The 57539-nt window shown below is 63.3% G+C and carries 54 protein-coding genes (2 of these 54 cut by a window edge); 44 read left to right on the top strand and 10 right to left on the bottom strand.

The genetic code is table 11. The features are described 5' to 3' along the window. The 19 genes from QEN71_RS00535 to QEN71_RS00445 form a co-directional block, all read left to right on the top strand. Positions 1 to 201, top strand: the final stretch of a protein-coding gene (locus QEN71_RS00535) for a sugar ABC transporter ATP-binding protein (protein WP_201660851.1). 1377 nt of this gene lie to the left of the window's left edge; 201 of the gene's 1578 nt are visible here — the last part of the coding sequence; the start codon falls outside the window, past its left edge; the stop codon is at positions 199 to 201. After that, positions 191 to 1192 (top strand): ABC transporter permease, encoded by a 1002-nt coding sequence (locus tag QEN71_RS00530; RefSeq protein ID WP_201660762.1) that lies wholly within the window; start codon positions 191 to 193, stop codon positions 1190 to 1192. Before QEN71_RS00535 ends, QEN71_RS00530 begins: the two co-directional genes overlap by 11 nt. 22 nt (positions 1193 to 1214) lie before the next feature. Beyond that, on the top strand, positions 1215 to 2195 hold the full coding sequence (locus QEN71_RS00525; RefSeq protein ID WP_201660759.1) for an ABC transporter permease: 981 nt from the start codon (positions 1215 to 1217) through the stop codon (positions 2193 to 2195). 94 nt (positions 2196 to 2289) lie between these two features. Beyond that, positions 2290 to 2931 (top strand): LysE family translocator, encoded by a 642-nt coding sequence (locus QEN71_RS00520; protein ID WP_201660756.1) that lies wholly within the window; start codon positions 2290 to 2292, stop codon positions 2929 to 2931. Between the two features lie 503 nt (positions 2932 to 3434). Beyond that, a complete protein-coding gene (locus QEN71_RS00515) occupies positions 3435 to 4205 on the top strand; it encodes a ferredoxin--NADP reductase (protein ID WP_201660752.1) in 771 nt (256 codons plus the stop codon). A gap of 542 nt (positions 4206 to 4747) precedes the next feature. After that, entirely contained in the window at positions 4748 to 5626 is an 879-nt protein-coding gene (locus QEN71_RS00510) for a sensor histidine kinase (RefSeq protein WP_307792594.1), read from the top strand. 52 nt (positions 5627 to 5678) lie between these two features. Further along, positions 5679 to 6335: a response regulator transcription factor RqpR gene (rqpR, locus tag QEN71_RS00505; RefSeq protein ID WP_201660749.1), complete on the top strand. Its 657-nt coding sequence runs from the start codon at positions 5679 to 5681 to the stop codon at positions 6333 to 6335. A gap of 142 nt (positions 6336 to 6477) precedes the next feature. Continuing rightward, positions 6478 to 7875, top strand: coding sequence for an amino acid permease (locus QEN71_RS00500; RefSeq protein WP_201660746.1), 1398 nt, complete (start codon positions 6478 to 6480; stop codon positions 7873 to 7875). A gap of 174 nt (positions 7876 to 8049) precedes the next feature. Continuing rightward, positions 8050 to 9189, top strand: a complete 1140-nt coding sequence (locus QEN71_RS00495; protein WP_290468217.1) for an IS481 family transposase — start codon at positions 8050 to 8052, stop codon at positions 9187 to 9189. 286 nt (positions 9190 to 9475) lie between these two features. Continuing rightward, positions 9476 to 9742: a hypothetical protein gene (locus tag QEN71_RS00490; RefSeq protein WP_201648689.1), complete on the top strand. Its 267-nt coding sequence runs from the start codon at positions 9476 to 9478 to the stop codon at positions 9740 to 9742. A gap of 287 nt (positions 9743 to 10029) precedes the next feature. Continuing rightward, positions 10030 to 10530, top strand: a complete 501-nt coding sequence (locus QEN71_RS00485) for a (2Fe-2S)-binding protein (RefSeq protein WP_201648690.1) — start codon at positions 10030 to 10032, stop codon at positions 10528 to 10530. Between the two features lie 10 nt (positions 10531 to 10540). Further along, positions 10541 to 12928: a xanthine dehydrogenase family protein molybdopterin-binding subunit gene (locus QEN71_RS00480; RefSeq protein WP_201648691.1), complete on the top strand. Its 2388-nt coding sequence runs from the start codon at positions 10541 to 10543 to the stop codon at positions 12926 to 12928. 12 nt (positions 12929 to 12940) lie between these two features. Continuing rightward, positions 12941 to 13738: an FAD binding domain-containing protein gene (locus QEN71_RS00475; RefSeq protein ID WP_201648692.1), complete on the top strand. Its 798-nt coding sequence runs from the start codon at positions 12941 to 12943 to the stop codon at positions 13736 to 13738. Between the two features lie 96 nt (positions 13739 to 13834). Further along, a complete protein-coding gene (locus QEN71_RS00470) occupies positions 13835 to 14722 on the top strand; it encodes an AAA family ATPase (RefSeq protein WP_201648693.1) in 888 nt (295 codons plus the stop codon). Between the two features lie 5 nt (positions 14723 to 14727). After that, positions 14728 to 15969: a vWA domain-containing protein gene (locus QEN71_RS00465; RefSeq protein WP_201648694.1), complete on the top strand. Its 1242-nt coding sequence runs from the start codon at positions 14728 to 14730 to the stop codon at positions 15967 to 15969. Continuing rightward, positions 15960 to 16541, top strand: coding sequence for a CoxG family protein (locus tag QEN71_RS00460; RefSeq protein ID WP_201648695.1), 582 nt, complete (start codon positions 15960 to 15962; stop codon positions 16539 to 16541). The genes QEN71_RS00465 and QEN71_RS00460 overlap by 10 nt, the downstream gene beginning before the upstream one ends. Then, entirely contained in the window at positions 16514 to 17542 is a 1029-nt protein-coding gene (locus QEN71_RS00455; protein WP_201648696.1) for an XdhC family protein, read from the top strand. Before QEN71_RS00460 ends, QEN71_RS00455 begins: the two co-directional genes overlap by 28 nt. Before the next feature lie 214 nt (positions 17543 to 17756). Then, on the top strand, positions 17757 to 18131 hold the full coding sequence (locus QEN71_RS00450; protein WP_201648697.1) for a type II toxin-antitoxin system RelE/ParE family toxin: 375 nt from the start codon (positions 17757 to 17759) through the stop codon (positions 18129 to 18131). Beyond that, positions 18115 to 18456 (top strand): XRE family transcriptional regulator, encoded by a 342-nt coding sequence (locus tag QEN71_RS00445; RefSeq protein ID WP_201648698.1) that lies wholly within the window; start codon positions 18115 to 18117, stop codon positions 18454 to 18456. The genes QEN71_RS00450 and QEN71_RS00445 overlap by 17 nt, the downstream gene beginning before the upstream one ends. A 26-nt stretch (positions 18457 to 18482) precedes the next feature. Here QEN71_RS00445 and QEN71_RS00440 read toward each other — a convergent pair whose 3' ends face one another. Continuing rightward, complete coding sequence (locus QEN71_RS00440; protein WP_201648699.1) at positions 18483 to 19205, bottom strand: PepSY-associated TM helix domain-containing protein; 723 nt, start codon at positions 19203 to 19205, stop codon at positions 18483 to 18485. Positions 19206 to 19584: 379 nt separating this feature from the next. On the opposite strand from QEN71_RS00440, the gene QEN71_RS00435 reads away from it, so the two are divergent. Beyond that, positions 19585 to 21597 (top strand): DUF3857 domain-containing transglutaminase family protein, encoded by a 2013-nt coding sequence (locus QEN71_RS00435; RefSeq protein WP_201648700.1) that lies wholly within the window; start codon positions 19585 to 19587, stop codon positions 21595 to 21597. Between the two features lie 12 nt (positions 21598 to 21609). Here QEN71_RS00435 and QEN71_RS00430 read toward each other — a convergent pair whose 3' ends face one another. Together QEN71_RS00430 and QEN71_RS00425 are read right to left on the bottom strand one after the other, a co-directional pair. After that, positions 21610 to 22632 carry a serine/threonine protein kinase gene (locus QEN71_RS00430; RefSeq protein WP_201648701.1) on the bottom strand — a complete coding sequence of 341 codons (1023 nt, stop codon included), beginning with the start codon at positions 22630 to 22632 and terminating at the stop codon, positions 21610 to 21612. A 126-nt stretch (positions 22633 to 22758) separates the two neighbouring features. Further along, the gene (locus QEN71_RS00425) at positions 22759 to 22971 is read right to left on the bottom strand and encodes a hypothetical protein (RefSeq protein ID WP_054917862.1); all 213 of its coding nucleotides are present in this window, start codon (positions 22969 to 22971) and stop codon (positions 22759 to 22761) included. Positions 22972 to 23406: 435 nt separating this feature from the next. Here QEN71_RS00425 and QEN71_RS00420 point away from each other — a divergent pair, with 435 nt between their 5' ends. The 5 genes from QEN71_RS00420 (at position 23407) to QEN71_RS00400 (ending at position 31296) form a co-directional block, all read left to right on the top strand. Further along, on the top strand, positions 23407 to 26589 hold the full coding sequence (locus QEN71_RS00420; protein ID WP_201648702.1) for an efflux RND transporter permease subunit: 3183 nt from the start codon (positions 23407 to 23409) through the stop codon (positions 26587 to 26589). A 66-nt stretch (positions 26590 to 26655) separates the two neighbouring features. Then, the gene (locus tag QEN71_RS00415) at positions 26656 to 27924 is read left to right on the top strand and encodes an efflux RND transporter periplasmic adaptor subunit (RefSeq protein ID WP_201648703.1); all 1269 of its coding nucleotides are present in this window, start codon (positions 26656 to 26658) and stop codon (positions 27922 to 27924) included. Between the two features lie 11 nt (positions 27925 to 27935). Then, a complete protein-coding gene (locus QEN71_RS00410) occupies positions 27936 to 29426 on the top strand; it encodes an efflux transporter outer membrane subunit (protein WP_201648992.1) in 1491 nt (496 codons plus the stop codon). Between the two features lie 142 nt (positions 29427 to 29568). Next, complete coding sequence (locus tag QEN71_RS00405) at positions 29569 to 30840, top strand: MFS transporter (RefSeq protein WP_201648704.1); 1272 nt, start codon at positions 29569 to 29571, stop codon at positions 30838 to 30840. Positions 30841 to 31113: 273 nt separating this feature from the next. After that, positions 31114 to 31296, top strand: coding sequence for a hypothetical protein (locus QEN71_RS00400; protein WP_007582094.1), 183 nt, complete (start codon positions 31114 to 31116; stop codon positions 31294 to 31296). 116 nt (positions 31297 to 31412) lie between these two features. Here QEN71_RS00400 and mgrA read toward each other — a convergent pair whose 3' ends face one another. After that, a complete protein-coding gene (mgrA, locus tag QEN71_RS00395; protein ID WP_201648705.1) occupies positions 31413 to 32456 on the bottom strand; it encodes an L-glyceraldehyde 3-phosphate reductase in 1044 nt (347 codons plus the stop codon). A 337-nt stretch (positions 32457 to 32793) separates the two neighbouring features. Here mgrA and QEN71_RS00390 point away from each other — a divergent pair, with 337 nt between their 5' ends. After that, a complete protein-coding gene (locus QEN71_RS00390; protein WP_201648706.1) occupies positions 32794 to 32994 on the top strand; it encodes a DUF3185 family protein in 201 nt (66 codons plus the stop codon). Between the two features lie 42 nt (positions 32995 to 33036). On the opposite strand, the gene QEN71_RS00385 is transcribed toward QEN71_RS00390, so the two are convergent. Then, on the bottom strand, positions 33037 to 33798 hold the full coding sequence (locus QEN71_RS00385; protein ID WP_201648707.1) for a phytanoyl-CoA dioxygenase family protein: 762 nt from the start codon (positions 33796 to 33798) through the stop codon (positions 33037 to 33039). Positions 33799 to 34222: 424 nt separating this feature from the next. Here QEN71_RS00385 and QEN71_RS00380 point away from each other — a divergent pair, with 424 nt between their 5' ends. Next, positions 34223 to 34585: a hypothetical protein gene (locus QEN71_RS00380; RefSeq protein ID WP_201648708.1), complete on the top strand. Its 363-nt coding sequence runs from the start codon at positions 34223 to 34225 to the stop codon at positions 34583 to 34585. A gap of 179 nt (positions 34586 to 34764) precedes the next feature. On the opposite strand, the gene metK is transcribed toward QEN71_RS00380, so the two are convergent. Then, entirely contained in the window at positions 34765 to 35952 is a 1188-nt protein-coding gene (gene metK, locus QEN71_RS00375) for a methionine adenosyltransferase (RefSeq protein ID WP_201648709.1), read from the bottom strand. 272 nt (positions 35953 to 36224) lie between these two features. Between metK and QEN71_RS00370 the strand changes: the two genes are divergently transcribed. The 9 genes from QEN71_RS00370 (at position 36225) to hslU (ending at position 45642) form a co-directional block, all read left to right on the top strand. Next, positions 36225 to 37109, top strand: coding sequence for a lipid A biosynthesis lauroyl acyltransferase (locus tag QEN71_RS00370; RefSeq protein ID WP_201648710.1), 885 nt, complete (start codon positions 36225 to 36227; stop codon positions 37107 to 37109). 54 nt (positions 37110 to 37163) lie between these two features. After that, complete coding sequence (gene dapF / locus QEN71_RS00365) at positions 37164 to 38024, top strand: diaminopimelate epimerase (protein ID WP_201648711.1); 861 nt, start codon at positions 37164 to 37166, stop codon at positions 38022 to 38024. 86 nt (positions 38025 to 38110) lie between these two features. Then, the gene (locus QEN71_RS00360; RefSeq protein WP_201648712.1) at positions 38111 to 38836 is read left to right on the top strand and encodes a DUF484 family protein; all 726 of its coding nucleotides are present in this window, start codon (positions 38111 to 38113) and stop codon (positions 38834 to 38836) included. Positions 38837 to 38846: 10 nt separating this feature from the next. Next, the gene (gene xerC, locus QEN71_RS00355) at positions 38847 to 39770 is read left to right on the top strand and encodes a tyrosine recombinase XerC (protein WP_201648713.1); all 924 of its coding nucleotides are present in this window, start codon (positions 38847 to 38849) and stop codon (positions 39768 to 39770) included. 85 nt (positions 39771 to 39855) lie between these two features. Beyond that, complete coding sequence (locus QEN71_RS00350) at positions 39856 to 41058, top strand: class I SAM-dependent rRNA methyltransferase (protein WP_201648714.1); 1203 nt, start codon at positions 39856 to 39858, stop codon at positions 41056 to 41058. Positions 41059 to 41234: 176 nt separating this feature from the next. Beyond that, a complete protein-coding gene (locus QEN71_RS00345; RefSeq protein WP_201648993.1) occupies positions 41235 to 42320 on the top strand; it encodes a CobW family GTP-binding protein in 1086 nt (361 codons plus the stop codon). A gap of 617 nt (positions 42321 to 42937) precedes the next feature. Then, positions 42938 to 43357 carry an RNA polymerase-binding protein DksA gene (gene dksA, locus QEN71_RS00340; RefSeq protein ID WP_012399496.1) on the top strand — a complete coding sequence of 140 codons (420 nt, stop codon included), beginning with the start codon at positions 42938 to 42940 and terminating at the stop codon, positions 43355 to 43357. A gap of 392 nt (positions 43358 to 43749) precedes the next feature. After that, a complete protein-coding gene (hslV, locus tag QEN71_RS00335) occupies positions 43750 to 44286 on the top strand; it encodes an ATP-dependent protease subunit HslV (protein ID WP_012399495.1) in 537 nt (178 codons plus the stop codon). Between the two features lie 9 nt (positions 44287 to 44295). Next, a complete protein-coding gene (gene hslU / locus QEN71_RS00330) occupies positions 44296 to 45642 on the top strand; it encodes an ATP-dependent protease ATPase subunit HslU (protein WP_201648715.1) in 1347 nt (448 codons plus the stop codon). Between the two features lie 81 nt (positions 45643 to 45723). On the opposite strand, the gene QEN71_RS00325 is transcribed toward hslU, so the two are convergent. Together QEN71_RS00325 and QEN71_RS00320 are read right to left on the bottom strand one after the other, a co-directional pair. Beyond that, the gene (locus QEN71_RS00325) at positions 45724 to 46266 is read right to left on the bottom strand and encodes a response regulator transcription factor (protein WP_201648716.1); all 543 of its coding nucleotides are present in this window, start codon (positions 46264 to 46266) and stop codon (positions 45724 to 45726) included. Beyond that, entirely contained in the window at positions 46263 to 47567 is a 1305-nt protein-coding gene (locus QEN71_RS00320; RefSeq protein WP_201648717.1) for an ATP-binding protein, read from the bottom strand. The genes QEN71_RS00325 and QEN71_RS00320 overlap by 4 nt, the downstream gene beginning before the upstream one ends. 102 nt (positions 47568 to 47669) lie before the next feature. Between QEN71_RS00320 and QEN71_RS00315 the strand changes: the two genes are divergently transcribed. After that, on the top strand, positions 47670 to 49307 hold the full coding sequence (locus tag QEN71_RS00315) for a tetratricopeptide repeat-containing glycosyltransferase family protein (RefSeq protein ID WP_201648718.1): 1638 nt from the start codon (positions 47670 to 47672) through the stop codon (positions 49305 to 49307). 34 nt (positions 49308 to 49341) lie between these two features. Here QEN71_RS00315 and QEN71_RS00310 read toward each other — a convergent pair whose 3' ends face one another. Beyond that, positions 49342 to 49617, bottom strand: a complete 276-nt coding sequence (locus QEN71_RS00310; protein ID WP_377790254.1) for a cysteine-rich CWC family protein — start codon at positions 49615 to 49617, stop codon at positions 49342 to 49344. A 305-nt stretch (positions 49618 to 49922) separates the two neighbouring features. Here QEN71_RS00310 and argB point away from each other — a divergent pair, with 305 nt between their 5' ends. From argB to QEN71_RS00275, 7 genes are all read left to right on the top strand, one after another. Further along, positions 49923 to 50822: an acetylglutamate kinase gene (gene argB, locus QEN71_RS00305; RefSeq protein WP_028363874.1), complete on the top strand. Its 900-nt coding sequence runs from the start codon at positions 49923 to 49925 to the stop codon at positions 50820 to 50822. Positions 50823 to 51009: 187 nt separating this feature from the next. Further along, the gene (locus tag QEN71_RS00300) at positions 51010 to 51765 is read left to right on the top strand and encodes a pyrimidine 5'-nucleotidase (protein WP_201648719.1); all 756 of its coding nucleotides are present in this window, start codon (positions 51010 to 51012) and stop codon (positions 51763 to 51765) included. A gap of 39 nt (positions 51766 to 51804) precedes the next feature. Beyond that, positions 51805 to 52488 (top strand): nucleoid occlusion factor SlmA, encoded by a 684-nt coding sequence (gene slmA, locus QEN71_RS00295; protein WP_201648720.1) that lies wholly within the window; start codon positions 51805 to 51807, stop codon positions 52486 to 52488. Positions 52489 to 52725: 237 nt separating this feature from the next. Beyond that, positions 52726 to 53871: a homoserine O-succinyltransferase MetX gene (gene metX, locus QEN71_RS00290; RefSeq protein ID WP_201648721.1), complete on the top strand. Its 1146-nt coding sequence runs from the start codon at positions 52726 to 52728 to the stop codon at positions 53869 to 53871. Continuing rightward, on the top strand, positions 53868 to 54476 hold the full coding sequence (gene metW / locus QEN71_RS00285) for a methionine biosynthesis protein MetW (RefSeq protein WP_201648722.1): 609 nt from the start codon (positions 53868 to 53870) through the stop codon (positions 54474 to 54476). Before metX ends, metW begins: the two co-directional genes overlap by 4 nt. A 13-nt stretch (positions 54477 to 54489) precedes the next feature. Continuing rightward, complete coding sequence (locus QEN71_RS00280; protein ID WP_201648723.1) at positions 54490 to 55884, top strand: AmpG family muropeptide MFS transporter; 1395 nt, start codon at positions 54490 to 54492, stop codon at positions 55882 to 55884. Then, positions 55884 to 57092, top strand: a complete 1209-nt coding sequence (locus QEN71_RS00275) for a M48 family metallopeptidase (protein ID WP_201648995.1) — start codon at positions 55884 to 55886, stop codon at positions 57090 to 57092. The genes QEN71_RS00280 and QEN71_RS00275 overlap by 1 nt, the downstream gene beginning before the upstream one ends. Positions 57093 to 57107: 15 nt before the next feature. Here the strand turns inward: QEN71_RS00275 and QEN71_RS00270 are convergent, their stop codons facing one another. Next, positions 57108 to 57539, bottom strand: partial view of an exodeoxyribonuclease III gene (locus QEN71_RS00270; protein ID WP_201648724.1) — the 3' portion only. 348 nt of this gene lie beyond the right edge of the window; 432 of the gene's 780 nt are visible here — the last part of the coding sequence; the start codon falls outside the window, past its right edge; it ends in the stop codon at positions 57108 to 57110.

Raw genomic sequence — 57539 nt, 5'->3', positions numbered from 1 at the left:
GCCGTGGCCGATCGCGCGGTCGTGATCCGCGATGGCCGCACGGTCGCCGAACTGGATGGCGCGCAAATGAGCGAGTCCGCGATCATGGACGCGATTGCGTACGGCAGCGCGGGCACCTCGCAACTGGCCGAAGCGGCCGAAGTGGCAGCCCATTCCGCCCATCTCAACGATGCACAGGAGGACGAGCGTCATGGCTCATGAGTCGCCGCTCGCTACATCAGCGACAGCAACGGCCGCAGCGCCCGCTGCATCGACGGTGAAGAAGAAACGCCGTATCGCGATTCAGCGCGAGATCGTCGTGCTGCTCGCGATGCTCGTGTTCAACCTGCTGTTCACCCAGCACTTCTGGTCGCTGCAGACCTTTAACGTCAATCTGACGCAGGTCGTGACGATCGTGATCGTCGGCATCGGCATGACGCTGGTCGTCGCGACAGGCGGCATCGATCTGTCAGTGGGCGCATCGATGGCGATTGCGGGCGCGATCGCGCCGATGCTCTTCATGCACATCGAAGGGCCAACGGGCATCGCGCTCGCCTTCGTGCTGCCGATTCTCGCGGCTGCCGTTTGCGGCGTGTTCAACGGCTTTCTCGTGACGAGGCTCGCCGTGCAGCCGATTGTCGCGACGCTCGTGCTGTTCATCGCCGGACGCGGCATCGCGCAGGTCGTCACCAATGGCAGCCTGCAGGCGTTCAACAATCCCGCGTTTCAGTGGATCGCGCTCGGCAAGGTCGCGGGCGTGCCGTTCCAGGTGCTGCTGATGTTCGCGCTCGTTGCGCTGTTCGCGTGGATCGTGAGAAAGACGCTGTTCGGCCAGTATCTGCTCGTCACGGGCGGCAACGAGAAATCCGCGTATCTGAGCGGCGTGCCGACTGCGCGCGTGAAGATGATCGCGTACACGCTGTGCGCGGCGCTGTCGGGTCTCGCGGGGCTGATTTCGATTTCGGTGAATTCGTCGTCGGATGCGAACGTGGTCGGGCTCGGCATCGAACTCGATGCAATCGCGGCCGTCGCGGTCGGCGGCACGGCGCTGACGGGCGGCAAGGCGTATATCGGCGGTACGCTGATCGGCGCGCTGATCATCCAGTTGCTTCGCTACACGCTGCTCGCGCACGGCATTCCCGATGCCGCCGCGCTCGTCGTCAAGGCGGGCATCATCATCGCGGCCGTGTACGTGCAGCGGCGCTCGCGCTGAACGAACTGGGAACAACCATCCGATGAAAAAGAATCTGCCCATTCTCATCGCGCTCGGCGCGCTGATCGTGCTCGGGCTCGTGCGCTACGAGCATTTCGCTTCCGAGTACAACATCACGTCCTTCTGGCGCTACAACTCGATGTTCGCGCTGATTTCCGTGGGCATGGCCTTCGTGATCATCACGGGCGGCATCGATCTGTCCGTCGGCACGGTCGCGGCGATGTCGAGCGTCGTCGCGGCGCTCGCGAGTCCGTACGGCGGCTGGGTCGCGGTGTTCGCCGGCGCGGGCGCGGGACTGCTGGTCGGCGTGCTCAACGGCATCATCATCACGCGCATGAAAATCCTGCCGTTCATCACGACGCTCGCGACGAGCCTCGGCGCGCACGGTCTCGCGCTGCTGCTCGGCAAGAACGACGCGGTGTCGATTTCCTCCGATACGAACTTCGCGAACTTCGGCCAGGGCGATCTGTTCGGCCTGCCGATTCCCGGCCTGATCGCGCTCGTCGCGGCCGTCGTGGGCTGGCTCGCGCTGCGCAGCACGCGCTTCGGACGGCATTCTCTGGCGATCGGCGGCAGCGAGGAAGCGGCGCGTCTGATGGGACTGAACGTGAATCGCACGCTGATCGCCGTGTACGCGGTTAGCGGCCTGCTCGCCGGGCTGGCGGGCGTGATCCTCGCCGCGCAGTTCGGCGCGGGACAGCCGAACGAAGGCGTCGGCTGGGAGCTGTTCGCGATTTCGGCAGTCGTGCTCGGCGGCACGCTGCTGACGGGCGGCGAAGGTTCGATCGCAATGACGATTGCCGGCGTGCTGCTGCTCGGCCTCGTGTTCAATCTGCTGAACTTCGAAAACGGGCTCGGGTACATCAGCTTGTCGGCGTACTGGCAATCGGTGATACGCGGCGTGTTTCTGCTGCTCGTGATCGTGCTGCAGGCGCGTGTGCTCAAGCAGCGCGCGCACAAGCGCAGTGAGCCGGACGCGGGCGCTGGGCAAACGGCGGCGTGACGTGCGCTCCAACGGGCGCAAGCGGGAGTAAGATCGCGGTTCTGCCTTCATTTCCCGCTCAACGCGCCGCCGTCTCGCGCGGCAAATCGTCGCCATGCACCACTATCTGCCGATCCTGCTGCAAATCGCCATCGTCTATCTGATCGCGCTGATCAGTCCCGGTCCGAACTTCTTCATGATCACGCAGCTGTCGCTGGCGGGCCGCCGTGGACTCGGCGCAGCATCGGCGCTCGGCGTCGGCACCGGGTCGACGATCTGGGCATCGCTGGCGATGCTCGGCTTCGCGACCGTGCTGCAGCAGATCGACTGGCTTTATAACGGCATCCGGATCTCGGGCGCGATCTATCTGGTGTGGTTCGGCATCAAGCTCGTGCGCGCGAGCACGAAGCGCGGCGAACCGATCGTCGTGAACGTCGAAACGCCTGTCGCCAACGATCGCGGCGCGTATTTCCGCGCGTGGCGCTCGGGCATGCTCACCTGCCTGACGAATCCGAAGTCATGCGCGTTCTGGACGTCCATCTTCGCGACGCTGTTTCCCGCGCATCCGCCGCTTTGGTTCTACGGCGTGGCGCTCGCGATGATCGGCATGATGTCGGTCGGCTGGTACGGCAGCGTCGCGCTGATGTTCGCGACGGAGCGCACGCAACGCGGCTATCGCCGCCTGCGCCGGCCGATCGACGGCGTATGCGGCGCCGTGCTCGTCGGTCTCGGCGCGAAGCTCGCGGCCGAAAGCTGAACGCGCGACGAGGAGGCACAAGCCTGATTTCGCTCAGGTTTCCAGCTTCGCCGGAAGGGTCAATGCTGCAGCGCGCGATACGTTTCCGGTATTATTCCGAGATAGCGCCTACCAGCGCCTGTTTTCGCTGAAAAGCTGCCATCACCAGATGGCCGACGGGCAAGCGCCCGCCGCGACTCGGCGAGACCCGCCGGGAAACACCCACACGGGTCATCCGGGCACAGACCCGGCGCCGTACCACCCCAGCAGTACACCCTTGCCGCGCCGTGGTTGACCGTTCCGGGCGAAACCGGACCTCTCAGCCGCGCCGGCGCATGACGACCCGCTGGACAGACCACATCCACCGCCCAACCCGCCGCGGCAATGCCCGAGCCGGTAACGCGGTAAAATAGCGGATTGCGCATCATTCCCCGTCGATGACGACAAGGAACGATGCATCGCCTTTGCCGTGCCGGCCCCGCTTTTTGTGTGGCCGACCTTGTTTTCGCACCATCGAAGAAGCCATGAGCAACCTGAATCCACAAACCGTCCTGAGCGTCCATCACTGGACCGATACGCTTTTCAGCTTCACCTGCACGCGCGATGCGTCGTTCCGCTTCGAAAATGGCCAGTTCACGATGGTCGGTCTCGAAGTCGACGGCAAGCCGCTGATCCGTGCATACAGCATGGCTAGCGCCAATTACGAAGAGAATCTCGAATTCCTGAGCATCAAGGTGCAGGACGGCCCGCTGACGTCGCGCCTCCAGCATCTGAAGGTCGGCGACCAGGTTCTGATCGGCAAGAAGCCGACGGGCACGCTGATGGCCGACAACCTGCTGCCCGGCAAGACGCTGTGGCTGCTGTCGACGGGCACGGGTCTCGCGCCGTTCATGTCGATCATCAAGGATCCGGACGTTTACGACCGCTACGACCGCGTGGTGCTGACGCACACCTGCCGTTTCGTCGACGAACTCGCGTACAAGGAATACATCACGGATCACCTGCCGGCGCACGAGCACCTCGGCGAACTGATCCAGGAAAAGCTGGTGTACTACCCGACGGTGACGCGCGAGCCGTTCGCGAACCGTGGCCGTATCACGGACCTGATCGAAACGAAGAAGCTGTTCGACGATCTGGATCTGCCGCACTTCTCGCTCGAAAACGACCGCGTGATGCTCTGCGGTAGCCCGCACATGCTGCGCGACACGCGTGAACTGCTCGACAGCCTCGGCTTCCAGGAAGGCAGCAACAACAATCCTGGCCATTACGTCGTCGAAAAGGCGTTCGTCGGCTAAGCAAGCCGCCGTGCACGCTTCGGCGGGACGTCACTGACGCTCCCGCCCGCTGGAAACACCCGAAACCGGAGCCTTCGCGCTCCGGTTTTTCTTTTTGCGCGACGCGTTTTGAGCTCGAATCGCGCGTGACGTGCGCGAGGTTAACACCGACGAAAACGCGTTTCGCGCATCCCTTCCGACGTCGGATATCGGGTTACAAACTCGATGCGCTTAAGTTTACTTTTCATGTAGGCATTTTTCCTACATCCGTCGAACGTTTACCTCAATAATTACGCCGACTATGCGCTACAACCCGCAAAAATCGGGCGTTTTTTCTTTTTTTGCGATATGATCCATCACAACGGCATTTGACAGACTTTTAACAAAATCGTCTTCTATTTGTTACAGAATGTAAATCTCGTTACGCACAGACGTAGCGTTTTTCCGTCGCGATACTTCCTGCGACGGACACATCTGGGGGTCAGGGTTCGTATGCGTTCTTACGTCTATATGCTGCCGATGCGTCGCTGTGACGCCGGCCATTTCGTTTCGTGAGCGGGGCTGTGGAAACATCCGTCGTCGTGCCGATGCACGGGCACGGCTCGGCCGCCCGCGCGGGTGACGCACAGCGCGCGTCGGGCGTGCGTGCGAGCCGCGCCGCCAAAGCGCCGCTTGCCGCCAGCGCAGCGACGCGGACAGCATCGGGCGACGAAGTCACGCGTCTGAAAGCACGTGTGCGCGAACTGGCCTCGGAACTGACACGCACAGAGGAAGCCACGCGCCACCGCGTCGCGCAGGAACTGCACGACAGCCTCGGCGCCGAAGTCACGGCTGCGCGCTTCGCGCTTGCAAACGTCGAAACGTGGCTGCCCGCCGACGCCCCGCCCCAATGCACGACCGCCCTCGAAACCGCGCAGCGTTCGCTTGAAGCCGTCACGGAAGCCGCGCAACAGGCCGTCACCGAATTGCACGCGCCGACGCTCGACAAGGGCATCGTTTGCGCGCTGTCGCACTGGACCAACACCTTCGCCGCTCGCACGGGCCTGCGCATGAGCTTCGTGTGCGCCGCCGATGTGCGTCTCACGCGCCTGTCCGCCGACGCATCGCTCGCCGTCTTCCGCGTCGCCCAGGAAGCACTGAACAACGTCGCGAAGCATGCGCGTGCGTCGGGCGCCGACATGCGCATCGAAACGACTGCGCATCATCTGAGCATCGTCGTCAGCGACGACGGCATCGGCATTCCGCCGCACGCCGGACAGGACGAGCGCCAGTTCGGACTGGCGGGGATGCGTGCACGCTGCAATGCGTTCGACGGCGAGCTGAAGGTCGCCGCGTCGGGCGGCGACACGCGCGGCACGACCGTGCACGCGCGCTTCGAATGGAAAGCGCTGATGGGCAATGCTTCGCGCCCGCGCGCGCGCCGCACCGCCATTCGCCTGTGATCCTTTGCCTTCGCCGCTTGCCCCGCCCGTTCTTGAACACTGACCGTCCGTTATGACTCTGCGCATTCTGATTGCCGAAGATCACGCCATCGTTCGACAGGGCGTTCGGCAGCTGCTGATCGACCGCGGCGTCGCCGACGACGTCGCCGAGGCGCAGACGGGCACCGAAGTGCTCACGGAAGCGTCGAAGCATGTGTTCGACGTGATCCTGCTCGATATCTCGTTGCCGGACATGAACGGCGTCGAAGTGCTCAAGCGTCTGAAGCGCAAGCAGCCGCGCGTTCCCGTGCTGATGTTCTCGATGTATCGCGAGGATCAGTACGCGGTGCGCGCGCTGAAGGCAGGCGCGGCGGGCTATCTGTCGAAGACGGGCGACGCCACGCAGATGATCGCTGCGATCCAGCAAGTCGCGGCGGGCCGCAAATACGTGAGCCCGGCGATGGCGGAAGCGCTAGCCGACTACGTTTCCTTCGACGGCGAGCAGCTGCCGCACGAAAAGCTCTCCGACCGCGAATACCAGACGCTGTGCATGCTCGCGTCGGGCAAGCGTCTGACGGATATTGCGATCGCGCTGTCGCTGTCGGTGAAGACGGTGAGCGTCTACCGCACGCGGCTGCTCGAGAAGATGAAGCTGCGCAACAACGCCGAACTCACCTTCTACGTGATGAGCAATCGCCTCGTCGACCTGAATCCGGCGATGACGGCCTGATCTCACGCGCCGCGCTCGCGGCGCCTTGGCGCACCTTGGCACTGCGCACCTGAAAGGGCTTGCCGGCCCACTTCCGCTAAAATTGCGGGTTTTCCCGACATTGGGCGCGCCCACGCGCGTGCTTCACAGGAGACCCCGCCAAATGTCCCTCTTTCGTAAGAAGAACGTCGAGCACATGATCGCCGGCGCGCAGGCTGCCGGCCTGAAAAAAGCGCTCGGCGCGCTCGATCTGACTTTTCTCGGCGTCGGCGCCATCATCGGCACCGGCATTTTCGTGCTGACGGGCACGGGTGCCGTACAGGCCGGCCCGGCGCTGATGCTGTCGTTCATCATCGCGGCCATCGCGTGCGGCTTCGCTGCGCTCGCCTACGCCGAATTCGCCTCGACGATTCCCGTCGCCGGCTCGATCTACACCTATTCGTACGCGACGCTTGGCGAACTGGCCGCGTGGATCATCGGCTGGGACTTGATGCTCGAGTACGGGCTGGCGACGTCGGCGGTATCGGTCGGCTGGTCCGGTTATCTGCAGTCGCTGCTGTCGGGCTTCGGCGTATCGCTGCCCGTCGCGCTGACGGCGGCGCCCGGCGCGCTGCCCGGCCACGAGACGCTGTTCAATCTGCCGGCGTTCCTCGTCATGATGGCGATCACGACGCTGCTGTCCGTCGGCGTGCGCGAATCGACGCGTGTGAACAACCTGATGGTCGCGATCAAGGTGACGGTGGTGCTGCTGGTGATCGTCGTCGGCGTGTTCCATGTGAAGCCCGAGAACTGGCATCCGTTCATGCCGCACGGTTTCAGCGGCGTCTTCGGCGCGGCGGCCGTGATGTTCTTCGCGTTCATCGGTTTCGACGCGGTGTCCTCGGCGGCCGAGGAAGTGAAGAATCCGAAGCGCGATCTGCCCATCGGCATCATTGCGTCGCTGGGCGTGTGCGCGGTGCTGTATGTGGCCGTGGCGGCTGTTGTGACGGGCATCGTTCCGTTCGGGCAGTTCGCCAACATTTCGCATCCCGTTTCGTATGCGCTGCAGGTCGCGGGTCAGAACTGGGTCGCCGGTTTCATCGATCTCGGCGCGGTGCTCGGCATGCTCACCGTGATTCTCGTGATGGCTTATGGGCAGACGCGGGTGATCTTCGCGATGTCGCGGGATGGTTTGCTGCCGGCCGGTTTGTCGAAGGTGCATCCGAGGTTTGCTACGCCGTTTGCGACGACCTGGATCGTCGGGATTGTGTTTGGGCTGATCGGCGCTTTGGTGCCGCTGAATGTGCTCGCTGAGCTGATCAACATCGGCACGTTGGCGGCGTTTTCGATGGTGTCGATTGCGGTGCTCGTTTTGCGTCGGACGCATCCGGAGTTGCCGCGGGCGTTCCGGTGCCCCGGCGTGCCGGTTGTGCCTGTTCTCGCTGTCGGCTCCTGTCTGTTTTTGATGGTGAACCTCAGCGCTGTTACCTGGATCGCGTTTGTGGTCTGGTTGGTCGTTGGGATGGTTGTTTATTTTGGTTATTCGCGGAAGCATTCGAAATTGGCCCGTCCGGGCCGGTGATACTTGGCTCAGCTCTTCGCTGGCATCCGCGTTTTCGTATCGGTTTGCTAGCGTCGCCCCTGTGCGGGGCGGCACCTACTTTTCTTTGCAGCGGTGTACAGACTGGAGACATAGCTGACAGGTGTACAGGGACATGGTTGACACTTTCGGGTAATCAAACGCCCGGATTCAACCATGCCCTGGGAAGCAAAAAACACCATGAATCTCCGCGAAGAATTCGTCAGCCTGGCCGCCACACAGGCCCTGTCATTCAGCGAGCTATGCCGGCGCTACCGGATCAGCCGCCAGACCGGCTACAAGTGGCTGGACCGTCACAAGGCCGAAGGCCCCGGCGGGCTGGCCGACCGCTCCCGACGCCCGCACCACAGCCCCCTGCGCTCACCTGAACACATCGAAGCGCGGGTGCTGGAACTGCGTCGCGAACATGGCTGGGGCGGACGCAAGATCGAACGGCGCCTGAAGGATCTGGGCGAGACAGAGGTGCCCGCGCCCGCCACGATCACCGAAATCCTGCGCCGCCATGGGCTCATCGATGAACAGGCGTCGCAGCAGCGCCAGCACTGGCAGCGCTTCGAGCACGCGCATCCGAACCTGCTGTGGCAGATGGACTTCAAGGGCGACGTCCAGACGCTGAAGGATGGGCGCTGCATGCCGCTGACGGTCATCGACGATCACTCGCGCTACAACCTCGTGCTGAGCGCCTGCTCGCGTACGACCACACAGGTCGTGCAGGCCGAGCTTGAGCGCGCGTTCCGCTGCTACGGGCTGCCCGCGCGCATCAACACCGACAACGGCGCGCCGTGGGGCTCGCCCAGCGCGCCGGGGCAGCTCACCGAACTCGCGGTCTGGCTGATCCGGCTGGGCATCCTGGTGAGCTACAGCCGGCCGTATCACCCGCAGACCAATGGTAAGGACGAACGGTTTCACCGCACGCTGAAGGCCGAAGTGCTGGACCGGCAGGCCTTCAGCACACATGCGCACATGCAGCAGGCACTGGATCGCTGGCGGCACGTGTACAACGTCGAACGTCCGCACGAGGCACTCGGGATGGCCACGCCCATCACGCGCTACGCGTGTAGCCTGCGCGCGATGCCCGAGCGGGTGCCCGAGCCCGAATACGGCCCCGGCGATGAAGTGTTGCGGGTCAATGCCAGCGGCGTGGTGCGCCTGCGCGGCCAGAAACTGAAGCTGTCGATCGCGCTCAAGGGGCTGCAGGTAGCCGCCCGCATGAGCGAGAAGGAAGACGGGGTGATCGAGATCTGGTTCGCCCATCAGCGGGTCGCAAAACTTGACCTGAAGACTCCCAAACCCTGACCATCAGGTGTCAACGATGTCCCCGTACAGGTGTCAACCATGTCTCCAGTCTGTACACAGCGGCAAAGAAAAGTAGGCAAAAGAAAGCCGCTTTTGAACCTCCGGTGCCTGCCAGGATAGCGCTGCGGCATGCCGCAGTTGAGCTGTCGCGCAGCAACGTCCGCACTCTGTAGAAAGCCCGCAGTCGACCGCGCACGGCGCGAAAACCCACACCGTTTGGAACACATACCGCCGCAATCAGAGCGACGGCAAACACACAAAAACAAGCCGGCCGAATGTGCCCCAAGTGGATGTCATCTTTCGCGCCGCGCACACCTCACTGCGGGCTTTCTACGGAGTGTTGGCGTGGCTGCGCGACCGCTCAAAGAACGTGTGCCGTAGCGTTATCCTGGCAGGCACCGGAGGTTTAAAAGCGGCTTTCTTTTGCCTACTTTTCTTTGCCGCTGCAAAGAAAAGTAGGTGCCGCCCCGCACAGGGGCAACGCGAGAAGCACCGCTACGAAATCGCGGATGCCAGCGCAGCAGCAAAAAGCAAAGACAAGAATGGCGACTAGCGTCGAAGACAAAAAAAATCACCGCACTGCAACATCCTCCCATCTGCAACCATCCAAACGCCGCAGGCATAACTTCGAACGCCGTAGGCACAGTTCCCCCATAGCCGCCTCTCGTTTTTTGTGTTTTACTTTTCGACACAAACAAAAAAAGCAACAAAGAAAAGCAACAGCACCCAACCGATCCGGACCCTCCCAGGCAGGCAAGCGGTAGGTAGTTGAATGCGGGCCCGAGCCGGTCTCGCCCCATCCGGGGCATAAATCCAGGGGCGTCCCCAAGGAGACAGTTCATGGCGATCAGCATCAGTCTGACGGTGAACGGTTCACCCGTTACCGCGAACGTCGAGCCGCATACCCTGCTTGTCCAGTTTCTACGCGAACAGTTGCGGCTGACGGGAACGCACGTCGGCTGCGATACCGCGCAATGCGGCGCGTGCACGATTCATCTGAACGGCCGCGCCATCAAGTCCTGCAACATGCTCGCCGTGCAGGCCGAGGGCCAGGAAGTCACCACGATCGAAGGGCTGTCGCAAAACGGCGAACTGCATCCGATGCAAGCCGCTTTCCGCGAATGCCACGGCCTCCAGTGCGGCTTCTGCACGCCCGGGATGGTGATGAGCGCGACCGCACTCGTCGCGGCGAACCCGAATCTCACCGAAGACGAAGTGCGTCGTCAGCTCGACGGCAACCTGTGCCGCTGTACGGGCTATCACAACATCGTCAAGGCCGTCGTTCTGGGCGCGCAAGGCATGAAAGCCGGCGCGCCATCGAAAGCCGCCACGACCGTCTGAGGAGCCCGCCATGAACGCACCCGATTCGCATCGCATGGTGGGCATGCCCGTCAAGCGCAAGGAAGACTATCGCTTCCTCACGGGCAACGGCCAGTACACCGACGACATCGTTCTTCCCGCGCAGACCTACGCCGTCTTCCTGCGCTCGCCGCACGCGCACGCGCGCATCAAGAGCATCGACACGTCGGCGGCAAAGCAGTCGCCCGGCGTCGTCGCGATTTTCACTGGCGCCGATCTCGCCGCTGAGAATGTCGGCGGACTGCCGTGCGGCTGGCTGATTCACAGCGTCGACGGCAAGCCGATGCACGAGCCGCCGCATCCCGTGATTGCGCATACGAAAGTGCTCCACGTCGGCGACCAGGTCGCGCTCGTCATCGCCGATTCGGTGAAGGCCGCGAAAGATGCCGCCGAGCTGATCGAAGTCGATTACGACGAGCTTCCCGCCGTGATCGACACCACGCACGCCGCCGACGCCGGCCAGCCCGCCGTGCACGACGAAGTGCCCGACAACACCTGCTACACATGGGGCCACGGCGACAAGGCCGCGACCGATGCCGCGTTCGCGAAAGCGCATCACGTGACGACGCTCGACATCGTCAACAATCGCCTCATTCCGAACGCAATCGAGCCGCGCGCCGTCAACGCGAGCTACTCGCCGCAGGACGACAGCTACACCGTCTACGTCGCGAATCAGAATCCGCACGTCGAACGGCTGCTGATGGCCGCGTTCGTGCTGTCGCTGCCGGAATCGAAAGTTCGCGTGGTCGCACCGGATGTCGGCGGCGGCTTCGGCTCGAAGATTTTCCTGTACGCGGAAGACGTCGCGCTGACGTGGGCGTCGAAGAAAATCCGCCGTCCGGTGAAGTGGACGGCCGAGCGTTCCGAAGCATTTCTCTCCGACGCTCACGGCCGCGATCACGTGACGAAAGCCGAACTCGCGATGGACGCCGACGGCAAGTTCCTCGCGATGCGCGTCCACACGATCGCGAACATGGGCGCGTATCTGTCGACGTTCGCCTCCAGCGTGCCGACCATCCTCTACGCGACGCTGCTCGCGGGCCAGTACGCGACGCCCGCGATCTACGCCGAAGTGAAAGCGGTCTTCACGAACACCGTGCCCGTCGATGCCTATCGCGGCGCGGGACGTCCTGAAGCGACATATGTGGTCGAGCGTCTCGTCGAAACAGCCGCGCGCGAGATGAAGATGGATCCCGCTGCGATCCGCCGGCTCAACTTCATCCGTTCGTTCCCGTACGCGACGCCCGTCGGTCTCACCTACGACACGGGCGACTACGAAACCTGCCTCGCCCGCGCACTCGAACTCGCGGACGTACAAGGCTTCGACGCGCGCCGCCAGGAATCGGAGAAGAACGGCAAGCGACGCGGCCTCGGCTACTCGTGCTACATCGAAGCGTGCGGCCTCGCGCCGTCGAACATCGCGGGCGCGCTCGGTGCGCGCGCGGGCCTGTTCGAAGCAGGTGAAGTGCGCGTGCATCCGACTGGCTCCGTCACCGTCTTCACCGGCTCGCACAGTCACGGCCAGGGCCACGAGACGACGTTCGCGCAAGTCGTGTCCGATCGCCTCGGCGTGCCGCTCGACAACATCGAGATCGTGCACGGCGACACAGGACGCATTCCGTTCGGCATGGGCACGTATGGCTCGCGGTCGATCGCAGTCGGCGGCTCGGCGATCATGAAGGCGCTCGACAAGATTGAATCGAAAGCGAAGAAGATCGCGGCGCATCTGCTCGAAGCATCGGCGGACGACATCGAGTTCAAGGACGGCACATTCCGCGTCGCAGGCACGGACCGCACGAAGACCTTCGCCGACGTGTCGCTCGCGGCCTACGTGCCGCACAACTATCCGCTCGACAAACTCGAACCGGGCCTCGACGAAAGCGCGTTCTACGATCCGACCAACTTCACGTATCCGTCGGGCGCGTATATCTGCGAAGTCGAAGTCGATGTGGATACAGGCGAAACGCGCATTCACCGCTTCACCGCCGTCGACGACTTCGGCAACGTGATCAATCCGATGATCGTCGAAGGACAGGTGCATGGCGGTCTCGGTCAGGGCATCGGTCAGGCGATGCTCGAGCGCTGCGTGTACGACAACGAAAGCGGCCAGTTGCTGTCGGGTTCGTACATGGACTACGCGATGCCGCATGCGTCCGATCTGCCGGCGTTCACCGTCGAAACCGCGAAGGGCACACCGTGCACGCACAATCCGCTCGGCGTGAAGGGCTGCGGCGAAGCGGGTGCGATCGGTTCGCCGCCCGCCGTGATCAACGCGATCATCGACGCGCTCGCGCCGCTCGGCGTCACGGACTTGCAGATGCCTGCCACACCGCATCGCGTGTGGTCCGCGATTCACGCCGCGCAACACTCACGTCCCTGAGCGGAGGCCGACATGTATTCATTCGACTATCAACGTGCAGCCGATCCGAAAAGCGCCGTCGATGTGCTGACGGCCGACAGCGAAGCGAAGTATCTGGCGGGCGGACAAAGCCTCTTGCCGACGATGCGCCTGCGTCTCGCGCAACCGTCGAAGCTGATCGACGTCACGCGCATTCCGCAGTTGAAAGAGATTCGCGTCGAGCCAACGAAGGTGACGATCGGCGCGGCCGTCTGTCATGCGGACGTGGCGAATAACGCGGACGTGCAGCGCGTGTTGCCTGTGCTCGCGTTTGTCGCCGGCCACATCGGCGACAGACAGGTGCGCTCGCTCGGCACGATCGGCGGATCGATCGCGAACAACGATCCGGCGGCGGATTATCCCGCTGCCGTGCTCGGACTCGATGGCACGGTTGTCACCGACCGGCGTCGCGTGTCCGCGGCGGATTTCTTCGTCGGCATGTACGAGACGGCGTTGCAGCCCGACGAACTGATCGTCGCCGTCGAGTTTCCCGTGCCGGAAAAGGCGGCGTACGAGAAGTTCAGGAATCCCGCGTCGCACTTCGCGCTGACGGGCGTGTTCGTCGCCAAGACTGCGAGCGGTGTGCGCGTGGCGATCACGGGCGCGGCGTCATCGGTGTTTCGCGCGACGGACATGGAGAACGCGCTCAGCGCGAACTTCACGGAAGCGGCCGCGCGCGGCGTGACGATCGCACCCGACGACCTCAACACCGACATGCATGCGAGCGCCGAATATCGCGCTCACCTGATACCGGTGCTGACGGCGCGCGCGGTGCGGGCGGCGCTCGGGTAACGAACGCGGCAAGCCACGAAGCGTTCGACCGACATGAGGCCCGGCGCGTCCGGGCCGTTTCGTTTTCCGGTTTCTTCAGCGTTTTCAGGGAGAACCATGCAGCCCGCTTCAATCGACGACACCCTCGCCCAGCTCACCGCGCAAGGCTACTTCGCGAGCCGCGAACTGGCGACTGCGCTTTTTCTCGCGCTGCGGATGGAACGGCCGCTGTTCGTCGAAGGCGAACCGGGCGTCGGCAAGACGGAACTGGCGAAGGCGGCGGCCGGGTTGCTCGGCACGTCGATGCTGCGGCTGCAATGCTACGAAGGACTCGATACGGCAAGCGCGCTGTACGAGTGGGACTATCCGCGGCAGATCATGGCGTTGCGGCTCGCGGAAGCGTCGGGTGAGAAGCCTGACAGCAGCACGCTGTATCGCGACGAATTTCTGTTGAAGCGCCCTTTGCTGCAAGCGCTGTTGCCCGACGAACATCATCCCGGCGCGCGGCGCGTGCTGCTGATCGACGAAATTGATCGCGCCGACGAACCGTTCGAAGCCTTCCTGCTCGAACTGCTGTCCGACTTTCAGGTGTCGATTCCCGAATACGGCACAGTGCGCGCCGAGCATCCACCGCTTGTCGTGATGACGTCGAACCGCACGCGCGAAGTGCACGATGCGTTGAAGCGGCGCTGTCTGTATCAATGGATCGGCTATCCGGAGCGCGCACGCGAGCTGGCCATCGTCGCGGCGCGCGCGCCCGAAACCAGTGAAGCGCTGCAACGGCGTGCCGTCGATTTCGTGCATCGTCTGCGCGGCATGGATCTGTTCAAGGCGCCCGGCATCGCGGAAACGATCGACTGGTGCCGTGCGCTCGCCGCGCTCACGGTCACCGAACTCGATCCGCAATCGGTGCAGGACACGCTCGGCGTGCTGCTCAAGTATCAGGACGATCTCGCGCGCTTCGATGCCGACGAGATCCGGCAATGTCTCGCGGCGGCGGAGTAGCGTCGATGTTCGCCGCTCACCACAACGAATCCGCGACGCTCGCGCGCAATGTCGTTCATTTCGTACGTCTGCTGCGCGGCGCGGGTCTGCCGATGTCGCCCGCTCAGGCCGTCGATGCGCTCGACGCGTTGCGCTGGATCGATCTCGACCGGCGCGACGACGTGCGTGCGGCGCTTGCCGCGTTGCTCGTATGCGCGCCCGACGAGCGCGATCTCTTCAATGCCGCGTTCGATCTGTTCTGGCGTGATCCCGACTGGGAGGGCAAGCTGCGTGCGCTGCTGCTGCCGAAGGTGACGAGCGGCATGCCGCCGCCGAAGCGCAACAACCGACTCGCCGATGCGCTCGCCGTGCATCAGGCGAAGCAGCTCAAGCAGGCCGCGCAATCCGGCGACAAGGACAGGCACGAGTTGCACGCGCACGTGACGTTCAGCGCGGAAGAGCGTCTGCGTCATCGCGATTTCGACACGTTGACGGCCGACGAATGGCGCACGCTACGTCATCTGATTCGCGGGCAGCGTCTGCCGCTTGCGATGGAACCGACGCGGCGGCTGAAAGCGGCATCGCACGGCACGCATGCCGATCTGCGCGCGAGCGCGCGTCATGCGGTGCGCGCGGGCGGCGACTGGACCGTGTGGAAATATCGCGCGGTAGTCGAGCGCAAACCGCCGCTTGTGCTTCTGCTCGATATTTCGGGCTCGATGAGCAGCTATTCGCGCGCCGTGCTTTATTTCTGTCACGCGCTGCTGCAATCGCGCGAACGTCTGCAGGTGTTCCTGTTCGGCACGCGGCTCACCAACGCGACGCGCGCGCTGAAGGAACGCGACCCCGATGTCGCGATCGCGGGGCTCGCCGGTCAGGTCGTCGACTGGTCGGGCGGCACGCGAATCGGCGCGGCGCTCGCCGAATTCAACCGGCGCTGGGCACGTAGAGTGCTGACGGGAAGAGCGACAGTGCTGCTCGTCACCGATGGCCTCGATCACGAAGCGATCGACGTGCTCGAAACCGAAATGGCCCGCTTGCGGCGCTTCGCGCATCGCATCGTGTGGCTCAATCCGCTGTTGCGTTACCGCGAGTTCTCGCCCAAGGCGCGCGGCGTTCAGGCGATGCTTCCTTTCGTCGACGCGCACAAGCCGGTCCACAATCTCGACAGTCTGGCTGCGTTCGGCCGCGATCTCGCGCAATTGACGCGCGTGCCCCGCGATGCCGCGCGCGCCTCGATACCTGGAGGAGCAACGTCATGGAGCTGACCGAAACCTACACGCTGCCCGCGCCGCAGCAACGGGCATGGGAAGCGCTGAACGACACGGAAATCCTGCGCGCGTCGATTCCCGGCTGCGACAGCATCGAGCCTGATGGCGAGAATGCGTACGCGGTTTCGTTGAGCGCATCCGTCGGGCCGGTGAAGGCGCGTTTCAAGGGCCGCATGGAACTCACCGATATCGACGCGCCCAACACGTACACGATCGTGTTCGAAGGCCAGGGCGGCGCAGCCGGCTTCGGCAAAGGGCAAACGCATGTGAAGCTCGAACCGGACGGCGACGAAGCGACGAAGCTCACGTACACGGCGACGGCGCAGGTCGGCGGCAAACTCGCGCAGATCGGCTCGCGACTCGTCGACGGCGCGGCGAGGAAACTTGCCGGCGAGTTTTTCCGGCGCTTCAGCGAGCAGGTGACGGGCGGTGGCGACACCGCGCAGGCAGAAACCGCCGATTCCGGCGACACTGCAAGCCAGTCCGCCGACGGCGAAGGTGCCGGCGACGGCGGTGGCGATGAAACGAAGAGGAAGAAATCATGGACAGCGTGGATCTCGAAGTCCTGAAGAGCAGCGCGCGCTGGCTCGAGCAGGGACATCGCGCGCTACTCGTGACGGTGGTGAAGACGTGGGGCTCGTCGCCGCGTCCGGAAGGCGCGATGCTCGTCGTGCGTGACGATGGCGCGGTGGTGGGGTCGGTGTCGGGCGGCTGTATCGAAGACGATCTGATCGATCGTGTGCGTCAGCGTGGCATCGAGCAGGAGAAGCCCGAAGCGGTGAAGTACGGCATCACAGCCGAAGAGGCGCATCGCTTTGGTTTGCCGTGCGGCGGGACGATTCAACTCGTTCTTGAGCCTCTGACGAAGGCGAGCGGTATCGCCGAACTGTGCGAAGCGGTGGAAGATGGACGGCTCGTCGCGCGTACTTTGGACATGGAGACGGGGGTTGCGCGCCTCGGTCCCGCGCAGGCGACGGATGGCATCGATTTCAACGACAGACGCTTGCTGACGATACACGGCCCGCGTTATCGGATGCTCGTGATCGGCGCGGGGCAACTGTCGCGCTATCTGTGCAATATCGCGGTCGGGCTCGATTATCAGGTGACGGTGTGCGATCCGCGCGAAGAGTACACGGACGAGTGGAATGTGCCCGGCACGAAAGTCGTTCGCACGATGCCCGACGATACCGTGCTCGATATGAAGCTCGATGAACGTTGTGCGGTGATCGCGCTGACGCATGATCCGAAACTCGACGATCTCGCGCTGATGGAGGCTTTGAAAACGCCTGCGTTCTATGTCGGCGCGCTGGGCTCGCGGCGCAATAACGCGGCGCGGCGCGAAAGGCTCAAGGAATTCGATCTCACCGAAACCGAACTCGCGCGACTGCATGGGCCGGTCGGGATTTATATCGGCAGCAGGACGCCGCCGGAAATCGCCGTGTCGATTCTTGCTGAAGTGACGGCGGCGAAGAATGGTGTGTCGCTTCCGACGCTGCTGCAGGTCGAAGGCGCGAAGGCCGCGCGTGAGATTGCGGCAAGCGGTGGCGCGGCTTGCAGTATTCCTGAGTAATTTTCTATCTGCGTGTCTGGACCGCGACGTTAGCTCGTTCGCGGTCCGATTCTTCTGCTCGGTATAGCCGTTCGGCTGACTGTCGCTGAGCATCTCTGATCCCCTAGCATCGAATTTTTGCGGACTCTGCGTCGCGGCTTATTTGTCGCATTGCGTCTGGTCCACAGCCACCGTTATTCCCTTGACGGAATATTCCTTGGAGGCTATATTTTCGATGACCTGGGATGTTGAGTACACCGATCCATTTCAAGCGTGGTGGGAAGGGTTGCGGGTAGCTGAGCGCGAGTCGATCGCATCGACGATCCTTCTGCTCAAGGAGCATGGTCCCAATCTGCCGTTCCCATATTCCAGCCGGATAATAGGTTCGGCAATAAGAAGTCTCAGGGAATTACGGATCCAGCATCGCGGAAAACCGTATCGCGTGCTATACGCGTTCGATCCGCGCCGAACTGCTGTCCTGCTGCTCGGCGGAGACAAGACTGGTCACGAGCGCTGGTATCAACAAAATGTTCCGCGAGCTGAAATCATCTATCGCTTGCATTTGCTGCATACGATGCATGGAGGAGCCAAGGATGGCGAAAAAATTTGAAGAGCTTTGGCTGAAAATGTCGCCGGAATCTCGGGCTCGCTCTGAAGCCTTGACGAAGAAACTCCTGGCCGAAATGCCCCTTTACAGCCTGCGCCAGGCACGCGGCCTTTCCCAGGAAGCGCTCGCCCAACGCCTCAACGTCAAGCAACCGAGCATCGCGAAACTCGAGCAACGCACGGACATGTACATCTCCACGTTGCGCGATCACATCCGCGCGCTAGGTGGCGAACTGGAGATCATCGCGCGCTTTCCGGATGGCGACGTGAAGCTCACCAATTTCACGCAGCTTCCCGACCCGGCACGCGAAGAAGGACAAGACGACTGACGGGCACGATCAGCAACGCTGGCGCATCACATCAAGCCGCACACCACGGCCGCGACGATCGATCCGCCGATCAGCACAGCGCCTACGGTGCGACGTTTGTTGAGTTCCGTCCACAGCAGCACGCCTGTCAGCGACAACAGAATCAGACTGCCCGCGATCGTATCGATCAGCAGCACCCAGCCGACGCTCAGTCCCGTGCCCTTGTGCAGATTGTTCATCGTGCCGAGAAACGAGTTCTGCGTGCGCTTCACGGATACAAACCCGTTGCCAACCCAATACTCGGCCTGCACGTTCTGCCCAGGACCGGCGATCCCGACCTGCCAGAACTCCGGCTGCACGGCACTCTGATCGCCCCACGCGACGGGATGCGCGGGCTCGCGACGCACCCTGCCCGGTTTGCCGTCGATATGCAGTTCGTCCTTCAGCCAGCGCGACATATCGCCCGGCGATTTGAAGCCCTTCTGCGGCAACGGAATCTGCAACTGCTCGACCTGCGGTTCGCCCGACGACACCTTCAGCGGCCCCGCACGATGGTTCAGCAAGAAGCCCGTCACGCCGAACAGCAATCCAAGCACGGCGCCCCACAGCCCGACCCAGCCGTGCACCTTGCGAAGCCACTTGATGAAAGTCGCGCGCCGCGAGCGCTGGCGCCGCGCGGCCAGTTCGTCGGCATCCATTTGCTGGATGCGGCCAGGCATCGCGCTCGCGCGGGCGGCAGGCTTCAATTCGATCGATTCGGGCGCGTTCATCGTGTTCCTGGCAAAACGGGTCGTGCGTCGCCGGCGAGCGGAGACGAGGTTAGTTGGCAACTGGAAGTGCCGTTCCGGAGCGGGAACGGATCGCGCCCGACCTAAGGCAAGGGGCGATTGTCAGGGCTGAAACAGTGAGTCATCGAAGAGCTGGCTGGCTTGTCACGAGGAGAAAGATGACAAATGGCTGGCGACGCCCTTCAGATGAGAATAACTATCATTACACAAAATGTAATTTTCCTCAATGCCGGGCGCCGGGACAAAGATCAGAAAAATGGTGTTCTTGTGTGCGGTCTGCCCGCTTGACACAAACTTTGTGTGATCTTGAAGTGAGGGATGCGACAGAACTAGACCAATTCCTTCGGACGCCTGACTCCCCATGCGCCTTTTCACGATCCTTCGAATCGCGATGGCCGCTTGCGCCTATTTCATGTGCGCAGCCCACGCCGCGGAAGTTGCCGTCCCCGGCGAAGCGTCCAACCAGGCAGGCATCGCCACACTCAACGTCGCGGCGAGCGCGCCCATCGAGCCCTACACGAACGAGCGCGAAACGCAGACTTTCACGGTGAACGCCGACGGCTCGTACACGAAGATCGATGAGATGACGCTGCACGTGAACAACGAAGCAGGCGTCGCGCGAGTCGCGCAGTACTACATCTGGTTCAACCGCAACATGGCGAGCGTCGACGTTCTGGAGGCGTACACCACATCCGCCGATGGCACGCGCCACGACGTGCGTCCCGAGCAGATTCGCGACGTCCAGGAGGCGCGCTCTTTCGACGCGCCGATGTTCCAGGACATCCTCGAAAAGGTGATCGTGTTTCCCGCCGTCGAGCCGGGCGCGCGCGTGCATCTGAAGTATCGGAAGACGCAGAAGCAGCCGATCGTCCCCGGTCACTTCAGCGACTTCACGCCGCCCGATCTCGCGCCGACTCACAACTTCCGACTCATCTACGATCTGCCTGCTGGCAAGCCACTCTATGCCGATTCGCGCGGTTTCGTCGCGCTGCCGCCGTCGACGAAAAACGGCCGAACACGCTACGAGTATCGCTACGACAGGGCGCATTTCGCGCGGCTCGAATACGGATCGATTGCGTATGTGAGTTACGGCGACCGGCTGATGGTGTCGACGTATCCGGATTACGCCGCGTTCGCTGCGAAGTATCGCGAATCGGCCGACGATGCGAGCGCGTCGGCCCCGGCCATCGTCGATCTGGCCCGCTCGCTGACCACGCGCGATCCGACGCCGCGCGCCAAAGCCAAGACGCTCTACGACTGGATCCGCAAGAACATCCGCTACGTGGCCGTGAACATCGGGCGTGGCGCGGTCGTCCCGCATCGCGCGACGGATATCCTCACGCTGCGCTACGGCGACTGCAAGGATCACGTCGCGCTGTATGGCGCGCTGCTCGACGCCGTCGGCATTCGCAACGAACCCGCGCTGATCAGCAGCGGCACGATCTACACGCTTCCCGACGTGCCGGGCTACGGCGTGTTGAATCACGTGATCACGTGGCTGCCCGACCTGCAGCTCTACGCCGACTCGACAGCGCCCAATGTCGAGTTCGGCTATCTGCCGTCCTCCGACATGAACCGCCCCGCCGTGCTCGTCGATGAAGGCACGCTGTCGCGCACGCCGTCGACGGCCACGATGTCGCGCACCACCGATCTGTCGATCGACATCGCACCCGACGGTTCGGCGAGCTTCGTCTATCAGCTCGAAGCTGCGGGCTGGGTCGCGGAACAGGGACGCGCGCTGCTGCGCATGCAAACGCCTGCACAGCGCGAAGAATCGCTGCAGGCCGAACTGCGCTCGGTGAATCTGTCGGGCACGGCGACGTTATCGAGCAGCAACCTCAACGCAGCGGATGGCCCGTTGTCGCTGACGATGAAAGGCAAGCTCGAAGACTTCGTCGTGCCAGGCACAGCCGCGTCGATCCCGGCATTGACGAGCTTCGTCGGTGGCTTTCAGTCGGATGTGCGCTACTGGCTCGGCGAGCGGCAACGCACGCAGCCTTTCGTGTGCCGCAATGTCGAGTTGCACGAGCGCACGCGCATTGCGCTGCCTGCGAATTTCAGCGTGATCGACATGCCGCAAGCGCTGGCCGCGCAAGACCGCTTCATCGACTATCGCTCGACGTACTCATACGACGCGACCGCACATGTCATCACCGTGACGCGCGACGGCTACACACGCTTCGGCAGCGAGGTGTGTTCGCCGGATGATTTCACGCAGATGCGCGCGGGCATGGAGACGATCGGCCGTGACGTGCGCGCGCAAGTGATCGTCCGCTCGACGCTCGTGGATGTGGCGCAGCGCGCATCGTCGATCGCGCCGGCGTCCTCGCGCGTGATCGCCGAATCGCAACGCCGCACGCAAGCCGCCGACTGACGAAGCACGAATTCACACAGGCCAGAGCGGCCCTTCCTGCATCGCGCCGATCTGCTCGCGCAATTCGAGAATGCGGTCTTCCCAGTAACGCTGCGTGTTGAACCACGGAAACGCAACAGGAAACGCCGGATCGTCCCAGCGCCGCGCGAGCCACGCCGAGTAGTGAATCAGCCGCAAGGTTCGCAACGCTTCGATCAGATGCAACTCGCGCTGATCGAACTCGCAGAAGTCCTCGTAGCCCGCGAGCAGATCCGTCAGCGCGCGCGACGCCTCCTGGCGCTCGCCCGGCAGCAGCAGCCACAGATCCTGAATCGCAGGACCCATACGGCTATCGTCGAAATCGACGAAATGCGGGCCTGCGTCGGTCCACAGCACGTTGCTCGGATGACAGTCGCCGTGCATGCGTAACTGGCGCACATCGCCCGCACGTTCGAACGCCTGCTCGACACCTTCCAGCGCCAGATTCACGGCGGCTTGCCACGCGGTGCGCACGTCGGCGGGAATGAAGTCTTGCGCGAGCAGATAGTCGCGCGGCTCGTAACCGAAGGTGTGGATGTCGAGCGTCGGACGCGCCGCGTAGTTCACCGTCTGACCGACAGCATGAATGCGCCCGATAAACCGGCCAAGCCATTCGAGCGTGTCCTTGCGATCGAGATCAGGCGCGCGGCCGCCGCGTCGATCGAAGACGGAGAAGCGGAAGCCGTCGAAGGTATGCAGCGTCGCACCGTTGAAGGTACGTGCAGGCACGGCGGGAATTTCGCGCGCAGTCAGTTCGGCGACGAACGCGTGCTCTTCGAGAATCGCCTCGTCCGTCCAGCGCTCCGGACGATAAAACTTCGCGACGACAGGCGGCCCGTCTTCAACGCCGACCTGATACACGCGATTCTCGTAGCTGTTGAGCGGCAGCATGCGCCCGTCGGTGCGCACGCCCACGGTGTCGAGCACGCTGTCGAGCGCGTCGAGCACCACCTCCGGCGTGAGCCGGGCAAAAGGAACGGCTTGGCCGTCCTGCGGAATTGGAGTGTCTTCGTTCATGCCCGCATTGTGCGCCGTGCCGGGCACAAAAACGAGCGCGAGTATGACCCGCGATTCGCTCGCGACGCGGCGCCGTTCAGCGGCCGCACATCTCGGCAGTCACGACAGCAGCGAACAAAACCGCGCTCAATGCACCTGTGCGCCGGCGGGACGAACGAACTCGCCCGTGTCGATCAGATCCTCGAGGAAAAAGGGTTCCGTATTCAATATCTTCGATGTACCCGGCTCGCCGGCGTACCACGCCACCATCGCCATGTCGCCGAGAATGCGCATCACGATTCCGCGCGCGCCTTGTGGCACGGCAATATGCACGGATCGAACAATAGAACCGACTTGCATGATGTTTCCCCGTTCTCCCAATTGCCGGCTTGTTAGGGACCGCGCCGGTCAATGTGCTGATAAAAGCGCCGCAACGCGCAAATGGTTGCATGCGCACCTGACTCGAAAACCAAGGGCGGGGATCGACTTACCTTCGACCACTGTCTTGCGGAAGACGACCCGTTGAGCCCCATTGTTGCCCTTTTGGGCCTTTTGGCAAAGTAAAAAGTAAGGCCTTGTCAGGCGCTCATCCGGTCGATTCGACTTACGAAACCCTGACTGTAACAGCCCGTAACAGGCTCATCATAAACCGAGCCATCCACTCGTCTCAAAAATGTCAATGTAAGCTACGATACGCGCTATATTCCTGTCGCGCACGCCCGGCCGGGCCGCCGTCGCGCCACGCTCGCTGCCACCAGAAGCAGCCGCCCCCGCCCTTACCGGACCGCCCTTTTCATGTGGATCGTTCGTCTCGCGCTGCGGCGCCCTTATACGTTCGTCGTTCTCGCGCTGCTGCTGTTGATCATCGGCCCGCTGACGATACTGCGCACGCCTACGGACATTTTCCCGAACATCGACATTCCCGTGCTGTCGGTGATCTGGTCGTACAACGGCCTGCCCGCCGACGAGATGGAAAAGCGCATCGTGCTGAACTACGAGCGCGGGCTGTCGGTTGCGGTGAACGATATCGAGCACGTCGAATCGACTTCGATGAACGGCATCGCCGTCGTCAAGATCTTCTTCCAGCCGCACGCGAACATCAGCGAAGCGCTCGCACAAGTCACGGCACTGTCGCAATCGCAATTGCGCTCGCTGCCGCCCGGCATCACGCCGCCGAACATATTGCGCTATAACGCATCCACCGTGCCTATCCTGCGGCTGTCGCTGTCGTCGCCGTCGCTGACCGAGCAGGAACTGTACGACTACGGTAACAACTTCCTGAAGACGCAGCTCGCGACCGTGCCGGGTGCGTCGGCACCGCTGCCGTACGGCGGCAAGCAGCGGCAGATCATGGTCGATATCGATTCGCGCAAGCTTCAGGAGCGCAATCTGTCGCCGATGGACGTGGTGAATTCGATCACCGCGCAGAACCTGATCGTGCCAACGGGCACTGCGAAAATCGGCTCGACGGAATACTCGGTGCAGATGAATTCGAGCCCCGATTCGCTCGCAGGCCTGAACAACATTCCCATCAAATCCGGGCCGAACGGCACGATCTATATTCGCGACGTCGCGCATGTACGAGACGGTTATCAGCCGCAGACGAACATCGTGCGCGTCGACGGCCAGCGCGCGTCGCTCTTGACCATCAACAAGAGCGGCAACACGTCGACGCTCGAAATCGTCGATCGCATCAAGACCATGATGCCGACGCTGCGCAATCTCGTGCCCGAATCGCTGAACATCGATCCCGTCGCCGATCAGTCGCTGTTCGTGCGCGCATCGGTGCAAGGCGTGCTGCGCGAAGCGCTGATCGCCGCGTGCCTGACGGGTCTGATGATTCTGCTGTTCCTCGGCAACTGGCGCGCAACGTTGATCATCGCGGTGTCGATTCCGCTGTCGATGATCACGTCGATCATCGCGCTGTCCGCGCTCGGCGAGACGATCAACATCATGACGTTAGGCGGGCTCGCGCTCGCGGTCGGTATTCTCGTCGACGATGCGACCGTCGCGATCGAGAACATCAGCCATCAACTCGAACAAGGGAAGAATCTCGAACAGGCGATTCTCGACGGCGCGCATCAGATCGCGATTCCGACGCTCGTGTCGACGCTTTCCATCTGCATCGTGTTCGTGCCGATGTTTCTGCTGACGGGCGTCGCGCACTATCTGTTCATTCCGCTCGCCGAAGCCGTCGTGTTCGCGATGCTCGCGTCGTACTTCTTCTCGCGGACGCTGGTGCCGACGCTCGCGAAGTATCTGCTGCGCAATCACCATCGTCCCGCCGACTTCCATCATTCGCAGCAAACGCGCAATCCGTTCATGCGGATGCACCTCGCGTTCGAGCGCGGTTTCGAGAACGTGCGCGCGCGTTATCACGGGTTTCTCGTAGCGCGCGTCGCGAAGCCCGGCCCGTTCGTGACGATATTTCTGGGCTGCTGTCTGCTGTCGTTGCTGCTGATGCCGTTCCTCGGCCGCGACTTCTTCCCTGCCGTCGACGCCGGCACGATTGCGCTGCACTTGCGTGCGAAAACAGGCATGCGCGTCGAAGAAACGGCTGTCGTCACGGATCGCGTCGACGCGCGCATCCGCGAACTGATTCCGCGCGGCGAGCTGCATTCGATCATCGACAACATCGGTCTGCCCGTGTCGGGCATCAACCTGTCGTATAGCAACACGGGCACGATCGGCACGTCGGACGCGGACATCCTGATCACGCTGAACCCGGACCACCATCCGACAGCCGATTACGTGCGCAAGCTTCGCCGTACGCTCACCGACGAATTCCCCGGCGTGCAGTTCGCTTTCCTGCCCGCGGATATCGTCAGTCAGACGCTGAACTTCGGCATGCCGTCGCCGATCGACGTGCAGATCGTCGGGCGCGACGTGCAGGGCAATCGCGCGTTCGCCGCGCTGCTGCTCGACAAATTGCGCGCCATTCCCGGTTTTGCCGACGCGCGCATCCAGCAGCCTTCGGACTTGCCGCGCATCTTCGTCGACGTCGACCGCACGCGCGCGCAGCAGGCCGGCTTCACGCAGCGCGACGTCGCGAGCAATCTGCTGATCACGCTCTCCGGCAGCCAGCAGACGACGCCTACGTTCTGGCTCAATCCGCGCAATGGCGTCAGTTACAACGTGATCACGGAAGCACCGCAATATTCGATCGATTCGCTGCAATCGCTCGCGAACATTCCGCTGAACGCGAACGGCCACACGAACATTCTCGGCGCGCTGTCGACGATGCATCGCACTTCCGGCAATGCCGTGCTCACGCACTACAACGCGCAGACCACGATCGACATTTACGGCACCGCCGACGGCCGCGATCTCGGCGCAGTGTCCGACGACATCAAGAAGATCATCGCCGATACGAAAGCGCAATTGCCGAAGGGTTCGTCGATCGAACTGCGCGGCCAGGTGCAGACAATGAACGATTCGTTCTCGGGCCTGCTTGCCGGTCTCGTGTTCGCAATCGTGCTGGTGTATCTGCTGATCGTCGTGAACTTCCAGTCGTGGCTCGATCCGTTCATCATCATTACGGGGTTGCCGGGCGCGCTGGCGGGCATCGTGTGGATGCTGTTCCTCACGCACACCACGCTGTCGATTCCCGCGCTGACGGGTGCGATCATGTGTATCGGCATCGCGACGGCGAACTCGATTCTCGTCGTCAGCTTCGCGCGCGAGCAGTTGCTCGAACACGGCGACGCGACGCGCGCCGCGATCGAAGCGGGCTTCACGCGTTTTCGTCCCGTGCTGATGACGGCGCTCGCGATGGTGATCGGCATGGTGCCGATGGCGATTGGTCTCGGCGAAGGTGGCGAGCAGAACGCGCCGCTCGGGCGCGCGGTGATCGGCGGGCTTGCAATCGGCACGATTGCGACGCTGGTGTTCGTGCCCGTGGTGTTTTCGATGATCTATCGACGGCTGTCGGAACGGCGCGCACGCGCCGCCGCGCATGTCGTTCACAAACCGCAGTAACGTGCCCAAAGCGAGCATGAAGCGGCCGCTGTCATAACAACGATGCGCAAGATATCCGGAGTGCAGATGGAAGTGAATCGTCCTGATGAGTCCGCGCCGCACGGGGAAGGCCCGCGCGGCTCATCGAAGCGCGCGCGCTGGATCGCGGTTGGCGCGGCTGTCGTCGTGCTCGCGCTCGCCGCGCAAGGCATCTGGTCCCGTCACGACGCGCACGCCGCGCTCGAACGCGATGCGCAGCACGCCGCGCAACTGAGCGTCGAAGTCGTCAAGCCGCAGAAGTCGGCGGCGGCGCTCGATCTCGTGTTGCCCGGCAACGTGCAGGCGTTTCTCGACACGCCGATCTACGCGCGCACGAACGGTTATCTGAAGAAGTGGTACGTGGACATCGGCGCGCATGTGAAGGCGGGACAACTGCTCGCGGACATCGACACGCCCGAAGTCGACGATCAGCTGAAGGCTGCGAGCGCCGATCTCGCGAATGCACAGGCCAATTACGCGCTCGCGAAAAGCACCGCCGACCGCTGGTCGGAGATGCTGCGCAGCAACTCCGTTTCGAAGCAGGAAACCGACGAAAAGGTCGGCGACATGCTCGCGAAGAAAGGCACGCTCGATGCCGCGCGCTTCAACGTCGCGCGGCTCGAAAAGATGCAGTCGTTCCAGAAGGTCTATGCGCCGTTCGACGGCATTGTGACGGCGCGCAACGTCGACGTCGGCGCGCTGATCGATGCGGGCAGTTCGGGCGGCCCGGCGAAGGAACTGTTCCACGTCGCGCAGGCCGACCGGCTGCGCGTCTATGTGAACGTGCCGCAGGCTTACGCGCAGGAAGTGAAGGCGCAGCAGACCGCGTATCTGACGCTGACCGAGACGCCGGCGAAGCACTATCCCGGCACCGTCGCACGCACGGCAGGCGCTGTCGATGCGCAGCAGCGCACGATGCTCGTCGAAGTCGACGTCGACAATCGCAATGGCGATCTGCTGCCGGGCGCGTATGCGCAGGTGCATTTCGCGTTGAAGTCGCAGGTCGCCGCGCCGTTCACGCTGCCCGGCAACGCGTTCCTGTTCCGCCCGGACGGCGTGAAGGTCGCAACCGTCGATGCGCAGCAGCGCGTGAAGCTCGTCAAGGTCGCGCTCGGCACCGACTACGGGACGCGTGTCGCGGTCGCGTCGGGGCTGACGGGCGACGAACAGGTGATTCTGAATCCGCAGGATTCGATCGTCGACGGCGCGGCAGTGCGCATCGTGCATCCGAAGGCGGGTAAGGCAGCGGGTGGATCAGGCGCGTCAGGCGCTCTGCCTTCGGCACAAAACGAACCGACTTCGAAGGCATCAGAGTGAGCACGCATCGCATGCGTCTGCGTTCCGTGGTTCTCGCGCTTGCTGGCGCGAGCCTGCTTGCCGCGTGCACGCTCGGCCCCGACTACAAGCGCCCGACAGCACCGACCGCGGCCACGTACAAGGAACTCGAAGGCACAGGCTGGAAAGCCGCCGAACCCGCCGACGCGCATATCCGCAGCGCGTGGTGGGAGGCCTACAACGATGCCTCGCTGAACGCGCTGGAGCAGCAGGTCGCCAGCGAGAACCAGAACGTGCAGGCCGCGCAGGCGCGCTTTCGCGCGGCGCGCTCGCAGGTCGCGCAGTTTCGCTCGCAGTTCTTCCCCGTGGTCACGATGAACGGCGGCTACTCGCGCGCGCGGTCGTCGGAAAACGTGAAGTTCAAGTCGTCGGCGGGCAAGACGCTCGACGACTGGATCGTCGGCGCCGATGCGACCTGGGAACCCGACCTGTGGGGCCGCGTGTCGCGCAGCGTCGAAGGTGCGCGTGCGAACGCGCAAGCCAGCGCCGCCGATGCGCAAAGCGCGCTGCTGTCGATGCAGGCCGAACTCGCGACGGATTACTTCGAACTGCGCGGTATCGACCGCGAGCGGCAGTTGCTCGACGACACGATCGCCGCGTACAAGGAAGCCGTCGAACTCACGCAGAACCGCTACAAGGGCGGCATCGCCACCGACGCCGATGTTGCTCAGGCGCAGACGCAATTGCGCACGACGCAGGCGCAATCGATCGATCTCGGCGTGCAGCGCGCGCAGCTCGAACACGCAATCGCGATTCTGATCGGCCAGCCGCCTTCGACGTTCTCGCTGCCCGTCGCGCCGCTCGTCGCCGTGCCCGTGATCGCGCCTGTCGGCGTGCCATCGACGCTGCTCGAACGACGCCCCGACATTGCTTCCGCCGAACGGCATATCGTCGATCTGAACGCGCAGATCGGCGTGACGACGGCGGCGTACTTTCCGAATCTGATCCTGTCGGTGACGGGCGGGCTGGAGGCGACCAACTTCAGTCAATGGCTGCTTGCGCCGAGCCGCTTCTGGTCGCTCGGGCCGTCGCTCGCGGGCACCTTGCTCGACTTCGGCGGACGCGCCGCGCAAAAGGCCGAGGCGCAGGCGAACTACGACGAAGGCGTCGCGCAGTATCGACAGACGGTGTTGACAGCGTTCGGCCAGGTCGAAGACAACATCGCGGCCTTGCGCGTGCTCGAACAGGAAGCGCAGACGCAGGACGACGCCGTCGAAGCCGCGCAGCGCTCGCTCGCGATCATGTCGAACCGCTACAAGAACGGCGCGATCACGTATCTCGATGTCGTCGTCGCGCAGACGACGGCGCTCACCAACGAGCGCGAAGCCGTATCGATCGCGCGCCGCCGGATGGCCGCGAGCGTCGCGCTGATCAAGGCGCTGGGCGGCGGCTGGGACGCCACGTCCCTGCCCACCGACGAGCAGCTCACACATCCCGACGCCGCCGGCCAGCCCGCGAGCGCGGCGTCCGCGACACGTAGCTGAGGCACGCATCGCGGGCATTCCGGCCCGCGTCTTGCTGCAGAGTTCGACGACGCCCACGACGCAATCGGCGTATCGTTGAGCCCTCGCGCGCCTGCTGAAAGCGCGCTCCGTGCTTCTTCTCATCGTTTCCGGGAGTTTTGTTGTGACCGCATCGTCGGACCCGAGTCGGCCCGCTGCTTCTTCGTCTTTCGCCTCTTCCTCTGCTTCCCCTTCCGGCGCGCCGTATCTCGAGCGCGGCACACGTGCTTACTGGCGCGCCAGTCTCGCGCTGCTGTTCGCCGGTTACGCGACGTTCTCGCTGCTCTACTGCGTGCAGCCGCTGTTGCCCGCATTCTCCGCTTCGTTCGATGTGAGCCCCGCGCAAAGCAGCCTGTCCTTGTCGCTGACGACGGCGGCGCTCGCGCTCGCCGTGTTCATCGCGGGCTTCGTGTCGGAAGGATGGAGCCGTCACCGTTTGATGACGGCTTCGCTCACCGCTTCGTCGCTGCTGACGCTCGCGGTTGCGTTCACGCCGCAATGGCATGCGCTGCTGTTGTTGCGCGCGCTCGAAGGACTCGCGCTCGGCGGCGTGCCCGCCGTCGCGATGGCGTATCTCGCGGAAGAAGTGCATCCCGACGGCCTCGGTCTCGCGATGGGACTTTATGTGGGCGGCACGGCGATCGGCGGCATGGCGGGACGCGTGATCACCGGCGTCGTCGCGGATCTGTTCTCGTGGCGCGTTGCGATCGGCACGATCGGCGTGCTCGGCATTCTGTCGATGCTTGCGTTCCGTTCGCTGCTGCCGCCGTCGCGCCATTTCGTGCCACGGTGCGGACTCGGCTTTGCCCATCACCGCACGGCACTCACGAAGCATTTCCGCCGGCCCGGTCTGCCGCTGCTATTCCTGATGGGCTTCGTGCTGATGGGCAGCTTCGTCACGCTGTACAACTACATCGGCTACCGGCTGCTCGCGCCGCCGTTCGGGCTGAGTCAGACGGCCATCGGCGGAATTTTTGTGGTGTATCTGACGGGCGTGGTCGCGTCGCCGTGGTCGGGCCGCATGGCCGACACGTTCGGGCGCGGACGCGTGCTGACGGGCAGCATCGTCATCATGCTGTGCGGCCTGCTGATGACGACCACGCAGTCGCTCGTGCTGATCGCATGCGGGATCGCCTGCGTGACGTTCGGCTTCTTCGCGGGACACGCGGTTGCGAGCGGCTGGGTCGGACGGATCGCGAAGGAAGCGAAGGGCCAGGCGGCCGCGCTGTATCTGCTCGCGTATTACCTTGGATCGAGCATCGTCGGCTCGTATGGCGGGCGCGTGTGGGCGGTGTATGCGTGGACGGGCGTCGCGGCGCTCGTCGGCGGATTGCTGCTGATCGGCATACTCGCGTCGACGCGGCTACGGGCCCGCGAACGCATCGGCGCGGCCTGACGTCATTTCTGCAATGCCGTGCGACGCCCGCCGACGTTTCGACCGATAAAGCGCATATTCAGAAAGGTCGACGTAAGCGGGCGGCGACATCGCGCGAAATTCTGCTCACAACTGCGCGCACCGCGCAAAGCCTTGCCCCGCTTCGCTTTCCGGCGCGAGGGACAGAAGCGCTCGTGCGCTCCAACCCACAAAACGCATCGACACCGTCTCCTATACTGGTTTCAGGCGCGCCGCATGCAGTCGCGTCCAGGCGATTACATAAAGGAGACAGGCATGCACTACTTCACGATCGGTGATTTCATTCTGGTCATTCCGATGGCGCTGGCCGGGGCGCTCTTCCTCGGTGCGCTGCCTTGCAAAACGGAGTTCAGGCACAACACGCTGCGTGTGTTGGGCGCGTTGCTGGGCGTCGTGTTTGCGGTCGTGCTGGTAGAGGGGTTGCCTGCGCTGGTGTAGCGAAGCCGTTTTCGCATGTGACATGCGCCGGGCGACACGGCCTGGCGCGAAAAAGAAAAAGCCGCCCAGATGGGCGGCTTTTCTCATCTGGCATCGCAGTGCGAATGCCTCGGCGATCAAATGTGCTGATCCGTCGAAGGCTTCTCCCACAGATTCACACTGCCTTCCGTCGCATACCGGTCGATCTCCGCGAGTTCTTCCGCCGTGAACGACAGATTCTTCAGCGCCGCGACGTTCTCGCGAACCTGCTCGGCCTTGCTTGCGCCGATCAGCGCCGACGTCACGCGCGAATCGCGCAGCGTCCATGCGAGCGCCATCTGCGCGAGGCTTTGACCGCGGCGTTCCGCGATGACGTTGAGCTTGCGCACGCGTTCGATGTTCTGCTCGCTCAGATGCTCCTGTTTCAGCGAACCACCGCCTGCCTTGTTGACGCGCGCGTCCTGCGGTACGCCGTTCAGGTACTTGCCCGTCAGCAGACCTTGCGCGAGCGGCGTGAACGCGATCGCGCCCGAACCCGTTTCCTCCAGCGCACCGAGCAGTTCGCTTTCGATCCAGCGATTCAGCATGTTGTACGCCGGCTGATGGATCAGCAGCGGCACCTTGTATTCGGCGAGCAGCTTCGCCATTTCGCGCGTCTTTTGAGCGGAGTACGACGAGATGCCGATATACAGCGCCTTGCCCTGCTGCACGGCGCTCGCGAGCGCGCCTGCCGTCTCTTCGAGCGGCGTGTCGACGTCGAAACGATGCGAATAGAAAATGTCGACGTAATCGAGACCCATGCGCTGCAGGCTCTGATCGAGACTCGCGAGGACGTATTTGCGCGAGCCGCCGCCCTGACCGTACGGGCCGGGCCACATGTCCCAACCGGCCTTTGACGAAATCAGCAGTTCATCGCGATACGGCCGGAAGTCGTCCTTGAAGATGCGGCCGAAGTTCGTTTCCGCGCTGCCGTACGGCGGGCCGTAGTTGTTCGCGAGGTCGAAGTGCGTGATGCCGAGATCGAACGAGGTGCGCAGGATCTCACGTTGCGTCGAGATCGGCGTCGTGTCGCCGAAGTTGTGCCACAGGCCGAGCGACAGCGCCGGCAGTTTGAGACCTGACTTGCCGCAGACGCGGTACTGCATGTCCGAATAGCGGGCTGAAGCTGCTTCGTAAGCCATTGATGGAGTCCTCTGAGATGGAGTCGGCGATGCGGATCGTGCATCGCAGGAATGAAGCGTTTGTTGTTATCTGGTGTGCCGCGCCCGGTGCCGCTTGCAGATAGTGCAGACAGCGCGGTACCGGTACCAAACGAAGGGTCTATTGCGCCGCTATTCCACTATCCGCGCTGGTCTGCGGCATGCAGATTGCGACCGTGCAACGACGGCCCAACACGCTATGTTAGCCAATCGCCGCGCATGCTGCAGACGCCCACACTGCGGGACGCGAGCATGGACTCGGTGCCGTCGATCCCCTAGACTTTCGGCCACATTTATTCATCGATGAGGGAGTGTGTTCATGACCAAAGCGATCTCGCTCGCATTGATCGTCGGCGGCATCGTGCTGCTGTACTTCGGCGGCCAGTCGTTTCATTCGTTCAGCAACGATGTGTCGCGCGTCTTCACCGGCTCGCCGACCAACAAGACGATCTTCCTGATCGCGGGCGGCATTGTCGCGACACTCGCCGGCCTGATCGGGCTCGCGTCGAGCAAGCGCTGAATCAACGCCTTATTTGGCTCGACGCGCTGCCCGATCTGCGCCTCAGAACGCCACTTCGGGCTTCGACGCGGAGCGCGATCCGGGCAGCGGCACATTGCTCGCGCCGTGATAGGTGAAGACCAGCGAGAACTTCACCTGATCCGACAGATTCTTCCCCGCCGAATGCAGCGTGTTGCAGTGGAAGAAGACGACGTCGCCCGCCTTCAACGCGGGCGATACCGCTTTCTGGATCAGCGCGGCATTCTCGGGCACGTCGGAGCGGAAAAACTTCGCATCGTCGAAACGATCCGACGTGAACGCCGCCGAATGCGAGCCGGGCACGAACCAGAGCGCGCCGTTGTCGACGGTTTCGTCGCCCAGCGCGAGCCACACCGACACCAGATCGTCACGCTCGAACGACCAGTAACGCACATCGCGATGCCAGCCGGTCAGGCTGCCGTACGCGGGATGCTTGGTCATCATGCAGTTGTGATGCGCGCGCGACAGGCGCGGCTCTTCGCCGAAATACAGCTCCATCCAGCCGCGGATTTCCGGCGCCGTCGACCATTCGGCGAAACGCGGATGACGTCCGTAGGCGTCCAGCAGTCGCCGCACCGTATGGCCGCCCGGCGACTCTTTCGAATCAGGCGCGCCCGGATAGCGCAGGTCCGCTTCGAATTCGATCGGCTCGGCGGCAGCCTGCAACTGCTGGCGCGCGATCTGTTTCATCTCTTCGCAGCGCTCGGGCGTAATGAGACCCGGAACGATCACGAAACCCTGCTCGCGCAGCACCTGGATCTGCTCTTTCTTCGAATGGACTGACATGGGCTTTCCGTTCAGCTAGCGTTCGTTCGACAACCGGTTCTCATTGTAAAACGGGCACGATCGTATCGTCGCCCGGTCATGCGTTTCCATGACCCGCGACATGCAATCCGGATGAGCGCGACTGCACGCCGGCTGGGCAGCCATGCACATTCATCGAGCGCAAAGGGCGCGATCATGCGGGCTTCGTCCTCGTAAAAACCCCTATCCCTCCGGACTTTCGACGGTCATCAATCACGTGTAGCCTTGCACGCATGTCGATTGCAACACACGCTACTTCGCCGTCGACACGGCCATCCGCAGCCGCTGTCGTCTCATTCCGTCTTTCCTCAGGCTATTGCGTCCCCTTCGCTGGCATGGATGGTGCTGCTTTTGCGGCACTTTTCGTCGCTCGCCACGCGATCCACGCTGCCTGATCCTTCAAGCCATGCACAGTCCATTTAGCACTCGACTCAGCCGCGCATTCAACGCCGCGCGTCCCGCACGCCGCCATGTGGCGCGTGCACTTCGCCACCATTCCGCGCGTACGCGCGCGCTCGCCGAGCAACTGCGCGACGCGAAGCCCGTCGATAGCGTGCGCTTCTGGTTCCGCACGTTCTTCAGCGCGCTGCGCATGCAGGGCGCGTCGCGGCGCCTGTCGCTGCGCACGCTGCTGCGCAAACCGTCGCCCGTGCGGATGCTCGGCGTGTCGCCGCGCGCCGCCAAGCCGGCCGCTGTGCCGCGTGCGACGAGCCGCCGCCCGCGTCGTCTGTCGCTGGCGAGCGAGGGCTGGTTCGCGTTCGCGCGCTGAGCGCTCGGCTGTTCTTTTAAGCCTGCGCGATAGCGACCGCTAACTATTCGCTGCGCGCAGATCGCTCGCGCCATAAAAAACGCCCTGCATGCTTTCGCATGCAGGGCGTTTTGTTTTGCAGCTCGCTTCGGAACTGATACCGCGCGACATTCAGCCGCGCGGATCGCTCACACGTTCTCTCAGGCGAGCGCGGCAACCGGCTCCGTGCCAGCCGCTTCGGCCAGCGCGAGCGCCTTGTCGGTGGCTTCCCACGAGAATTCCGGCTCTTCGCGGCCGAAGTGGCCGTAAGCTGCCGTCTTTTCGTAGATCGGGCGCAGCAGGTCGAGCATCTGGATGATGCCCTTCGGACGCAGATCGAAGTGTTCCTGAACCAGACGCGTGATCGTCGCATCCGACACGCGACCCGTGCCGAACGTATTGACCATCACCGACGTCGGTTGCGCAACGCCGATTGCGTACGAAACCTGGATCAGCGCGCGCGATGCCAGGCCTGCCGCGACGATGTTCTTCGCGACATAGCGGCCAGCGTACGCAGCCGAGCGGTCGACCTTCGACGGATCCTTGCCCGAGAACGCGCCGCCGCCGTGCGGAGCCGCGCCGCCGTACGTATCGACGATGATCTTGCGGCCCGTCAGACCGCAATCGCCCTGCGGGCCACCGATCACGAACCGGCCGGTCGGGTTCACGAGGAACTTGATGTCGCCCTTGATCAGCTCAGCCGGCAGCGTCGGCTTGATGACTTCTTCGATCACGGCCTCGCGCAGTTGCGCCAGTTCCATTTCCGGTGCGTGCTGCGTGGACAGCACGACGGTGTCGATCGAATGCGGCTTGCCGTCGACGTAACGGACCGTGACCTGCGACTTCGCGTCCGGACGCAGCCAGGGCAGACGGCCGTCGCGGCGCAGATTAGCCTGACGCTCGACGAGGCGGTGCGACAGGTGGATCGGCAGCGGCATCAGTTCGGGCGTTTCGTCGCATGCGTAGCCGAACATCAGGCCCTGGTCGCCGGCGCCCTGATCGAGGTTGTTGTCGTGCGCGCGGTCGACGCCCTGAGCGATGTCCGGCGACTGCTTGTCGTACGCGACGAGCACCGCGCAGCCGCGGTAGTCGATGCCGTAGTCGGTGTTGTCGTAGCCGATGCGCTTGATCGTTTCGCGCGCGACCTGGATGTAGTCGACGTTTGCCGTCGTGGTGATTTCACCTGCCAGCACGACAAGACCCGTGTTGCACAGCGTTTCCGCAGCAACGCGCGAGTATTTGTCCTGGGCGAGGATCGCGTCGAGGATAGCGTCCGAGATCTGGTCGGCGACCTTGTCCGGATGGCCTTCAGAGACGGATTCAGAGGTGAAGAGGTAATCGTTAGCCACGTTACAGGCTCCTTATTGGTTACGGTTGAGTTTCACGTAGCCTGCTTCGAGCCTGAAGCGGCGACGCTTTAGCGGATTTCCTTACCGCCGGTCGACTATCTGAAAGATAACCGTCCGTCGGCTTCGCCCCGCAAGTTGTCTATTAACTCGGCGAAGCCCTTATTATAGCGACTTCTTTCATTTGTCACAGAGTGTCTGCGCGTGCGGTATATCGTCCATTTCGCCGTTTTTCTTTACTCTGCGTGGTTTCGCGCGCATAGCGGAGCCGTCGCATGCTGAGCCGTCTGGGCGTCACGCTCGCCATCGGGCTGCTCAAGCTGTTTGCGCTGCTGCCGTACGGCTTCGTCGCGCGGCTGGGCGACGGCCTCGGCTGGCTGCTGTATCAGATTCCGAGCCGCCGCCGCCGCATCGTCCATATCAACCTGAAGCTGTGCTTCCCCGAATGGAGCGACGAGCGTCGCGAAGAAGTCGCGCAAAAGCACTTCCGGCACGCAATCCGCAGCTATCTGGAGCGCAGCGTGCAGTGGTTCGGCTCGGCGAAAAAGCTCGAAAAGCTGATCCAGCTCGACAGTGACATCGATCTCACGGATCCGAATCTGCCGCCCACGTTATTTCTCGGCTTTCACTTCGTGGGCATCGAGGCCGGTTCGATCTTCCTCAATTACTCGCTGAAGCGCCCGTGCGGCTCGCTGTATCAGCCGATGTCGAACGAGCAGCTCGAAGCCGTCGCGAAAGCGCAGCGCGGCCGTTTCGACGCCGAAATGGCGAGTCGCGCCGACAGCGCGCGGATCGTGCTGCGCTGGCTGCGCGACCGCAAGCCAGTGATGCTCGGCGCCGACATGGATTACGGGATGCGCAATTCCACTTTCGTACCGTTCTTCGGCGTGCCGACGTGCACGCTGACGGCCGTCGGGCGCCTCGCGAAAGTCGGGCACGCGCAGGTCGTGCCGTTCATCGGCGAAGTGCTGCCGAACTACAAGGGTTACAAGCTGCGCGTCTTCAAGCCGTGGGACAACTACCCGACAGGCGACGACGACGCCGACGCGCGCCGCATGAACGAGTTTCTCGAAGAGCAGATTCCGCGCATTCCCGAGCAGTACTACTGGGTGCACAAGCGCTTCAAGACGCGCCCGCCCGGCGACCCGAGCTTTTACTGACGCACGTCGACGCATAACGGGCGAGACGCCCGGCCAGTCACTTACAATAGCGGCATGAAACTGAAATTCACCAAAATGCACGGCGCGGGCAACGACTTCGTCGTGCTCGACGGCTACACGCAACCGCTCAACCTGACGGAAACGCAGGTGCGCGCGCTCGCGAACCGGCACTTCGGCGTCGGCGCGGATCAGTTGCTGGTGGTCGAAAAACCGACCGTGGATGGCGTCGATTTCAGATACCGCATCTTCAATTGCGACGGCGGCGAGGTCGAGCACTGCGGCAACGGCGCGCGCTGCTTCGTCAAGTTCGTGCGCGACACGCATCTCACCGACAAGCGCAGCGTCCGCGTGCAGGTTCAGAACGGCGTAATCACGCTGACCATGCAGGACAACGGCGAGGTCGTCGTCGATATGGGCGCGCCCGTGTTCGAGCCGGCGAAGGTTCCGTTCGACGCCAGCGGCCTCGACGCGCGCCAGGAAGCCAGCGACACGCTCTATGCGCTCGACGTCAACGGCGCGACGCGCTGGATCTCCGTCGTATCGATGGGCAATCCGCACGCGGTGCAGGTGGTCGACGACGTCGAGGCGTTCCCCGTGCTGGTCGACGGGCCGGTGATCGAACGCCATTCGCGCTTTCCGCAGCGGGTGAATGCGGGCTTCATGCAGATCGTGAACCGCAGCGAAGTGAAGCTGCGTGTCTACGAACGCGGCGCGGGCGAAACGCTCGCTTGCGGCACGGGCGCGTGTGCGGCCGTCGCGGCAGGCATTCGCCGCGGTCTGCTGGATGCGCCCGTCAAGGTTCACACGCACGGCGGCATGCTGACCATCACGTGGAACGGCGAATCTGCGTCGCCCTTGATGATGGCGGGCCCGGCCGCCACCGTGTTCGAAGGCGAAATCGAACTGGCCGACTGAATTTCTCACCGTCGCGCGCAGGCTGAACCGCGCGGCGCAGCAGTACGACCGACAGCAAAGAAGCGCGCAACCTTTAAGCTGAAAACATGAACGATCGCGAAGTCGCCGACTACCTGCTAGCCAATCCCGAATTCTTCGCCGAGCACGCCGAACTGCTCGCTTCCGTGCGGCTCGCAAATCCGCACGGCAAGGCGGCCGTGTCGCTGCAGGAACGGCAGATGGACATGCTGCGCGAGAAGAACAAGCATCTCGAGCGGCGTCTCGCCGAACTGCTGCGCTACGGGCACGAGAACGACAGCATCGCGTCGAAATTCGGCCGCTGGACGACCCGCGTGATGGCCGAACGCGATCCGGGTGCGCTGCCGCGCACGATCTCGTCGGGTCTGCGCGACGTGTTCGACGTGCCGCAGGCCGCGCTGCGCGTGTGGGAAGTGTCGGAGCCGTACTCGCAGGCGGACTTCACGCGCCAGGTCGGCGAGGAAGTGCGTATCTTCGCGAACAGCCTTGCCACGCCGTATTGCGGCGTGAACACGGGCTTCGAGGCGGCGCAGTGGCTCACGCCTGCCGTGTCGTCGGTTGCCGGTGAATCTTCGGCTTCGGGTGAAGGCGCATCCACGAACGGCAACGGCACCGAATCGATTGCGCTGATCGCGCTGCGCGACCCCGAAGCATCGAACGACGCCGCCGCATTCGGCCTGCTAGTGATGGGTTCGCCCGACCCGCGCCGCTTCCACGACGGCATGGCCACCGACTTCCTCACGCAGATCGGCGCGCTCGCAAGCGCTGCGCTGAGCCGTCTGCTGCCGCGCTGAGCGCCCGCCCGTGACATCCGCCGACCCGATCGCCACCTATCTGTCGAGCCTCAAGCACGAACGGCGGTTGTCGGCGCATACGCTGCGCGCTTACACGCACGAACTCGATGAGCTGAAAAAGCTCGCGAACGGCCGCCCGCTCGAAAGCCTCACGGCCACCGACATCCGCGGCGCCGTCGCGCGCGCACATGGCGGCGGGCTGTCGGCGCGCTCGATTGGACACAGGCTGTCCGCGTGGCGCGCGTTTTACCGCTGGCTCGCCGGGCGCATCGAACTGCCCGCGAATCCCGTCGCGACGGTGCGCGCGCCGAAGCGCGCGAAGACGCTGCCGAAAGCCCTGTCCGTCGACGATACGCACAAGCTGATGGAAGCGCCCGCGACGGCCACGGCCGAAGGTCTGCGCGATCACGCGATGCTTGAACTGTTCTACTCGTCGGGTCTGCGCCTGTCGGAACTGGTCGGTCTCGACGTGCATTTCGCCGATGTCGACGGTTATCGGTCGACGGGCTGGCTGAAGCTCGACGACGCCGAAGTCGAAGTGCTCGGCAAGGGCAACCGGCGACGCTCGGTGCCCGTCGGCAGCAAGGCGCTCGACGCCTTGCGAGCATGGCTCGCGGTGCGCGGCGAACTCGTGAAACACGATCCGCATCCGCTCTTCGTATCGGTGCGCGGCAACCGGATGTCGCCGAACGTGGTCCGCGACCGCGTGAAACGCGCGGCGCTCACGGCGGGCATTCCCGCGAACGTCCATCCGCACGTGCTGCGCCATTCGTTCGCGACGCACGTGCTGCAATCGAGCGGCGACCTGCGCGCAGTGCAGGAACTGCTCGGCCACGCGAGCATCGCCGCGACTCAGGTCTACACAGGCCTCGACTTCCAGCATCTCGCGCGAATCTACGATCAGGCGCATCCGCGCGCCAAAAAACGCGACTGACGCTGCCCGACGTTGTCGGACGGCCGGTCAATCCTGCTTAGCCGCTTCGGGCGGCGCATTGTTCTGCTGAAACCCTCACGAAGTCATGAATACCGTTACGCTGAAACCGTCGAAAGAAAAATCGCTGCTGCGCCGCCATCCGTGGGTCTACGCGAATGCGATCGACCGCGTCGACGGCAAGCCGGCCGCCGGCGCCACCGTGCTGGTGCGCGCGCACGACGGCCGCTTTCTGGCGCGCGCCGCCTATAGCCCGCATTCGCAGATCCGCGCGCGCGTCTGGAGTTTCGACGAAAACGAACCCGTCGATCACGCGTTCTTCAAGCGCCGCGTGCAGCGCGCACTCGCGCATCGTCAGACGATGGTGCACGACACGGGCGCGACTCGCCTGATCTTCGGCGAGGCCGACGGACTGCCGGGCCTGATCGTCGATTACTACATCCAGGATGACGCGTCGAAGCGCGGCCAGATCGTCTGCCAGTTCATGGCGGCGGGCGTCGAGGCGTGGAAGGACGCGATCGTGCAGGCGCTGATCGGCGCGACGGGTTGTCCGAACGTCTATGAGCGTTCGGACGTGTCGATCCGCGAAAAGGAAGGGCTCGAACAGACGATGGGCGTGCTCGCCGGCGACGCGCCGCCCGAAACGCTGATCGCGAGCGAAAACGGCGTGCGTTATCACGTCGACGTGCGCAACGGCCACAAGACGGGCTTCTACGTCGATCAGCGCGACAACCGCGCGCTGGTACAGCAACTGTCGAAAGACCGCGACGTGCTGAACTGCTTCTGCTACACCGGCGGATTCTCACTCGCGGCGCTCAAGGGCGGCGCGAAGCGCGTGGTATCGATCGATTCGTCCGGCGAGGCGCTGGCGCTCGCGCAGGAAAACGTGAAGGCCAACGGCTTCGACGCCGAGCGCGCGACCTGGCTCGACGCCGACGCGTTCAAGACCCTGCGCCGCCTGTACGACGAAGGCGACCGCTTCGACCTGATCGTGCTCGATCCGCCGAAGTTCGCGCCGTCGCGCGAGCACGTGGACCGCGCCGCGCGCGCGTACAAGGACATCAATCTCACCGGTCTCAAGCTGCTGCGTCCGGGCGGCCTGCTGTTCACGTACTCGTGCTCGGGCGCGATCGATGCTGACCTGTTCCAGAAGATCGTCGCCGGCGCGGCCTCCGACGCACGCGTCGATGCACGCATTCTCAGGCGACTCGGCGCGGGCGTCGATCACCCGCTGCTGACGGCGTTCCCCGAAGGCGAATATCTGAAAGGCCTATTGTTGCAAATCGCGTGATCGCCCATAGTTAGGCGTTATTTCCCTGGCATCGGTGGGGCATTGACCGCCGGGCAGCGGCGTCCGCGCAGTTATGCTTCAATATTCTGCTGAATTCCTGCGGTTCGGGCCCAGCGCGCTTTGCGCGGCTCGAACCCAGATCGACGAACACAAGGCGACTCCACATGGCGAACAACATGATTCCCGTCACTATCCTGACCGGCTTTCTCGGCAGCGGCAAAACCACGCTGCTCAAGCGCATCCTGAACGAGAAGCACGGCATGAAGATCGCCGTGATCGAAAACGAGTTCGGCGAAGAGAACATCGACAACGACATCCTCGTGCAGGACACGGGTGAGCAGATCATCCAGATGAGCAACGGCTGCATCTGCTGCACGATTCGCGGCGACCTGGCGCGCGTGCTCGGCGACCTGGCTGCGCAAAAGCAGGAAGGCAAGCTCGACTTCGACCGCGTCGTGATCGAAACGACGGGCCTGGCCAACCCCGGCCCCGTCGCGCAGACCTTCTTCATGGATAACCAGATCGCCGACGAATTCCTGCTCGACGCGATCATCACGCTCGTCGACGCGAAGCACGGCAATCATCAGCTGGACGAGCACGAAGTCGTGCAGCGCCAGGTCGGTTTCGCGGACCGCCTGTTCGTCACGAAATCCGATCTCGTCGACGAAGCGGTGCTCGGCGACCTGCGTCATCGTCTGCTGCACATGAATCCGAAGGCGCAGATTCGCGTCGTGAACTTCGGCGAAGCGGACATCAAGGAAATCTTCGATCTGCGCGGCTTCAACCTGAACGCGAAGCTCGAAATCGACCCGGACTTCCTCGCCGAGGACGACCACGATCACGCGCATCACGATCATGATCACGACCATGACCACGATCACGCGAACTGCGATCACGATCATGGCCAATGCGATCACGAAGGCCACGATCGCGGCCATCATCACCATAACCACGCGCATCACGACGACAAGATCAAGTCGTTCGTTTTCCGCAGCGACCGCCCGTTCGATCCGAACAAGCTCGAAGACTTCCTCGGCGGCATTCTGCAGATTTATGGCGAGCGCCTGCTGCGCTACAAGGGCGTGCTGTACATGAAGGGCGTCGATCGCAAGGTCGTCTTCCAGGGCGTGCACCAGATGATGGGCAGCGATCTGGCCGCGAAGTGGCAACCCATCGAGAAAAAGACGAACAAGATGGTGTTCATCGGCATTGAACTGCCGCAAGACCTGATTACCGACGGTCTTGAAGCCTGCCTCGTCTGATTCGTTATCTCTTCATCCGCGCAGTCTGCGGGCAGGCGCCCCGGCGCCCTGCCCGTGCTGCCGTTCCTTTGCTGTCGGAACGCGAAAAAGGGCTCAAAAGCACGAACGCGGCAATTTAACAGTTCGTTTGCGGTCAAAGCACGTGAAAACCCTGTTGTGAGAATACGTGTACGACCATCGCTTTTTAGTGAACAGCGCGTTATATTTTCACGATAAGTGGAGTTTGCGGCAGGGATTTCCCTCGCTTGCTGATTCGTATTGTGATTCAGTTACAATACGGCCCCGCTGGAGAATGAGAACGAATTGCCCGGTTTAAAGCGCGAAGTCGCGTTGCAGCCGTGCCGGGCCGAAAACGGCGCCGGAAAATCTAATCCGGGGACATCGCCGATATGCCGGCCGGCACAATTCCGGCTCATAACGCGCTGCCGGGAAGCATTGCCTCAGGAGCATGGGAAGAATCGGTTTCCAGAGGAGTTCGGCCCCGCATCGGCGCTTCGGCGTCACGACAGCCCACCGTCCGTGTTCGCCGGCGCTCATTTGAGCGTCATCGAGGCGCCTGTTGCGGGCAACACGAAAGTGCGGGCAATGATTTGCCTCACATTGAAGAAGCAAGCCAGATGACGACGAAACGACTCTTGACCGAAGCCGAAATCCTGAAGATGAGCGACAAGGATTACATGAATGAGGATCAGCTCGCTTTCTTCAAGAACCGGCTCGAGCAGCTGCAGGCGGACATTCTCCGCAATGCCGGCCAGACGACCGAGAACCTCCGCGAAACCGTGATCGTGCCGGACCCGGCCGACCGCGCGACGATCGAGGAAGAGCATGCGCTGGAACTTCGCACGCGCGACCGCGAACGCAAGCTGCTGAAGAAGGTGCAGCAGTCCATCGCGCGGATCGAATCGGGCGAGTACGGCTGGTGCGAGGAAACGGGCGAGCCGATCGGCATTCCCCGCCTGCTCGCGCGTCCGACCGCCACCCTGTCGCTCGAAGCACAGGAACGCCGCGAACTGCGCCAGAAGCTGTTCGGCGACTGATCGACGGGCGGCGCGGTTTTCGGGGTCCGCGCCCCAGATACGCTTCGTCAGAGGCGCACGGTGAATCGTGCGCCTCTTTTTCTTTTGCGCCGCGCGTTTTGGTGCGCGCGCGCCCGAACCTGAACGCGCAGATCGGTAAATGCGCATTGCATACGACCATGTGCGCATCAACCGGCAGCACGTTTTACCGCCGCAAACCCCCGTCCCTGGCCGCCCGCGCCTTTTCTCGCGCTCATTCCACATCGGCCCTTGATAACGCCGCGCACGCCCTAAAATAATCCGGACATGCGTTGCACGCGCGCGCACCCGGCATCGCGCGCCGTCCGCTCTCGGATTCCGTGGTTGCGCATTGGCGCTGCCGCGTCCTCCCTTGCTTTAGAAAAGGAACGCATATGGAGCAATTTCACGGCACGACGATCGTCTCCGTGCGCCGCGGCGACAAGGTCGCGCTCGGCGGCGACGGCCAGGTCACGCTGGGCAATATCGTCATGAAAGGCGGTGCGAAGAAAGTCCGGCGCATCTACAACAACAAGGTGCTGGTCGGCTTCGCGGGCGGCACGGCCGACGCGTTCTCGCTGCTCGACCGCTTTGAAGCCAAACTCGAAAAACACCAGGGCAATCTCACGCGCGCGGCCGTCGAACTCGCGAAAGACTGGCGCACCGACCGCATGCTGCGCCGTCTCGAAGCCATGCTGATCACGGCCGACGCGACCACCACGCTCGTCATCACGGGCAACGGCGACGTGCTCGATCCCGAAGGCGGCATCTGCGCAATCGGCTCGGGCGGCGCGTACGCGCAGGCGGCAGCGAAGGCGCTCGCCGACAATACGGATCTTTCGCCGCGCGAGATCGTCGAAAAGTCGCTGGAGATTGCCGGCGACATGTGTATCTACACGAACCACAACCGCGTCATCGAGACGATCGAGTAAGGACACACGATGAGCACCATGACTCCCGCCGAGATCGTCTCGGAACTCGACAAGCACATCATTGGCCAGCATCGCGCGAAGAAGGCGGTTGCCGTCGCGCTGCGCAACCGGTGGCGCCGTCAGCAGGTCGCCGATCCGCTGCGTCAGGAAATCACGCCGAAGAACATTCTGATGATCGGGCCGACGGGCGTCGGCAAGACTGAGATTGCACGGCGTCTTGCCAAGCTCGCCGACGCGCCGTTCATCAAGATCGAAGCGACCAAGTTCACGGAAGTCGGTTATGTGGGCCGCGACGTCGACAGCATCGTGCGCGACCTGATCGAAATCTCCGTCAAGCAAACGCGCGAAACCGAAATGCGCAAGGTCCGCACGAAGGCGGAAGATCTCGCCGAAGACCGCATTCTCGATATCCTGCTGCCGGGCGCGCGCGGCACCGTCGGCTTTGGTTCGGGCGCGAGCGAAGCAAGCGGCGACGAGTCGAATACGACGCGTCAGACGTTCCGCAAGCGCCTGCGCGAAGGCGCGCTCGACGACAAAGAGATCGAGCTCGACATCGAAATGCAGACGCCGGCCATGGACATCATGGGCCCGCCGGGCATGGAAGACATGACCGAGCAGATCCGCTCGATGTTCGCGAACCTCGGCGGCGGCAAGAAGACGCGCCGCAAGGTGAAGGTGAAGGAAGCGCTCAAGCTCCTCACCGACGAAGAAGCCGCGAAGATGCTGAACGACGAAGAGGTCAAGACGAAGGCCGTGCAGAACGTCGAGCAGAACGGCATCGTGTTCCTCGATGAAATCGACAAGATCGCGTCGCGCAGTGAAGCGGGCGGCGGCGAGGTGTCGCGTCAGGGCGTGCAGCGCGATCTGCTGCCGCTCGTCGAAGGCACGACGATCAATACGAAGTACGGGATGGTCAAGACCGATCACATCCTGTTCATCGCGAGCGGCGCGTTCCATCTCGCGAAGCCGAGCGATCTGATTCCCGAACTGCAAGGCCGTTTCCCGATTCGCGTCGAACTGGACTCGCTGTCGGTGAAGGACTTCGAATCGATTCTCGTCGCTACGGACGCCAGCCTCGTCAAGCAATATCAGGCGCTGCTCGAAACGGAAGACGTGCACCTCGAATTCGCCGACGATGGCATCCGGCGTCTCGCGGAAATCGCGTACTCGGTGAACGAGAAGACGGAAAACATCGGCGCGCGCCGCCTCTATACGGTGATCGAGAAGCTGCTCGAGGAAGTGTCGTTCTCGGCGGGCAATCACACCGGCAAGAGCGTGCTGATCGATGGTGCGTATGTCGACCGTGCGCTGAACGACGTCGCGCAGGACGAAGATCTGTCGCGCTACGTGCTGTAACGCGGTAACTCGCGACTCAAAAGCAAAAGGCGGCGTTCCGATGGAACGCCGCCTTTTTTCATGTCTCTTGCAGAGGCTAGATCACTGCTTGACGGGCCGCTTCGCCAGCTTGCGCTGCAACGTGCGCCGATGCATGTTGAGCGCGCGCGCCGTCGCCGAAATATTGCCGCCGTTCTCGGCAAGCACACGCTGAATGTGCTCCCACTCGAGCCGCGCCACCGACAGCGGCGTCGGGTTCTCGATCGCTTCTTCAGCTTGCAGCGCGCTCGCTTCCGTTTGCAGCGCCGACAGAATCGTTTCGACGTTCGCGGGCTTGGCCAGATAGTTGTCCGCACCGTCCTTCACCGCCTGAACAGCCGTCGCGATGCTCGCGTAGCCCGTCAGCACGAGCATCCGCGCATCCGGTTGCAGGTCGCGCAGCGGCGCGACGAGGTTCAGCCCTGAGTCATTGCCCAGATGCAGATCGACGGTGATCTGCCCGAACTTCTGCTGGTTCGCGAGACGAATCGCCTCCTCGGCGTTATGCGCCTCGGACACGGTGAAGCCGCGACGCGTCAATCCGCGCGCCAGGATGCCGGAGAACACTTCGTCGTCGTCGATAACCAGAAAATTCTTGTCGCTCATGCTTGTTTCTCCGTATTGGACGACGCGGCGCCCTGCCGGCCCGCGCCCGTTTGCTCGCGGGCCAGAGGCAACCGCAACACCGCGCGTGTGCCGCGCGGCTTGATTTCGCTGACATCGGTAAGCTCGATCGATCCGCCGAGCCGCGCCGCCGCCGAAAACGCCAGATACAGCCCGACGCCGTGTCCGCCCTGCGTGCTGTCGACGGGCGCCGCGCCCAGCAATCCGCGCAGCGCAGCCGGCACGCCGGGCCCGGCGTCGCAGACTTCGAATTCGATCGACGCGGGTTCGACGAGCTTCGCCGCCAGCGTCACGTGATCGCGACTCGCGCGCGCGGCGTTGTCGAGCAGGATCGTGAGGATCTGGCTGACGGCCACGGTATCGTCGATGCCGACGTTGGCGGGCGGCTCGCCGAGACGCTCGAACTTCACATGCGGATGCCGCAAGCGCCACTGGTCGGCGAACGAGTCGAGCCATTCGTCGACGCGCTGACGACTGCCTTGCGTCGACGCGCGGCTGCGCAGACGCGCGAGCGCCGACGTGCACAGCGTCATCTGCTGATCGAGGATATCGAGGTCGGCGGCATAGGGCTTGAGGCCACCGTCGCTACGGGCGGCGTCGCGAAGTTCCTCGGTGAGCATCGCGATCGTCGACAGCGGCGTGCCGATTTCATGGGCAACTGTCGCGGCCTGCACGCCAAGCGCCACGGCACGCTCGTCGCGCAACAGACGCTGCTGTGCCTCGCCGAGCGCCGTATCGCGCTGACGCAGCGCGCGCGACATACGCGCCACGAACCACGCGATCAGGCCAACGCTGACCATGAAGTTCACCCACATGCCGGCGCGGTAGTAGTCGAACAGATTCGCGGGATTGTCGAGATTGAGCGGCACCGACTCGAAGCCGAGCACCGCGTAGCAGGCAACAGCGAAAGCGGCGAGCCAGGCCATCAGATGCCAGGGCAGCACGGCGGCCGCAATGGCCAGCGACGGCAGATACAACGAGACGAACGGATTGGTCGTGCCGCCCGACAGAAACAGCAACGCCGACAGCGCGCCGAGATCGACCCACAGTTGCCCGAACAGTTCGAGATTCGATTCGGGCTTCTGGCTCGCGACGCGCAGCCACGTCAATCCGTTGAAGATCACTTCGAGACCGATGACGAGCAGCATCGCCGGCAATGGCAGCTTGACGCCAACAAAAGTCTGGACGAACGCAATCGTCACGAGCTGCCCGATGATGGCAAGACTGCGTAGCCAGAAGAGATGTCCGAGGTTGACCCGGCCAGTGATGGTTATGCGGTGCATCCTGCAAGTTTACCCGTTGGGAGCGGTCTGATTCATCTCGTGAATGTTCGGAACTATAGTGTTCTTTATCGTTTAACGTACGCCCGCCACTCTTTACGCCCAATGCTTAAGACATCGCTTGATCCACATCAAGTTCTTTTGGATTCCTTCCAGACATTTCTGCGTCACGCTGTCGCAGCGCAGGAACAAAACGATCAATCCGCACGCGACGTCTGGCTCCAGGCCGCTTCACATCTGTGTCCGACAGATCCCGAATCCATCGCTGCGCTGATTCCACAACTGCTTGCAGGACAACACGCCGCCGAAGCAGAAACGATTTCCCGGGCTTGCGCCGCGCTCGCTCCGCATCATCCCGGAACGCACTTTCAACTCGGGCTCACGCTGCAATTGATGAACCGGCACAGCGAGGCCATTGCGCCTTATCGCGAGGCGCTCGCCATCGATCCCAACGTGCCCAGTCTCCGCAACAATCTGGCCGCTGCGTTGATGTCGGCGAATCCCGCGAATCCGGAAGTGGCTGTCCTGCTCAAGGCTGCACTCCAGGAAACTCCCGACGATGCGAACGCGTGGATCAATCTCGCCAAGTCGCGCCTCGCGGGTTTCGATCTCGACGGCGCGCTCGAAGCCGAGGAACGTGCGCTCGAACTACAGCCTGACAATCTCATCGCGCTCGGCAATCACGGCCAGACTCTGCGCGAAGCCCAGCATTGGGATGACGCCGAGCGATTCACGTTGGCCGCGCATCGCGCAGCGCCCGGCAAAGCATCGTTCGTGTCCAATCTCAGCATGCTGCACCTGCTGCGTGGCAACTACGCCGACGGCTGGCGCGAGCATGAGGCGCGCTGGGACGGATCGAAGGAGCTGGCGGGCAAGCGCCCTGTCATGCCGGGACCGACGTGGCGCGGCGAATCGCTCGCGGGCAAGACGCTGCTGCTGTGGGGCGAACAGGGCATGGGCGATCTGTTGCAGTTCTGCCGCTACGTTCCGGTGCTGGCCGAGCGTGTGCACCGCGAAGGCGGGCGGCTCGTGTGGAATTCGTTTCCGCAGATGGGCGCGCTGCTCGCACGCACGCTCGCGCAATATGCCGATCAGTTCACGCTCGGCGGCGGCGTCGAAAATCTGCCGACGTTCGACTACGAAATCTCGCTGCTGTCGCTGCCTTTGCTGCTCGAGACACGGGAAGAAACGATTCCGTCGACTGTTCCTTATCTGCAAGCCGATCCGCGAGGCGTCGATACGTGGCGTCAGCGCCTCGCAGGTGAGAAGCGGCTCAAGGTCGGGCTTGTCTGGACGGGCAGCCATGGACATCAACGCAACCCGTATCGGCGGGTCGGGCTCGAACGCTACGTCGATTACTTCCGCGAACTCGACGACGTCGCGTTCTATTCGCTGCAGCCGGGCGCCGGAGCCGAAGTGGCGGCGGCGCGCACAGCCGGGCTCGATATCACCGATCACACGGCAGCCTTCAACACCTTCGACGACACGGCCGCGTACGTCAGCGCCCTCGATCTGGTGATTAGCGTGTGCACGTCCGTTGCACATTTGAGCGGCGCGCTCGGGCAGCGCACGTGGGTGCTGCTCGATGTCAATCCGCATTGGGTGTGGCTGCTCGATCGCACCGACAGCCCGTGGTATCCGAGCGCGACGCTTTACCGGCAAGCGCAGTTCGCGCAGTGGGAGCCGGTGTTCGACAAGCTGACACGCGATCTCGGTGAACTGGCCGCTTCGCGCCGCCAGTAGTCCGACGCCACACGCAGTCAGTGCGGCGCGCGCTTCAATCCGGCGCCGTGCCTTCTTCTTCGGCGCGGGTGCGCGCGATCACACCCGCCAGGCATTCGGGACAAAGACAGCCGGTGCCGGACTCCAGCGCCTCGATGGGCAAGGCCGGCATCGACGCGCACCAGCATGACGAGCGGTCGCCGCGCGCGCCGCAGTCGAACACCCGACGGCAGCGCGGGCAGCGCACGCTCGACGTGACAGAGGTTTCAAGCGATTCGGATGGGGACGGATTCATGACAGCGGGATGAAACCGGTCGGTTGATTCGAACATGATGCCACTTCCGGTGGCGCAGCAAAATGTCTGCCCGCCGTCTGATAGGCGCGCCCCGTCTTCCCACCTAACCGACTTTTCCGGCCATGAGAGAACTTACACGCGCCCGAGCGGCCCAAACTATCCGCTGCGTCAGCGCCGCATCAGTGCGACAACCCGTCGCCGGTCGCTGAAAAGCACGCGTTTCCGCAGTGCGGAAAAACGGCTGGAACCCCCGCGGCGGCACACGTCGAATTCACTATTGCACCGCGCCAGTTGTGTACAATCCGGCCTTGTTTTCACCGTTTCCGTCCGAGCCCGCCGCCATGTCCGAAACTCCCGACCTGTCCCAGATCGCCCCCACGCTCAAGGCTGAAATTCTCGCTGAGGCGCTGCCCTACATTCGCCAGTACCACGGCAAGACCGTCGTGATCAAATACGGCGGCAACGCGATGACGGAAGAGCGCCTGAAGCAGGGCTTCGCGCGCGACGTGATCCTGCTGAAGCTGGTCGGCATCAACCCGGTGATCGTGCACGGCGGCGGTCCGCAGATCGATCAGGCGTTGAAGAAGATCGGCAAACAGGGCACGTTCATCCAGGGCATGCGCGTCACCGACGAAGAGACGATGGAAGTCGTCGAATGGGTGCTGGGCGGTGAAGTGCAACAGGACATCGTCACGCTGATCAACCACTTCGGCGGCCACGCGGTCGGTCTGACGGGCAAGGACGGCGGCCTGATCCACGCGCGCAAGCTGCTGATGCCGGATCGCGACAACCCGGGCCAGTACATCGATATCGGTCAGGTCGGCGAAGTCGAGGCGATCAACCCGGCCGTCGTGAAGGCGCTGCAGGACGACGCGTTCATTCCCGTGATCTCGCCGATCGGCTTCGGTGAAGACGGCCTGTCGTACAACATCAATGCGGACCTCGTCGCGGGCAAGCTGGCTGTCGTGCTGAATGCCGAAAAGCTCGTGATGATGACGAACATCCCCGGCGTGATGGACAAGGAAGGCACGCTGCTGACCGATCTGTCCGCGCGCGAAATCGACGCGCTGTTCGCCGACGGCACGATCTCGGGCGGCATGCTGCCGAAGATCTCGTCGGCGCTCGACGCGGCGAAGAGCGGCGTGCGTTCGGTGCACATCATCGACGGCCGTATCGAACATTCGGTGCTGCTCGAAATCCTGACGGAGCAGCCGTTCGGCACGATGATCCGCTCGCACTGAGCGCTTATCGTTACTCAAGCAGTTCACGCGAAGCACGGCACGCTAGCCGCCGTGCTTCGCAGAAGGCATACTGGCCTTCCGTCTTTCGCGCAGCACGCTGCGCTGTCCAGAATCTTCCCCGCAACGCTTCGCACATCGCCTGCATCGGATCGCAGTCCTTGCGCACGCGCGCGGAATCCACGACATCATGCGCCCTTCCCGTCCGAAGCGCCGTCGGCCGCAGATTCACGCCGGCACGCCCGTCTGGCTGTTCGACCTCGACAACACGCTGCATCACGCGTCGCACGCCATTTTTCCCGCCATCAACGCCGCGATGACGCAGTACATCATCGACGCGCTGCAAGTCGAGCGCGACGAAGCGAACCGTCTGCGCACCGGCTACACGCAGCGTTACGGCGCGGCGCTGCTGGGCCTCACGCGTCACCATCCCGTCGATCCGCATGACTTCCTGAAATACGTGCACACGTTTCCCGATCTGCGCGCGATGCTGCGCAGCGAGCGCGGGCTGAAACGTCTCGTCGATGCGCTGCCGGGCCGTAAGATCGTGCTCACCAACGCGCCCGAAACGTATGCGATGGACGTCTTGAAAGAACTGGGCATCGAGCGTCTGTTCGAACGCGTTATTGCGATCGAGCACATGCGCGACCGCCGCTTCTGGCGCGCGAAGCCCGATCACATGATGCTGCGCCGGGCGATGCGCGACGCGCACGTGCGTCTCGCCGATGCCGTGCTCGTCGAAGACACGCGCAGCCATCTGAAGAACTATCGGCGACTCGGTATCCGCACGGTGTGGATCGTCGGCCATCTGCCGCGGCATGCGCGCGCGGACGGCACGCTCGCGCGTCTGCCGGGCACGGGACGTCCGCACTATGTCGACCGTCGCATTCGTTCGCTAAAATCGTTGAGACTGGGCGCCCGCCCGGGAAGGCCGATCGACCTGTAACGGAGAGCATCCGGCCTTGCACCAACAGGGACGACAGACATGCAGCCGATCCGCAAGCATGACGAGGACGTAACCGAAGACCAGCCGGCCGCTCCGCGCGCCACGCGCCTGAAACCGGGCGAGCGGCGCGTGCACATTCTCCAGACGCTCGCCGCGATGCTGGAAGCGCCGAAGAACGAAAAGATCACGACGGCGGCGCTGGCCGCGCGCCTCGGCGTGTCGGAAGCGGCGCTGTATCGCCATTTCGCGAGCAAGGCGCAGATGTTCGAAGGGCTGATCGAATTCATCGAGCAGACGCTGTTCGGCCTCATCAACCAGATCGTCGCGAAAGAGCCGAACGGCATATTGCAGGCGCGTGCGATCGCGCTCACGCTGCTCAATTTTTCGGCGAAGAATCCGGGCATGACGCGTGTGCTGACGTGCGAAGCGCTCGTCGGCGAACACGAGCGGCTCACCGAGCGCGTCAATCAGCTGCTCGAGCGCGTCGAGGCGTCGCTCAAGCAGTGTCTGCGGCTCGGCGTGATGGACGCGTCGGGTCACAAGGAACACGCCGAACAGCACGCGATTCCCGCGATCCCTCTATCCGCCGACTACGATCCCGTCGTGCGCGCGAGCCTCCTGCTCAGCTACATCATCGGGCGCTGGCATCGTTTCGTGCGCAGCGGCTTCTCGCGCGCGCCGAACGAACAGGCCGACGCGCAATTGCGGCTGATCCTGCAGTAAGGGCGCTTTCTGCAGGGGCGGCGGAAATTCCGATATACTCTCCGCTCAGCCGTTCATGACGGCCCAGGTTTAAAACGCGCCGATTTGCTGACTCGATTGCGGGCGCGCGAACCAGCGGATGAGATCCATCGTCCCGGTTCACTATAAATGCGGCTAAAGAGGTCGTCAGCCGCGCACATCTTCCTTCCGCGCAATCGCCGACACCATTTAGCCGCCCCATGTCAGAAGGCGGAATGAATGGAATCGATCGGGATCGTCACTCCACAAACAATGCATTTCTCCGAGCCGCTGCGTCTGCAGAACGGCAGCTCGCTCGCGAACTACGACCTCGTCGTCGAAACGTACGGCACGCTCAATGCCGCGCGCACTAACGCCGTGCTCGTGTGCCACGCGCTCAACGCGTCGCACCACGTCGCGGGCGTCTACGCGGACGATCCGAAGAACGTCGGCTGGTGGGACAACATGGTCGGCCCGGGCAAGCCGCTCGATACGAATCGCTTCTTTGTGATCGGCGTGAACAATCTCGGTTCGTGCTTCGGCTCGACGGGTCCGATGAGCATCGATCCGTCGACGGGTCGTCCGTACGGCAAGAGCTTCCCCGTCGTGACCGTCGAAGACTGGGTGAATGCGCAGGCGCGCGTCGCCGATGAATTCGGCATCGAGAAATTCGCCGCGGTGATGGGCGGCAGTCTCGGCGGCATGCAGGCGCTCGCGTGGAGCATGATGTATCCGGACCGCCTCGAACACTGCATCGTGGTTGCATCGACACCGAAGCTGTCCGCGCAGAACATCGCGTTCAACGAAGTCGCGCGCTCGTCGATTCTGTCGGACCCGGACTTCCACGGCGGCGATTACTACGCACACGGCGTGAAGCCGAAGCGCGGCTTGCGCGTCGCGCGGATGATCGGCCACATCACGTATCTGTCCGACGACGACATGGCCGCGAAGTTCGGCCGCGCGCTGCGCCGCGCGGAAGGCGCGGAGGACGTCTACAACTTCAACTTCGACGTCGAGTTCGAAGTGGAATCGTATCTGCGCTATCAGGGCGACAAGTTCGCCGATTACTTCGACGCGAACACGTATCTGCTCATCACGCGCGCGCTCGATTACTTCGATCCCGCGAAAGCCTACGACGGCGACCTGACGGCCGCACTCGCGCACACGAAGGCGAAGTATCTGATTGCGAGCTTCTCGACCGACTGGCGTTTCGCGCCCGCGCGCTCGCGCGAACTCGTGAAGGCGCTGCTCGATCACAAGCGCCAGGTGACGTACGGCGAAATCGACGCGCCGCACGGCCACGATGCCTTCCTTCTCGACGACGCGCGCTATCACAACCTGATGCGCGCCTACTACGAACGCATTGCTGCAGAGGTCAACGCATGAACCAGCGCGCTCTCGATTATCTTGCGACGCGGCCGGACTTCCGCGCGATCGCCCGCTGGGTCGAGCCGCGTGCGACGGTGCTCGATCTCGGCTGCGGCGACGGCTCGCTGCTATCGCTGCTGTCGGAAGAACTCGAAGTGTCGGGCTACGGCATCGAGATCAACGACGCCGGCGTGCTCGCATCGACGAAGAACGGCATCAACGTGATCCAGCAGAATCTGGAAGACGGCTTGCGTCTCTTCGAAGACGGCAGCTTCGACTTTGCGATCCTTTCTCAAACGCTGCAGACCATTCACCAGACGGCTGCGATCCTGCGCGAGACGGTACGTGTCGGCAAGGAATGCATCGTGTCGTTCCCAAATTTCGGGTACTGGGCGCATCGTCTTTCCGTTTTGCAGGGTCGCATGCCTGTGTCGAAATCGCTGCCGTATCAGTGGCACAACACGCCGAACGTGCGCGTGCTGACCATCAAGGACTTCGAGGCGCTCGCGCCGGAAGTCGGCATCGAGATTCTCGACCGTGTGGTTCTGCATGGCGGCCAACAGGTGCGTTGGGGCGTGAACTGGCGTGGTAGTCTTGCGGTCTATCGCGTCAAGAAAAGCTAACGTCACTCATCACATGTCGAACCCGCCACACGAGGCGCCTGCACTAACCGCACACGAAGAACACCCCGGCTGGCGCGCGTTTCTCAACGCGCGCATGCTGATTTGCGTTTTCCTCGGCTTTACGTCGGGGTTGCCGCTATTCACGCTCGTCTATCTCGTTCAGGCCTGGCTGCGTTCGGAAGGCGTGAACCTGAAAGAGATCGGCCTGTTTGCGCTGATCCAGTTTCCCTATACGTGGAAGTTCATCTGGGCGCCGCTGATGGACCGCTACGTGCCGCGTCTGCCCGGCTGGCGTCCGGGACGCCGGCGCGGCTGGATGCTCGCCACGCAGATTCTCGTCGCCGTCGCCATTGCATCGCTCGGCATCGTCTCGCCGCGCGATTCGATCTGGACCGTTGCCGCGCTGACCGCGCTGGTCGCGTTCTTCGGCGCGAGTCAGGACATCGTGATCGACGCGTATCGTCGCGAACTGCTGCACGACACCGAACAGGGTCTCGGCAATGCCGTGCACGTCAACGCGTACAAGATCGCCGCGCTCGTGCCCGGTTCGCTCGCGCTGATCCTGTCGGACCATATGCCTTGGGCGACCGTGTTCGTCGTGACGGCCGCGTTCATGCTGCCGGGCATGATCATGACGCTCGTCGTCAGCGAGCCCGAAGTGCACGGCAAGCCGCCGAAGAATCTGAGCGAAGCCATCATCGAACCGTTTCACGAATTCATCACGCGCGACGGCTGGCGCGGCGCGCTGTTCGTGCTCGGATTCATCTTTCTGTACAAGCTCGGCGATACGATGGCAACCACGCTGTCGACGTCGTTCTTCCTCGACATCGGCTTTTCGCGCACGCAGATTGGCGTGATCGCGAAGACAACGGCATTCGGCGCGAGTCTCGCGGGCGGCATCATCGGCGGCATTGCGCTGATGCGCATCGGCATCGGCCGTGGGCTGTGGATTTTCGGCATTCTGCAGATGGTGTCGACGCTCGGCTTCGCGTGGCTCGCGCATGTCGGGCCGACGTCGCCGGGATTGACTGTCGTGTACGACATTGCAGTCGGAATCAGTGCGGCGACGACGAAGCTGCTGTCGCTGCTCGGCATCGGCTGGACGGTGCAGCTCGATCCGATGTCGGTTGCTCTCGCGATCGTGTACGGCTTCGAAACTTTTACCACGGGTCTCACGCTCGCCGCCTTCACCGCGTACATCGCGAGTACGACCGATCCGCGTTACACGGCGACGCAATTCGCGCTCTTCACGTCGCTGGCCTCGGTGCCGCGCACGCTGGCGTCGGCGGCAAGCGGGTTCGTCGTCGCGCAGATTGGCTGGTTCGACTACTTCATTGTCTGCACGGCGCTTGCTATACCAGGCATGCTACTGTTGTTTCGGATCGCCCCTTGGAGAAAGCAGTCGTGATGGTGTTTGCGTCGCGGCGCGCCATTGGTCGGGCTTTGCGCGCCGTTTCCCGTCGATTGCCTGCATATCGCATGCGCGCGCGTGCCCGTGCGTTGCATGTCGCTGTTCTTGCCGCATGCGCGGGTTTCGGCGTCGTATCTCCGTGGCAGGCAAACGCCGCCGAGCCGACATCGAATATCAGCACGCCGCCCGCAGCGAACGCACCGTCGGCTCCTTCTGCTCCTTCTGCTCCATCAGCACCTTCCGCACCCTCGGCACCGAAAACGGAACCAGCGCCGACGGCTACATCCGGCGCATCCGCGCCATCGAATGCAGGCTCGGCAACGCCTCAGATGCCTGTTACCGCGCGCACGCCCGCACCGACCCCGCCGCCGCCCACGTTACCGACGCAGTTCCAGCCAAACCAGCAATTGCGTTACGGCGGCTACGCGGTGTTCCGCAATCTGATTCCGTCGCCGATGCTCGAAGCGCAATCGGCAGAGGAATTCGATCAGATCGCGCGCGGCGCCGAGCACATGAACCGGCTGTATCCGCCATCGGATCCGCACGTGCAGCGCGTGCAGTCGATCGTCGACAAGCTCATTCCGTATTCGCTGAAATGGAACGACCGCTCGAAGAACTGGAAGTGGGACGTCGCGGTGCTGCGTTCGCCGGATATTCGCGCGTACTGTCTGCCGGGCGGCAAGATCGTCATCTACGGCGGCATGCTCGACAAGGTCAAACTGAACGACAACGAACTCGGCATGCTGCTCGGCCATGAAATCGCGCATGCGCTGCGCGAGCATGCGCGCGAGCGGCTCGGCGAACAGCAGGCGGGGCAGCTCGGATCGGGGTCGATTCCGCAGCTGTTCGGCCTCGCCGATCTCGGCGCAGCGCCGCTCGGCATCGGCTCGCAGCTGGTGGAAATGAAGTACGAGCGCGCCGACGAAACGGAAGCGGATGTGATCGGCAGCGACATTGCATCGCGTGCCGGTTTCGATCCTCGCGCGGCGATCACGCTGTGGGACAAGCTCGCCGTCGCGACGCGCGGCAACCGCGATCAGGGCTTCATCTACGTGCACCCGTACACGCCGGCGCGGCGCGCAGACATCATGAAGCGGCTCGCCGACATGCTGCCGCTGTACGCGAAGGCAATCGGCAAATCCGTCGATACGCTGCCCGACTACGCGGGCATCGGCCGCCCGAAGCGTACGACTGTGAGCGACTGACGCGCGCCGCAGCGTTTATTCCGCCAGCTTGTGGTTGTAGTCGACGGTCACGGGCGCGTGATCGCTGAACTTGATATCACGGAACACATCGACACGTTTCGCCGTGGCCGCAACACCCGGCGTCGCGATCTGATAATCGATACGCCACCCGACGTTCTTCGCATACGCCTGACCGCGATTGCTCCACCACGTGTACTGCTCGGGCCGCTGGTCGAGCGTTCTGAACACGTCCACGTAACCGACTTCGTCGAACAGCTTCGTGAGCCACGCGCGCTCTTCCGGCAGGCAGCCCGAATTCTTCTGGTTGCCCTTCCAGTTCTTGATGTCGATTTCCTTGTGCACGATGTTCACGTCGCCGCACACGATCACTTCGCGTTCCTTCGACAGTTCGGCCAGATGCGGCATGAACTCGTCCATGAAACGGTACTTCGCCTGCTGGCGTTCGTC

Source organism: Paraburkholderia sabiae (assembly GCF_030412785.1).
Lineage (GTDB): Bacteria > Pseudomonadota > Gammaproteobacteria > Burkholderiales > Burkholderiaceae > Paraburkholderia > Paraburkholderia sabiae.
The sequence above is the reverse complement of the archived record's forward strand: the minus strand, read 5'-3'. Positions and strand labels throughout refer to the sequence as shown.

Excerpts from the sequence above, each read along its gene's own strand:
- QEN71_RS00360 (WP_201648712.1), top strand. The coding sequence starts at position 38,111 with ATGAACGATCGCGAAGTCGCCGACTACCTGCTAGCCAATCCCGAATTC.
- QEN71_RS00350 (WP_201648714.1), top strand. The coding sequence starts at position 39,856 with ATGAATACCGTTACGCTGAAACCGTCGAAAGAAAAATCGCTGCTGCGC.
- QEN71_RS00450 (WP_201648697.1), top strand. The coding sequence starts at position 17,757 with ATGACCTGGGATGTTGAGTACACCGATCCATTTCAAGCGTGGTGGGAA.
- QEN71_RS00345 (WP_201648993.1), top strand. The coding sequence starts at position 41,235 with ATGATTCCCGTCACTATCCTGACCGGCTTTCTCGGCAGCGGCAAAACC.
- QEN71_RS00385 (WP_201648707.1), bottom strand. The coding sequence starts at position 33,798 with ATGTCAGTCCATTCGAAGAAAGAGCAGATCCAGGTGCTGCGCGAGCAG.
- QEN71_RS00300 (WP_201648719.1), top strand. The coding sequence starts at position 51,010 with ATGCGCCCTTCCCGTCCGAAGCGCCGTCGGCCGCAGATTCACGCCGGC.
- QEN71_RS00325 (WP_201648716.1), bottom strand. The coding sequence starts at position 46,266 with ATGAGCGACAAGAATTTTCTGGTTATCGACGACGACGAAGTGTTCTCC.
- QEN71_RS00280 (WP_201648723.1), top strand. The coding sequence starts at position 54,490 with ATGTCGAACCCGCCACACGAGGCGCCTGCACTAACCGCACACGAAGAA.
- QEN71_RS00420 (WP_201648702.1), top strand. The coding sequence starts at position 23,407 with ATGTGGATCGTTCGTCTCGCGCTGCGGCGCCCTTATACGTTCGTCGTT.
- mgrA (WP_201648705.1), bottom strand. The coding sequence starts at position 32,456 with ATGGCTTACGAAGCAGCTTCAGCCCGCTATTCGGACATGCAGTACCGC.
- QEN71_RS00500 (WP_201660746.1), top strand. The coding sequence starts at position 6,478 with ATGTCCCTCTTTCGTAAGAAGAACGTCGAGCACATGATCGCCGGCGCG.
- metW (WP_201648722.1), top strand. The coding sequence starts at position 53,868 with ATGAACCAGCGCGCTCTCGATTATCTTGCGACGCGGCCGGACTTCCGC.
- QEN71_RS00475 (WP_201648692.1), top strand. The coding sequence starts at position 12,941 with ATGTATTCATTCGACTATCAACGTGCAGCCGATCCGAAAAGCGCCGTC.
- QEN71_RS00465 (WP_201648694.1), top strand. The coding sequence starts at position 14,728 with ATGTTCGCCGCTCACCACAACGAATCCGCGACGCTCGCGCGCAATGTC.
- QEN71_RS00310 (WP_377790254.1), bottom strand. The coding sequence starts at position 49,617 with ATGTTCGAATCAACCGACCGGTTTCATCCCGCTGTCATGAATCCGTCC.
- QEN71_RS00455 (WP_201648696.1), top strand. The coding sequence starts at position 16,514 with ATGGACAGCGTGGATCTCGAAGTCCTGAAGAGCAGCGCGCGCTGGCTC.
- dapF (WP_201648711.1), top strand. The coding sequence starts at position 37,164 with ATGAAACTGAAATTCACCAAAATGCACGGCGCGGGCAACGACTTCGTC.
- dksA (WP_012399496.1), top strand. The coding sequence starts at position 42,938 with ATGACGACGAAACGACTCTTGACCGAAGCCGAAATCCTGAAGATGAGC.
- QEN71_RS00410 (WP_201648992.1), top strand. The coding sequence starts at position 27,936 with ATGCGTCTGCGTTCCGTGGTTCTCGCGCTTGCTGGCGCGAGCCTGCTT.
- QEN71_RS00525 (WP_201660759.1), top strand. The coding sequence starts at position 1,215 with ATGAAAAAGAATCTGCCCATTCTCATCGCGCTCGGCGCGCTGATCGTG.
- argB (WP_028363874.1), top strand. The coding sequence starts at position 49,923 with ATGTCCGAAACTCCCGACCTGTCCCAGATCGCCCCCACGCTCAAGGCT.
- QEN71_RS00315 (WP_201648718.1), top strand. The coding sequence starts at position 47,670 with ATGCTTAAGACATCGCTTGATCCACATCAAGTTCTTTTGGATTCCTTC.
- hslU (WP_201648715.1), top strand. The coding sequence starts at position 44,296 with ATGAGCACCATGACTCCCGCCGAGATCGTCTCGGAACTCGACAAGCAC.
- QEN71_RS00515 (WP_201660752.1), top strand. The coding sequence starts at position 3,435 with ATGAGCAACCTGAATCCACAAACCGTCCTGAGCGTCCATCACTGGACC.
- hslV (WP_012399495.1), top strand. The coding sequence starts at position 43,750 with ATGGAGCAATTTCACGGCACGACGATCGTCTCCGTGCGCCGCGGCGAC.
- QEN71_RS00370 (WP_201648710.1), top strand. The coding sequence starts at position 36,225 with ATGCTGAGCCGTCTGGGCGTCACGCTCGCCATCGGGCTGCTCAAGCTG.
- QEN71_RS00320 (WP_201648717.1), bottom strand. The coding sequence starts at position 47,567 with ATGCACCGCATAACCATCACTGGCCGGGTCAACCTCGGACATCTCTTC.
- rqpR (WP_201660749.1), top strand. The coding sequence starts at position 5,679 with ATGACTCTGCGCATTCTGATTGCCGAAGATCACGCCATCGTTCGACAG.
- QEN71_RS00380 (WP_201648708.1), top strand. The coding sequence starts at position 34,223 with ATGCACAGTCCATTTAGCACTCGACTCAGCCGCGCATTCAACGCCGCG.
- QEN71_RS00435 (WP_201648700.1), top strand. The coding sequence starts at position 19,585 with ATGCGCCTTTTCACGATCCTTCGAATCGCGATGGCCGCTTGCGCCTAT.
- QEN71_RS00495 (WP_290468217.1), top strand. The coding sequence starts at position 8,050 with ATGCCCTGGGAAGCAAAAAACACCATGAATCTCCGCGAAGAATTCGTC.
- QEN71_RS00430 (WP_201648701.1), bottom strand. The coding sequence starts at position 22,632 with ATGAACGAAGACACTCCAATTCCGCAGGACGGCCAAGCCGTTCCTTTT.
- QEN71_RS00530 (WP_201660762.1), top strand. The coding sequence starts at position 191 with ATGGCTCATGAGTCGCCGCTCGCTACATCAGCGACAGCAACGGCCGCA.
- QEN71_RS00460 (WP_201648695.1), top strand. The coding sequence starts at position 15,960 with ATGGAGCTGACCGAAACCTACACGCTGCCCGCGCCGCAGCAACGGGCA.
- QEN71_RS00470 (WP_201648693.1), top strand. The coding sequence starts at position 13,835 with ATGCAGCCCGCTTCAATCGACGACACCCTCGCCCAGCTCACCGCGCAA.
- QEN71_RS00480 (WP_201648691.1), top strand. The coding sequence starts at position 10,541 with ATGAACGCACCCGATTCGCATCGCATGGTGGGCATGCCCGTCAAGCGC.
- QEN71_RS00445 (WP_201648698.1), top strand. The coding sequence starts at position 18,115 with ATGGCGAAAAAATTTGAAGAGCTTTGGCTGAAAATGTCGCCGGAATCT.
- QEN71_RS00520 (WP_201660756.1), top strand. The coding sequence starts at position 2,290 with ATGCACCACTATCTGCCGATCCTGCTGCAAATCGCCATCGTCTATCTG.
- QEN71_RS00390 (WP_201648706.1), top strand. The coding sequence starts at position 32,794 with ATGACCAAAGCGATCTCGCTCGCATTGATCGTCGGCGGCATCGTGCTG.
- metX (WP_201648721.1), top strand. The coding sequence starts at position 52,726 with ATGGAATCGATCGGGATCGTCACTCCACAAACAATGCATTTCTCCGAG.
- QEN71_RS00440 (WP_201648699.1), bottom strand. The coding sequence starts at position 19,205 with ATGAACGCGCCCGAATCGATCGAATTGAAGCCTGCCGCCCGCGCGAGC.
- QEN71_RS00275 (WP_201648995.1), top strand. The coding sequence starts at position 55,884 with ATGGTGTTTGCGTCGCGGCGCGCCATTGGTCGGGCTTTGCGCGCCGTT.
- slmA (WP_201648720.1), top strand. The coding sequence starts at position 51,805 with ATGCAGCCGATCCGCAAGCATGACGAGGACGTAACCGAAGACCAGCCG.
- QEN71_RS00400 (WP_007582094.1), top strand. The coding sequence starts at position 31,114 with ATGCACTACTTCACGATCGGTGATTTCATTCTGGTCATTCCGATGGCG.
- QEN71_RS00485 (WP_201648690.1), top strand. The coding sequence starts at position 10,030 with ATGGCGATCAGCATCAGTCTGACGGTGAACGGTTCACCCGTTACCGCG.
- QEN71_RS00425 (WP_054917862.1), bottom strand. The coding sequence starts at position 22,971 with ATGCAAGTCGGTTCTATTGTTCGATCCGTGCATATTGCCGTGCCACAA.
- QEN71_RS00415 (WP_201648703.1), top strand. The coding sequence starts at position 26,656 with ATGGAAGTGAATCGTCCTGATGAGTCCGCGCCGCACGGGGAAGGCCCG.